Raw genomic sequence first — 51,435 nt, forward strand, 5'->3', positions numbered from 1 at the left:
CCGAGGGCGCGGCGCTGCTGCAGCCCGCCGCGGCGGCGCGGGAGGCGGCACGGGCCTGGAACCTCGCGGTGGCCTACCGGGTGCCGCTGGAACGCATCGCCGCCGGCGATGAGGACGCGCGGGCCTTCGCAGCCTGGGCCGAACACTACGGCACCGAGAGCCGCGTCCAGGGCTGGCTCGAGGATGCGCGCCTCGCGGACTGGCTGGCGACCCAGGCGCGGGAGCGCACGCTCGCGCTGCCGCCGCGGGTGGTGTTCATCGGTTTCGACGAGCTGACGCCCCAGCAGCGGGAGCTGGCGGAAAGCCTGCGCCTCGGCGGCTGCGCGGTGGAGGTGCTGGAGATCGAGGCGCCGGCGCCCACGGGGGCCATGCGCCTGGAAGTGGACGACACGCAGGCTGAGATGCGCGCGGCGGCGGCCTGGGCGCGGAGGAAGCTGGAGAAAGATCCCGCCGCGTCCATCGGCATCGTGGCGCGGGACCTCGCCGGTTGCCGCGCGGCGCTCGCCCGCGCGCTGGATGACGCGCTTTGTCCCGCCGCCGCGGCGGGCCGCGCGGTCGCGCGGCCCTATGACCTCTCCCTGGGCCTGCCGCTGGATTCCTTCCCGGTGGTGCACGCGGCGCTGTCGGCGCTGGAACTGCTGCGCCGGCGCACGCCGTTCCACACTGTGAGCCTGCTGCTGCGTTCGCCGTTCCTGGGGAGCGCCGAGGCGGAGCAGCACGCGCGGGCGCGCCTGGAGCTGCGCCTGCGGGAGCGGGTGAGCGAGCACATCGGCCTCAAGGCCCTCATGAACTTCGCGGCGGGCCTCGGCGCCACGCCGCGGCTCCTGGCGGCGCTGCAGTCGCTGCAGGAGAAGACGGTGGCGCTGCCCCAGAGGCAGAAGCCTTCCGCCTGGGCACGGGACTTCGCGGACGCGCTCACCCGTGCCGGCTGGCCCGGCGAGCGGCGCCTCGACAGCGCCGAATACCAGACGGTGACGGCGCTGCGGGAACTCATCGGCGGGCTTGTCCACCTGGATGCGACGCTGGGTGCCATCACCCTCGGCGAGGCGATGACGCGCCTGAGGCGCCTCGCGGCGGACCACGTGTTCCAGCCGGCGGGCGCGGACGCGCCGGTGCAGGTACTGGGCCTGCTGGAGACCTCGGGCCTGGCCTTCGATCATCTGTGGGTGATGGGGCTCACGGACGACGCCTGGCCGGCGGGACCGCGGCCGGCGAGCTTCATCCCGCCGAAGCTGCAGCGGGAATGCCGGCTGCCCCATGCGAGCGCCGCGCTCGAACTCGAGTTCGCGCGGCGCGTGACCAGGCGGCTGCTGGCGAGCGCGCCGGAAGTGGTGGCGAGCACTGCTTCGGCGGAGGGCGACACGCCGCTCCGGCCGAGCCCGCTGGTGGCGGAGCTGCCGGCCATGGAACCCGTGCAGGTCGCGGCCACGGGTTACCGCGCGCAACTGCAGCGGGAGTTCCCGCGGGCGGGAGAACGACACCGGGACTTGCGGGCACCGGTGCTGGGGCCCGGCGAGCAGACCCGCGGCGGCACCCAGCTCATCAAGTCCCAGGCCGCGTGTCCTTTCCAGTCCTTCGCGGTGCACAGGCTCGGAGCCGGCGCGCTGGAGGAGCCTGCGTTCGGGCCCGATGCGCTGGAGCGGGGCCGCCTGGTGCACGAGGTGCTGCAGGCCGCCTGGGAGGAACTCAAGGACCACGCGCACCTGGCGGCACTGGACGCGGCCACGCGGCGCACCCTCGCGGAACGCTGCGCGGCGCGGGTGGTGGCGGTGCGCGCCCGGGAGCTGCCGGACATCTACACGCCGCGGGTGGCGGAGCTGGAGCGGGAGCGGCTCGCGGGCCGGGTGGATGCCTGGCTCATGAAGGAGCTGGCGCGCCCGCCGTTCCGGGTGCTGGAGTCGGAATCGGAGCACATCCTGAAGCTCGGGCGCCTGAACCTGCGCATCCAGGTGGACCGCATCGACGAACTGGCGGACGGCAGCCGCGTGATCATCGACTACAAGACCGGCCAGGTGAACGTGAACGCCTGGCTGGAGGCGCGGCCGGACGAGCCGCAGCTGCCGCTGTATGCCTTGGCGAACTCAGAGCGCCTGGCGGGACTCGTGTTCGCCTGCCTCAAGCCCGGCGAGATGCGCATGGCGGGGCTCGCAGAACGGGAAGGCGTGGGCGCGGGGGTCGCGGTGTACGCGCAACGCAAGCAACGCCCGGCGGAGGCGCCGGACTGGGCAGCGCTGCTGCGCTGGTGGCAGGCGAACCTCGGCGCGCTGGCGGAGGAGTATGCCGGCGGCGACGCGCGGGTGGCACCCAAGAGCGCGGCGGATTGCGAGCGCTGTCACCTCTCCACCTTCTGCCGCATCCATGAGTTGGGCGACCCCGGAGAGCAGGATGGCGACTGAGCGGCTCCCCATGGATGACGCGGCGGCGCGGCGCGCGGCACTGGACGTGCGCGCTTCGTGCATCGTGCGGGCGCCCGCCGGTTCCGGCAAGACCGAGCTGCTGACCCAGCGTTACCTCGCGCTGCTAGCCACGGTGGATGAGCCGGAGGAGATCATCGCCATCACCTTCACCCGCAAAGCGGCAGGAGAGATGCGTGACCGCATCGTGGAGGCGCTGGAGCTGGCGCGGGGACCCGAGCCCGAGGCGCCGCACAAGCGCGTCACCTGGGAGCTGGGGCGACGTGCCCAGGCGCGGGATGCGGAGCAGGGCTGGCAGCTCAGGCTGCACCCCGCGCGCATGCGCATCCAGACCATCGATTCCCTTGACGCAGAGCTCACGCGGCAGATGCCGCTGCTCTCGGGCTTCGGCGCGCCGCTGCGGGTGAACGAGCGGCCGCAAGAGCTTTACGAGGAAGCCGCGCGCCGCACGCTGAGGCTGCTGGACGAGGGTGAGCCGTTGCAGGCCACGGCGGTGGAGAGCCTGGCTCGGCACCTGGACTGCGACCTGCCCCGCATCCACCGGCTGCTCTCGCGCATGCTGGCGCGCCGCGACCAGTGGCTGCGGCACATGCAGAGCCCCCGCGAGGAACTGGAGGCGGCTCTGCGCCGGGAGGTGGATGGACACCTGCAGCAGCTGCTGGCGGCCTTGCCTGCGGATTCCCGCCAGGAGCTGCTCGAGCTCACCATACATGCGGGCGGCGTGCTGCGCGCCGGCGGCGTGGAATCGGATCTCGCCGCCTGCGCGACGCTCATGGCGCTGCCACCGGCGGACGCCACCGGGCTCCCTGCCTGGCGCGGTATCGCGACGCTGCTGCTCACGGATGCGGGCCAGTGGCGCCGGGTGCTGAACAAGAACCAGGGTTTACCGCCGGAGGAAGCAGGCGCCAAGGCGCGGGCCATGGAACTGATCCGGCGCCTGGAGCGGGAAGCGCCGCTGTGCGCGGCGCTGGCGGCGGTGCCTTATCTCCCGGAGCCGCGCTATGCCGATGCCCAGTGGCTGGTGCTGGAAGCGCTGCTGCAGATCCTGCCCCTCGCTACCGCGCAACTCAGGTTGGTGTTCGCAGAGCGGGGCGAGGCGGACTTCGCTGAGGTGACACTGGGCGCGCTGCAGGCCCTGGGCGAGCCGGAAGCACCGACGGACCTCGCGCTGGCGCTGGACTATCGCATCCGCCATCTCCTGGTGGACGAATTCCAGGACACCTCCGTGAACCAGTTCCGCCTGCTCACGGTGCTCACGGCCGGCTGGCAGCCGGAGGACGGACGCACGCTGTTCCTGGTGGGCGATCCCGCCCAATCCATATACCGCTTCCGCGAGGCGGAGGTGGGGCTGTTCCTGAGCGCCTGGCAGCAGGGCCTGGGCGGCTTGCCGCTGAAGCCCTTGCAGCTGCAGGCGAACTTCCGCTCCCGCGCCGAACTCGTGGATTGGTACAACCAAGTTTTCCCATCCCTGTTCCCGGCGTCGGCGGACGTGGCGAGCGGCGGCGTGCCCTATGGAATCTCCGAGGCGCGGCGCGAGGCGGCAGGCGGCGCAGCGGTGACGGTGCACGCCCTGGGCCAGGACCGGCGCGTGGAGGAAGCGGAGAAGATCCTGGAGATCGCCCGTGGTGCCGGGGCCGGCGCGCGCGTGGCGGTGCTGACCCGCGCCAAGTCGCACTTGGCCGCGGTGGTGGCGGCACTGCGCCGGCGCGGCATGCACTTCCAGGCAGTGGAGATCGAGACCCTGGGGCAGCAGCCGGTGGTGCAGGACCTTTTGGCACTGACCCGTGCGCTGGCCCATCCCGGCGACCGCAGCGCCTGGCTCGCGGTGCTGCGCGCGCCCTGGTGCGCGCTCACCCTCGCGGAGTTGCACGCGCTGGCGGGTGCCGATCATGACGCGCCGCTGCCGGCGCTGATGGCGGCGGCGGATGGACTGGCGGCGGCCAACCCGCGTTTCGCCCATACCCGCATGGTCTTGTTGCGGGCACTGGCGGAGCGCAATCGCGGCACGCTGCGGGAACAGGTGGAACACGCCTGGCTCGCCCTGGGTGGACCGGCGGCATTGGCGGGCGAGGAAGCGCTGGCGGATGCGGAGGCCTATCTCACGCTGCTGGAGGAGATCGGCGAAGGCGGCGCGCTCATGAGCGCCGGCGAACTGGAGCGGCGGCTCGCGCAGTTGTTCGCGCGGCCCGATCCGGAGGCGGACGGCTCCCTGCAGCTCATGACCATCCACAAGGCCAAGGGCCTCGAGTTCGAGGTGGTGATCCTGCCGGGCCTGGACGCGGCGGTGCGCGGCGAGGACCTGGACCTCATGGTGTGGCTGGAACGGCCACGGGCGGACGGCGCTGCGGACCTCTTGCTGGCGCCGCTGGATGCGCCGGGCCAGGAACGGGACGCGCTCTACACCTGGGTGCGGATGCTGCGCCAGGAACAGGAACAACTGGAGCAGGTGCGGGTGCTGTACGTGGCCGCGACCCGCGCCCGGGAACGGTTACACCTCCTCGGCGGCGTGGACATGAAGGAAGAAGAAGGGCGGCCCGTGCCGGTGACGCCGCGGACCGGCTCGCTGCTCGCGCTGCTGTGGCCCGCGGTGCGGACGGAGTTCGAGAAGGGCACGGCAAGTGCCGTGGCGCCCACCCCGCCGCCGCAGCCGGCCGAGGCACCGGCGTTCACGCGGCTTGCGGCCGCCTGGCAGCCGCCGACGCCGGAGCCGGGTATCCGCTGGATCGGCAGCACCATGCTGGCGGCCGAGCAGGACCTGGAGTTCCAGTGGGTGGGCGAGACGTTGCGGCATGTGGGTACCGTGGTGCACCGGCTGCTGCAACGCATCGCCGAGGATGGCCTCGAACGCTGGGACGCGGCGCAGCGCCAGCGCGCGCTGCCACTGGTGCGCCAGCTGCTGAGCCAGGCAGGCGTGCGGGAGGAGGAACTGGCGGGAGCTGCGGCGGACACGATGCGCGCGGTGGATAACATGCTCGCCGACGAGCGCGGCCGCTGGCTGCTGGACAACAACCACGCCGACGCGCGCTGCGAGTACGCCCTGAGCCTGCTCAGGGACGGACGCCTGGAGACCGGCATCATAGACCGCAGCTTCGTGGATGCAGACGGGACACGCTGGATAGTCGACTACAAGACCAGCCGCCATTCCGGCACCGACGTGGACGCGTTCCTGGAACGGGAACGCGTGCGCTACGCGCCGCAGCTCGAGCGCTACGCGCGGCTGGTGCGCGGCCTGGGCACGCCGCGTGTTAAAGTGGCGCTCTACTTCCCCCTCATGCAGCGCTTCCTCTCCTGGGAACCGGACCATGGCCCAGAGCCTTGAAAACCGCCTGGTGGTGGCGATCTCCTCGCGGGCACTGTTCGACCTGGAGGAGAGTCACCGCATCTTCACCGACCAGGGCCTCGAAGCCTATTCCCGCTACCAGGTCGAGCGCGAGGACGTGGTGCTGGAACGCGGCGTGGCCTACGGCCTGGTGCAGAAGCTGCTCAGGCTGAACCAGGGCGCGGCGCAGAAGCGGGTCGAGGTGATCCTGCTCTCCCACAACAGCGCCGATACGGGCCTCAGGGTGTTCAACTCCATCCAGAAGCACGGCCTCGACATCACGCTCGCCGCGTTCACCAACGGTGCCTCCCCCTGGCGCTACGTGGAACCCTTCAGCGCCGACCTGTTCCTGTCGGCGGAGGCGGCCGACGTGGTGAAGGCCCTGGACGCGGGCTATGCCGCCGCGGCCATCGTGCCCTCACAGGTGTCGCGCCGCGACGATGGCGAGCTGCGCATCGCCTTCGACGGCGATGCGGTGCTGTTCTCGGACGAGGCGGAGCGCGTGTACCAGGAGCGCGGCCTCGCCGCCTTCGCCGAGAGCGAGCAGAAGCAGGCGCGCGAGCCCCTCAGCGGCGGGCCGTTCAAGAACTTCCTCTCGGCGCTGCACCGCATCCAGGCCGAGTACCCGCCGGAGCGCGCGCCGATCCGCACCGCGCTCGTCACCGCGCGCTCGGCGCCGGCCCACGAGCGGGTGATCCGCACGCTCAGGGCTTGGAACATCCGCATCGACGAGGCGCTGTTCCTGGGCGGGCTGCCCAAGGGCGAGTTCCTCAAGACCTTCGGCGCTGACATCTTCTTCGACGACCAGAAGGGCCACGTGGAGACGGCCGCGGAGCACGTGGCCACCGGGCACGTACCCCACGGCATCAGCAACCGGGGTCCGGGCTGAGCATGCTGGCGATCCTGCGCGACGTGGCGGGGGTGATGCGGCAGATCCGCAGCTATCCCCTCTACCGCACGCCGCTGGAGCGGGGCCGCGCGGCCGGCCGCTTCCTGGCCTGGCAGGTGCTGGGGCGGATGCGCAGCGGCGCCCTGGAGATGCCCTTCGTGGACGGCTCGCGGCTCTTGGTGAAGCGCCGCCTCGGCGGCAGGCTGCACTACGTGCTGGGCCTCGCTGAGTTCGACGACATGGCCTTCGTCGGCCACCTGCTGCGCCGCGACGAGGTGTTCGCGGACGTGGGCGCCAACATCGGCGTCTACAGCATCATGGCGGCGGTGGCGGGCGGCGCCCGTGGCGTGGCCTTCGAGCCCGCGGAGCGGGCCTACCACTACCTGCGCGAGAACCTGACGCTGAACCGGCTGGAGGGCCGCATCGAGACCTTCCGCTGCGCCGTGGGGGCCGAGGCGGGCCGGCTCCCGCTCACCGCGGGACAGGGCGAGATCAACCACGTGCTACGGGCGGGCGAGGACGCCGAGGCAGTGCAGGTGGACGTGGTGAGCCTCGACGGCTTCTTCGATGGACGCACGCCGCCCACGCTGGTCAAGGTGGACGTGGAAGGTTTCGAGACCGAGGTGGTGCGCGGCATGCGCGGCCTGCTGGCCGCGGGCACGCCCCTGGCGGTGCTGATGGAGCTCGCCGGCATGGGCGAGAAGTACGGCTATGATGAGCGCGCGCTGCGGGCCGAGCTGGAAGGCCATGGCTACACGGCTTGCGCCTATGACGCGCTAGGCCGCAAGCTGGCGCCCCTGGAGGGGGATGCCTCCGGTTCGTCCAACATCCTGTTCGTGCGCGACCTCGCGGAGGCGCGCCGGCGGCTGCGGGAGGCCGAAGCGTTCACCCTCGGCACATATAAGGTGTAGGGATGGAAACCGAATTCGAGAGCTGGCATGAAGAGATGCAGTCGGCATTCCTGTACCGGGTGCTGGCAGCCTGTGAACCGGCGCCGGAGAACAAGACGCTGTTCCTGAAGCTCGCCGATGCCGCCGAGGAGCAGGCGCTGCACTGGCGCAAGCTCGCCACGGACAAGGGCCTGGCGGTACCTGAGCGCTTCGAGCCCGCCGTGCGCGCGCGGCTGGTGGCGCACATGCTGCGGCGTTTGGGGCCGCAGCGCATGCTGCCGGTGCTGGCGGCCATGAAGGTGCGCGGGCTCTCGGTCTATACCCAGGGCACGCCCGGCGGCCACGGCATGCCCATCGCGGGGCAGCAGGAATCCCGCCACCGGCGCATGGCCGGCAGCGGCAGCTTCCGCGCCGCGGTGTTCGGAGTAAACGACGGCCTGGTGTCCAACGCCAGCTTGATCCTGGGCATGGCCGGCGCGTCGGTGGGCAATCCCGTGATCCTTCTCACCGGCGTGGCGGGACTCCTGGCGGGCGCCGCTTCCATGGCGGCGGGCGAGTACGTCTCCATGCGCTCGCAGCGCGAGATGTTCGAGTACCAGATCGGCCTGGAGGACGCGGAGCTGAAGGCCTACCCGGAGGAAGAGGCGGAGGAACTGGCGCTCATCTATGAGGCGCGCGGCATCCCCGCGGCCGACGCGAAGCGGATGGCGGACACGCTGATCCGCGATCCCACCCGCGCGCTCGATACATTGGCGCGGGAGGAACTGGGCCTCAACCCGCGCGAGCTGGGCTCGCCCTGGGGCGCGGCCATCGCCTCGTTCCTGGCCTTCGCTTTCGGCGCGCTGCTGCCGCTGCTGCCGTTCCTGTGGCGCGGCGCGGCGCATGCCACGGCGGCTTCCGTGGGCGTGACGCTGGTGGCACTTTTCGTCACAGGCTCGGTGGTGAGCCTGTTCACCGGCCGCTCCCCCTGGTGGAGCGGCGTGCGTATGATGCTGATCGGCGCGCTGGCGGGCGGCGTGACCTTCCTGGTGGGCCTCCTCTTCGGCGTGGCCCTGGGCTGAACCCATGAGCGACTATGGCACCTTCTACCACAGCATCGCGCGGCGCCAGTATCCGCTGAAGCAGCGGCTGCGGGAGCTGTTCGCCACCTGGAAGCAGCCGGCGGCGCTCGCCGCGCTGCTGGACGCGCTGCCGCAGGGCGCGCGGGTGCTGGACGTGGGCGCGGGGCAGGGCACCCTGCTCTCGAAGCTCGCCGAGGCGCGGCCGGACCTGGAGCTGGTGGCCTTCGAGATGGCGCCGGCCGGGGAAGCGAAGGGCTACTCGTGGGTGGCGGGTGACGCCTGCAGGCTGCCGTTCCAGGACGGACGCTTCCAGCTGGTGCTGTGCCGCCACGTGATCGAGCACGTGCCGGACGCGATGCGCATGGTGCACGAGCTGGCGCGGGTATTGGTGCCCGGGGGGCGGCTCTACCTGGAGTGCCCGGACGTGCGCAGCAGCATGGCCTGGTCGCCGCTGAACTTCTGGGAGGATCCCACGCACCTGCGCCCCTACACGCGCATCGGCCTGGCGCGGGTGTTCCAGCTCGGCGGGCTCGCCACCTCCGCCACCGGGCGGGTGCGGGACTGGCGGCTGGTGCTGCTGGGCGCCTTCTACCTGCCGGTGGCCTGGGTGGCGCGCGATCCCTTCTTCCGCCGCCACTGGCTGGCGAACGTGTTCGGCATCTTCATCTACGGCGTCGCGGCCAAGTAGCCGTCCTGCTCAGGGCTGCTGCGGTGGCGCGCCGCGCTCCTCGCGGATCTTCTCCCATACCGGGTCCTCGTCGCTGAGGAGCCGCATCAGGTTCTCGTGCACGCGTTTGCGGAAACGCCCGCCCGGCTCCACCTGCGGGCCGGCTACCGCCACGTTGGTGACGTGGCGGCTCACGCGCAGCGGGTGGGGCTGCGGCGGCAGGTAGTAAGCGTCGTTGCGATTGGCGGTGCCGGCATCGTTGGTCTGCACGAAGAACGGCACGAAGGTGTCGCTCACGGTGCCGAGCGCCTGGTAGTCACCGACGAAGAGCCCCAGCGCGTCCGGCGCGAGCGTGAGATCGAAGGGGCCGGTGATGTGCTGCTCGCTCCAGTGCACGCCGTCGCTGGAGGAGGTGAACCAGTAGTCGGTGGGCAGGGTGGCGGCGGCGGTGTCGTTGCGGAAGTCATAGTAGGTGATGCCCACGGTGCCGTCGCCCAGCACCGCGACGGTGGGGGTGAAGGCGGGCGCGCCGGCCACCGAGTTGATGCGGCGCGGCTGGGACCAGTGCCTGCCGCCGTCGCTGGAGCTGGCATAGGCGATGCTGTCGTGGTCGCCGTTGCTGAAGCGGCCATCCTGCCAGGTCACCGCCAGCATGTCGCCGGGTCCCGCCGCCATCTGCGGGATGCCGGCGCCGGCGCGCACGCCCTGGCCGGTGTGCGGGTCCGCCGTGCCCACCGCGAGGCTGCGCGCGACGGTGAAGGGCGCGGTCCAGGTGACGCCATGGTCCTGGGAGCGCATCACCTTGATGGTGCTGGTGGCGCCGTCGCCGGAGGTGCCGTCGATCTCCACGAACAGGTCGAGCAAGGTGCCGTCCTGCATCACCACGATCTCGTTGCCGATGGTCTGGTTGTCCACGCCGGGGTCGTAGATGGCCCGGGCCGGCTCCCAGCTGGCGCCGCCGTCGGTGGTGCGGGAGAACATGGCGGCGCCGCGGTTGTCGACGGTGAGCCGGTCCCACACCGCGTACACGAAGTGCGAGTCGGTGGGATCGGCGGTGATGGCTTCCTTGTCGTTGAAGGCGCTCTGGCCGTCCCGGATCAGGGTCACGGGGTCGCTCCAGATGAGGCCGCCGTCGGTGGAGCGCACCACGAGCACCGCGCCGTCGGAACCGGGCTGCAGGGTCTGGCCCGTGAAGGAGATGGAGATCACGTAGGCAGTGCCGTCCGGCGCGAAGCTGACCCAGGGGTCCGAGGCACGCTGGTAGTCGGCGCCGTTCGCGGCATTGCCGCCGGCGCAGCGCGACATCTTGAGCTTGCTCTCGGTCCAGGTCTGGCCGCCGTCCATGGACGCGCCCGCCACCAGGCCATGGGCGCCGCCGTCGGACCAGCGGTCCTGCTGCCAGACGCCGATGATGTTGGTGGGGTTCGCGGGGTTGATGGCCATGTAGGGCTCCACCTCGGCGTTCTGGTAGGAGACGCTGCCGCCCAGGTTGCCGCCGCAGCCCGCGCCATAGGGCGAGGCCGCCGAGGCCTTGACCAGGGAGGTGCTGGGCGGGCCCAGCACAGGCTCGGTGACGCCGCCGCTGCCGGCGCTGGAACCGGAACCGCCGCCGCCGCAGGCGGCGAGGGCGAGGGACGCCGCGAGGGCGAGGAGCCTGGCTGTATTCATGGATGTCTTACCCGCTGCGGCTGGACTTCACTTAGCTATAGCATGCCATGCGGCGGCGGGCCGCATCCAAATCTGAATCAATTCTGAACGCCCAAAAGGAGACGGCGGGCCTCGCGGCCCGCCGTCATCTCAACCGAACATCGGTTCAACTCACCAGATCACGCAGCGATCCTTGTTCACCATCGGGCTTTCGCCCTTGATGCCGAAGGCCTTCTGGAACTCCGGCATGTTGGCCATGGTGCCGTTGACGCGGTACACGCCGGGCGGGTGCGGGTCGATGGTGACCAGCCGGCGCGATTCCTCGGGCCGGATGTTCATGGCCCACACGTGGGCGGCGCCCAGGAAGAACTGCTGGTCCGGGGTCAGGCCGTCGATGGTCTTGGCGTTCTTGTAAGCCGCCGACTTGTGGAAAGCGCGCCAGGCCAGGGTGAGGCCGCCGAGGTCGGCGGTGGCCTCGCCGGTGACCAGCTTGCCCTGCACGTGCAGGCCGCCGTCCACGGTGTAGGACGAGAAGTGGTCGGAGATGCAGTCGGTGGCGACATGGAACTTCTTGAGGTCGTCCTCCGTCCACCAGTTCTGCAAGTTGCCGTGGCCGTCGAACTGGGCGCCCTGGTCGTCGAAGCCGTGGGTCATCTCATGGCCCATGACGAAGCCGAGCGCGCCGTAGTTCACCGCCGCCGGGGCGTGAGGGTCGAAGAACGGCGGCTGCAGGATGCCGGCCGGGAAGTTGATGTTGTTGCGCAGCGGGCTGTAGTAGGCGTTGACGGTCTGCGGCGTCATGCCCCACTCGTTCTTGTCCACCGGCTTGCCGATCTTGTTCAGCTCGCGCTTGTTCAGGAAGTCGTTCGCGCGCATCACGTTCTGCACGTAGCTGTCGCGCTTGATGTCGAGGGCGGAATAGTCGCGCCACTTGTCGGGGTAGCCGATGCGCTCCTCCATCATGCCGAGCTTGACGTCGGCGGCCTTACGGGTGTCAGGCGACATCCAGGCCAGGTCGGTGAGGTCTTCCTTCAGCGCGCCGCGGATGCCGTGCAGGATGTCCAGCACCGCCTTCTTGGAGGAGGGCGGGAACTTCTTCTCCACGTAGAGCTTGCCCATGGCGAAGCCGAGCGCGGTGTCCTCGGTGCTGACCACGCGCTGCCAGCGCGGCAAGAGCTCCTGGGCGCCGGTGAGGGCGGCGTTCATCTTGAAGTCCTCGTCCACGAACGCCTTGGGCAGGTAGGCGGCGAACGCGTCCACCGTGTGCCAGCGCAGGTAGGTCTTCCAGTCGTCGAGGGAGACCTTGGCGAGCTTGCCGTCCAGCGTCTTGAAGAAGTCGGGCATCGCGAGGTTGAGGCTCGCGATCTCCGGGTGGCCGACGTTGGCCAGGTAGTCCTTCCAGGAGAGGGTCGGGGTGGCCTTGTCGAGCTCGGCCAGCGTCATGACGTGGTAGATGTTCTCGGGCTTGCGCTGGTCCACGCGCGGCATGGAGGCCTGGGCGAGGTCCGTCTCCAGGGCCATGACCATCTTGGCCTCGTCGGCCGCCTTCTGCGGCGAGTCGCCGAGCAGCTGCAGCATGTTGTTCACGTGGGCCACGTAGGCATCGCGCACCTTCTGGAACTTGTCGGCCTGGGCCTTGCACGCGTCGTACTCGGCCTGGGCCGGGCTCGCGGCAGTGCTCGCGGCCGAGGTGGCGGTGGCGGCCGGCGCCACGCACTTGTCGGCGGTCTTGAGGTAGTAGTCGCGGTCCGGCAGGCCGAGGCCGCCCTGGGCGGCGATGGCGATGACCTTGCTGCTGTCCTTGAAGTCCTGGATCTGGCCGAAGCCGAACATGGCATCCACGCCGATCATCTGCAGGTGCGCCATCTCCTTCTGCAGGGAGGCCTGGTCCTTGATGGCGGCGATGGCGGCGAACTCGGACTGCAGCGGCGCGAGGCCGGCCTTCTCGATGCCCGCCTCGTCCATGCCGGTGGCGTAGAAGTCGCCGACCTTCTGCTCGGTGCTGCCCGCCTTGTGGGCGGTCTTGGCGTTGTCTTCCAGGATCTGCCGGATCACTTCCTGGTTCTGCTTCTGCAGGATGTTGAAGGTGCCCCAGCGCGCGTAGGCGGCCGGGATGGGGTTCTGCTTCTGCCAGCCGCCGTTGGCGTAGGCGAAGAAGTCCTGGGAGGGGGAGACGCTCTTGTCGAGCCAGTCGGCATGGAGGCCGGTGTCGCCGGCGGCGATCGCCCCGAGTGATACGGCGCAGAGGGCGCCCAGTAACAGGTATCCGCGTTGCATGATTTCCAAGCCTCCTACTTATATAGATGACACGACAGTACCCCGAGGACCGCCCTTCGATGGGGTCCGGCCAGGCTGGGCCGGGACCCGGATGATACTACCCGGCCCGCTTCACGTCAGAAATCCACGCCGCCCAATAGTTCCCGGGGCGGGGCAAATTCCCGCCCGGCCATGCCGGGCCTGGGCTGCCGGCTGGCCCCGGGAATATCCGCGTCGTCCAGCGTGTTCTGCACGGTGTAACCAGGGGTTCTCCACGGGCATGTCCCGAGGGGGTACACCTTGGAGTTTTCACACCATGACCTGAGCGGGATGTCGCCTATGAGCGCTGTTGCAGCGGAAATCCAGTCTGTGACCGAAGTGCCGGCCGTGTCCGACCGGCGCGCGTACCGGATGAGCTCGATCGATATATTGCGGGGCCTGGTGATAGTCGTGATGGCCCTCGATCATGTCCGCGACTACATGATGGCCGGCTCCCTCCAGGATCCCATCGCCGATCATTCGATCGGACCGCTGCTCTTCGCGACGCGCTGGATCACGCACTTCTGCGCGCCGACCTTCGTGTTCCTGGCGGGGACCAGCGCGGGGCTGATGTCCCTGCGCAAGAGCCGGTCGGAGCTGGCGCGGTTCCTGCTGGTGCGCGGCTTGTGGCTGATCGGCATCGAGGTCCTGGTCATCTCGACCGCTACTTCGTTCTCCCCCTGGGGCATCGCCGAACTCGGCGGCCGCACCTACGTGGGGCTGCAGGTCATCTGGGCCATCGGTGCCGCCATGGTGGCGCTGGCGGGCGCGCAGTACCTGGGCCGGCGAGCCTGTCTCGCCATCGGTGCGGCGATCATATGCGGGCACAACCTGCTGGATGTGGTGTGGCCGGCGGCGAGTTCCACCGGCGCGACGGGACCGCTGTGGGTCGCGCTGCATGCGCGCCAGTTGTACGCCATGGGCCAGTTCTCGGTGTATTTCTCCTACCCGGTGCTGCCCTGGATCGGCGTCATGCTGCTCGGGTACGCCTCGGCCGGCCTGTTCCAGGGGCCCGCGCAGGTCTGGCAGCCCAGGCTGGCGCGGATCGGCATCGGCCTGACACTGGCATTCGTGGTGCTGCGTGCACTGAACGTGTACGGGGATCCGCAACTCTGGCAGGCCGCTCCCGGCAACCCCGTCGGATCGGTCATGTCGTTCCTGGCGACGACGAAGTACCCGCCGAGCCTCCTCTATCTCTTGATGACCCTGGGGCCCGCCGCGATCGTGTGTGCCTACGCCGAACGCCTGCATGGCCGTGTCCGGGACGTGCTGCTGACCTACGGACGCGCACCCTTCGCGTTCTACGTCGCTCACGTGTATCTGATCCATGGCACCGCGATGGCGCTCGGGGTCGCGCAGGGGTTCGCGGCACAGCAGTTCCTGACGCACTATCGGTATTTCCCCAAAGGTTTCGGCGTGGGCCTCGGCGGGGTGTATCTGATCTGGATCGCGGTCGTTGCCAGCCTCTATCCCCTATGCCGCTGGGTCACGGCCCTGAAGGCGCGGCGCAGCGACTGGTGGCTGAGTTACGTCTGATCGAAGCGGCACGATGAGGCAGGGCAGGATTTGCCGGTCATTGTGGGGGTGGTACTATCCGGGCGCCCCTCACGTCTGATGCCCATGGATGCGCACAGGTTCCGGGTCGGTGAGGACTCTTTCCACGGGGAGACGCCTCACATGACGAAGTCCCGCCTTATCCCCTTGTCCCTGCTGGTCCTGGCCTTGAGTGCCGGACCGGTCCACGCCGCCGACCTCATCACCCTGGACGTGGACCTCAGGGAGTCCGCACGCCAGCTCTTCCACGGCCACGAGGTGATCCCGGTGAAGCCGGGTCCCCTCACGCTGTATTACCCCAAGTGGATCCCGGGCGAGCACTCGCCCAGCGGTCCGCTGGAGAACCTGGCGGGACTCAAGCTCACGGCGGGCGGCAAGCCGCTGGCCTGGCGCCGCGACCTGAAAGAGATGTACGCCATCCATCTCGAGGTGCCGCAGGGCGTGTCGAGCCTGGACGTGACGTTCGACTTCCTCTCGCCCAGCAACGGCGGCAACTTCGGCCAGAGCGTCTCGGCCACGCCGGACATCGCGGACCTGGAATGGAACCAAGTGCTCCTGTATCCCGCCGGCGCCGCGGCCAAGGACATCCAGTTCCAGCCCAGCGTGAAGCTGCCGGCAGGCTGGCAGTACGCCACCGCGCTCGACACCGCCTCCAAGGACGCGGGCGGCGCGCGCTTCAAGCCGGTGAGCCTGGAGAACCTGGTGGACTCGCCGCTCATCGCCGGCCTGCACTTCAAGCGCGTGGACATCGCGCCGGGCGACAAGGTGCCGGTGCACCTGAACCTGGTGGCGGACACCGACGAGGACCTGGCCATCACGCCCAAGCAGACCGAGGCCATGGTGAACCTGGTGAAGCAGGCCAACATCCTGTTCGGCTCGCACCACTACGAGCACTACGACTTCCTGTTCACGCTCTCCGAGAACACCGGCCACTTCGGCCTGGAGCACCACCAGTCCAGCGACGACCGCAGCTGGAGCGACCTCTACACCACGCCCGAGACCACGCTGGTCGGCGCGCACCTCCTGCCCCACGAGTACGTGCACTCCTGGAACGGCAAGTTCCGCCGCCCGGCGGGTCTCGCCACGCCGGACTTCACCAGCCAGCCCATGCAGGACGACCTGCTGTGGGTGTACGAGGGCCTGACGGAGTACTTCGGCAACGTGCTCAGCGCCCGCAGCGGCAGCATCACCGCGGCACAGTACCGGGAGACCCTGGCCTTCGACGCCGCCACCATGGACAAGCGCCCCGGCCGCAGCTGGCGGCCGCTGCAGGACACCAACGACGAGGCGCAGATCCTGTACTACGCGCCGCGCGAGTGGCAGAACTGGCGCCGGGTGCAGGACTTCTACGTGGAAGGGGAGCTGATCTGGCTGGACGTGGACACGAAGCTCAGGGAGCTCTCCGCCGGCCGCAAGTCCATGGACGACTTCGCCCATGCGTTCTACGGCATGGATGACGGCAGCTACGTGGTGCACCCCTACACCTTCGACGACGTCGTGAACACGCTGAAAGGCGTGCAGGAGTACGACTGGGCCGCATTCCTGCGGGAGCGGCTGGACACCACCCAGCCCGCGGCGCCGCTGGACGGCATCGCCCGGGGCGGCTACCAGCTCGCCTACACCGACACACCGAGCGAGTACTTCAAGGCCTATGAGAAGGTGCGCAAGGTGCAGAACCTCATGTTCTCCATCGGCCTGCAACTCGACGCCAGCGAGCACGACAAGGGCATGGTGCAGGACGTGCTGTGGGACGGCCCCGCTTTCAAGGCCGGCATCGGGCCCGGCATGAAGCTCGTGGCCGTGAACGGCCGCGCCTTCGACGCGGACAAGGACGTGCTGGAGGATGCCATCACGGCGGCGAAGGGCTCCAAGGCGCCGCTACGGCTGCTGCTGCGCCAGCAGGACACTTACCTGAGCTTCGACGTGGACTACCACGGCGGCCTGAAGTACCCGGTGCTGACGCCGGTGGCGGGCAAGGCGCCGCTGCTGGACGCCATCATCGCGGCGCATTGAGGGAATCCGGATGGCCATGAGTCCCGGGATCCGGGACTCATGGCCGATGCCGGCGGAACGTGGCTTAGGGCCGGCTGCTCAGGGCGACGTAGATGGCGATCATGACGGCGCCGATGCCGATCATGGTGAGGCCCCGCTTGAACTCGCGCTTGATGAGCGCGATGAGCCCGATCAGCACGCCCCAACCCGGGATGATCACGCTGAGCGCGATGTCGCCGACGGTGGCTTTCTGGAGCTTGCCGCCGGTCTTGGGTTCCTGGGCGGTGTCTGCGGTCTGGTTCATGTTCATCCCCTTCGATGAGTTGACCCGTCTGGATTATGCCCCCCTGCGCCTGCGGCTGCCACGCTTGCGGCCGAGCCAGCCCGTCTCCACCTCGGACTCCTCGCTGAGGCGCCGCTGGCGCGCTTCCAGGATGGGCGCGCGGTCCAGGTAACCCACCAGGCGTTCCGGATCGCGGCTCTCCACCACCGGCAGGCGGCCGATGCCGTGGCGCAGCATCTGTTCGGCGGCCTCGTGCAGCGTCTCGTCGGTATAGGCGACCACGAGCTTGCGGCCGCCGAGCTTGTGCAGCGGCGTCGCGGGGTCGGTGCCGGCTTCCAGCGCCCGGAACACGTCGCCGCGGGTGACCATGCCCGCTAGCTTGCCGTCCTTGTCCAGCAGCGGATAGGCGCCGTGGCGCGCCACGGAGGGCTCGTGCCGGCCGAGGCGGGCGGCGAGCTCGGAGAGCGGCAGGTCCACCGGCAGGGACGTGGGCCGCTTGTCCATGACCTCGCCCACCCGCACCTGGTGCAGCACGTCCACCTCGTACTCCAGGTGCACCTTGAGGCCGCGGCGCGCGAGCTTCTCGGTCATGATGGATTCGCGCAGGAACAGCTGCGCCACGGCGTTGGCGATGACGCAGACCAGCATCAGCGGCAGCACCGCGTCGTAGTCGCGGGTGATCTCGAAGGCGAAGATGATGAACGCGAAGGTGGCGCGGGAGGCGGCGGCGAACACCGCCGCCATGCCGGTGAGGGCATAGGCGCTGGGGTCCAGGTGCGCGCCCGGCAGGAGCTGGTTCACCGCCAGCGCGTACACGGCGCCGAGGGCCGCGCCGCCCATGAACATGGGAGCGAGCAGGCCGCCGGAGGTGCCGGAACCCAGGGAGATGAGCATGGCCGCGGTCTTGAACACCAGGATCGCGAGCAGGAGGCCGAGGGTCAGGTGGTTGTTGAGGATGTCCGAGAGTGTGCCGTAGCCCACGCCCAGCACCCGCGGCACGAAGTAGCCGATGACGCCGAGGCCGAGCGCGCCCAGGGCCGGCCACCACATCTGATCGAAGGGCAGCTTCTCGAACTGGTCCTCGATCCAATAGAGCGCCTTGCTCACCAGCGTGGCCATGAGCCCGCAGAGCACGCCCAGGATGAGGTAGTAGAGCAGGCCGCGGGCGATGTCGAAGTGCGGTGCGCCGACGCTGAACATGGGGCCGGGGCCGATGAGCACCAGGTGCACGGTGGTGGCGAGGGTGGTCGCGATCACCAGCGGGATGAAGGAGCGGGAGCGGAACTCGAACAGCAGGAGCTCGATGGCGAAGATCACGCCGGCGATGGGCGTGCTGAAGGTGGCCGCCATGCCGGCGGCGGCGCCGCAGCCCAGCAGGACTTTCCGCTCCGCCGCGGTCATGTGCAGCGTCTGCCCGAAGATGGAGCCGAGCGCGCCGCCGGTCTGGATGATGGGCCCTTCCGCGCCGAAGGGGCCGCCAGTGCCGATGGCGATGGCGGCGGAGAGCGGCTTCAGGATCGCCACCCGCGGCGCGATGCGGCTCTTGTTGACGATGATGGCCTCGATCGCCTCGGGGATGCCGTGGCCGCGGATCTTGGAGCTGCCGTACTTGGCCATGATGCCGACGACGAGCCCGCCCAGCGCCGGCACCACCACGATCCACAGGCCCAGCGGGTTCACCGCGAAGGAGGGCAGCGCGAGTGAGATCGTGTGGAAGAACACCAGGTTGCTGCACAGCGCGATCAGTGCGTAGAGCGCGTAGGCGGCGAGACCGGCCACGAGGCCGATGACGCCGGCGAAGCAGGACATGAGGAGCAGGCGCAGGCCATCAGGTCCCGGTCGGTAACGGCGGGGACGCGGACGGTCGTGCATGGCTGACATGGGATCCTCGACGAGAAGGGTTGAGCGAAGACTTGGGGGCGCATAGAATATATCGCATCGCGATATAAGGCAATCCGGATGGGGTCACACATGGACGACATCACCGCGAACTTCCAGGTCAGCGACGAGGACTACCTGACCCTGGCTGCCTTCCGCGCCGCGCTGCGCAAGTTCCTGCGCACCAGCGAGGACATCGCCCACGACCTCGGGCTCACGCCGCAGCAGCACCAGGTGATGCTGGCGGTGCGCGGCTACCCGGGCCAGGAACAGCCCTCCATGGGCCAGCTCGCGGCGCGCCTGCAGGTGCGGCACAACAGCGCGGTGGGACTCGTGACCCGGCTCGTGAAGCTCGGCTACGTGCGCCGCGACACCTCCAGCCAGGACCAGCGCCGCGTGCACATCTCCCTCACCCCCAAGGGCCACGCCATCCTCGACAAGCTCACCGAGGCCCACCGTATCGAGCTCAAGCGCATCGGTCCTGAAATTACCCGGCTACTCAAAGAGCTGACTCGTTAGAAACGTCGAGGCTTATACTTGATGCCTATCTGCGCAGCCGGTAGGTAATGGAATGGCCGAGCCGTCAACCGAGAGCATTTTTTCTGAACGTCCACCGGAAACTCTCTATCACTACACAACTCAATCAGGGTTGTTAGGCATCTTAGAGAGCGAATCGATTTGGTTGACTCATACTCAATACCTCAATGATTCAAAAGAATTCGTTCACGCTCTGTCAATTGCGCAAACCGAAATAGAAGAAAATCTGGCGCGTGCATCCGGTAAAGAAGCTGCAGTATGGGACGAGATGCATAGGGCCATTAAAGAAATGAGCCCCATGAATGTCTGTGTATGTTCTTTTTCTGAGAATAAAGATTCTCTATCGCAATGGCGTGCTTATGGCGGGGAAAGCTCCGGATTTGCAATCGGTATATCCAGAGACTTGCTGCTGCACACAGTGGATGAGCGTAGTTTTTATATGGCGCGCTGTATCTACGATCCTGATTTGCAGAGAAAGTTTATCCGCCGAATAGTTGCTGGGATATTTAGCGAGAATATTGAGAAAGTTCGGACAGCAGGAGCACTGTTGGCAGACGAGGATGCTTTGGACGATTGGCTCCCAGAGGGAGGGAATCTAGTTGCAAGGCTACAGCGGTATGCACCTGTATTAAAAGATCAGGCATTTGAAGAAGAGCGAGAATGGAGAATTATTAGTCGACCTATGATGGCCAAACGACTTTCTTTTCGAGAAGGGAAGTCTACGATAGTTCCTTACTGCAACTTGCCGATTGGTGGTGAAAAAAAGCCCTTCGCGATTAACGAGGTAGTTATTGGACCAACTGTTGCTCAAGGGAGAGCAGTACGAGCCGTTTCGAGTCTTCTCGTGCATCGGAAACACAAAGACGTGTCGGTTACCCTTTCCAAAGTGCCATACAGAACTTGGTAGAGGCCAACACAAGTCGGGGTGACAGGGCGAGGGGGCGAAGCCTCCGAGCGGGCCGGGCAGGAGCCCGCCCTGGCTTTTTGCGTTTGGCAGGATAGCCAAACGCAAAAATGAACCTAGCGGCCCCTACGTATCAAATAGGTGCCGCAGGGTCTATTAAGAACTAAGGGTACAAACTGACGGGAAAAGTCTTTAATTGGTCGGGGTGACAGGATTTGAACCTGCGGCCCCTACGTCCCGAACGTAGTGCTCTACCAGGCTGAGCTACACCCCGAAAGCAGGCCGCGTACTATACGGGAACCCCGGGGGCCTTTCAATCCAAGGGTCCCGGACACGCCTCCCTCATTTGACTACACTGTTTGACATAGGCCGGCCGCCGAGCCGCCGCGGGAAGCCTGTGACAGGCAGTGCCCATGAGCGTGATGGACATCAGGGGATCCTCCGCATGGCGCGCCACGGGCTGGCGCTGGCAGCCGCTGTCGCCCCTGGCCGTGTATGCCGCCCGCGAATATCCGCGCTTCGTGCTCACCAGCCTGTGGCTGGCGGTGACGCTGCTCTGCGTGTGGTGGCCGCTGGCGGACAACGGCTTGCTGCCCCACGGCGCCGGCTTCACCTGGAACCGCTGGGAGTTCCACCTTGGCCACACCGCGGAAGTGGTGCACATCTACCTGCCCTGGACCGTGGGGGTGTGCCTGGTGATGTGGCTGGGGCTGGAGTGGGCGGCGGTGCCGGCCTACCTCGCCACGCTGTTCAGCACGCTCTATAAAGGTATGCCGCCGGACGTGGCGGTGGTGAACGCGCTCCACAACCCCCTGGCGCTGGCGACCTACTTCCTCTTCTACTGCAACTACAAGGGCGACTACAGCCTGCGCAGCGCGCGCTCCTGGGGCTGGTTCCTGCTGGCCTCCCTGAGCGCGGCGCTGGTGAGCTCGCTGGGCTCGTTCATCTCGGAGTTCACGGGCACGGCCCTGGTGGGCGGCGGCGGCATCCTCGCATCCTGGCTGGCCTGGGTGCCGAACGCGTTCCTGCTCTCGGTGCTGACCAGCGCGCCGCTGATCCTCCTGTTCAGCCCTGCCGTCGAGCGCCTCAAGCAGCGCCACTTCGGCACGGGGCGCGGCGAGTCCGCCTACACGCCGCGGGAGCTGGTGCTGGCGGCGAGCATGTTCGCGATCATGCTGGTGCTGTTCCTGCTGGTGGAAGACCAGTGGATGGCGCGGCGCGTGAACGGGCTGCTGCAGGCCTCCATGCCGGATCCGGCGCGGGCCGGCATCCAGGCGCAGTTCGCGGCGGAGCGCTTCGTGATCTGGCTGTTCGCGCTGCTGCTGGCCGGCATCTCCCTGGGCGGGGTGTTCTTCACCAGCCGCTGGGCCCAGCGCACGCGCATGCGCTTCGACCACGAGACGCGCGAGGCGCGCACCGCGGCGCGCCGCAGCGAGTCCAACTTCCGCAACTTCTTCGACAACAATCCGGCGCCGATGCTGCTCTACGACCGGGACACCGGAGAGTTCGTGGACGTCAACCAGGCCGCGATAGACCGCTATGGGCACAGCCGCAGCGAGTTCCTCGAGATGACCATCTTCGACATCCGCCCCGCCGAGGACGTGCCGAAGCTCAAGGCCTTCATGAAGGCGCCGGGCTACCGCAACGCCGAGTACCGCCACGCCGGCGAGTGGCGGCATCTCACCAAGAGCGGCGAGATCATGCACGTGGACGTGCGGGTGAGCGCCGTGGTGCTGGACAACCGTGCGCTCAACCTGGTGCTGATCTACGACATCTCCCCCCGCAAACAGGCGCAGGCGGCGGTGGAGCGCCGCGCCCGCGAGCTGCAGTCGCTGGCGGCCTCGTCGCTGGAGATCGCCGGCGCCAAGACGGTGGACGAGGTGCTGTGCATCAGCGCGGAACGTGCCCGCGAGCTGTCCGGGGCACAGGTGGCGATCGCCCGCTGCGAGCCGCAGCAGCTGCGAGCATCGCTGGGGGAACCCTACGCGGCCTGGCGCGCGCCGGAACGGCTGCCGGACGGCGAGGGCGTGTGGCGCGTGCTCAAGGAGAAGCACCACCCGCTGCGCTTCATGGCCCAGGAGATGCCGGACCACCCGGGGCTGCTGCTGTTCGACGGCAACTACGGGCGCACCGACATCGGCGCGCTGTTGGCGGTGCCGCTGACCGGCGGCGACTCGGAGCTGGTGGGTGCACTGGTGGTGGCCGACAAGGGCGGGGCCGATTTCGACGCGGAGGACGAGTCCATCCTGCTGCAGCTGGCGCAGAGCGCCTCCGCCGGCATCGAGAGCGTGCTGCTGAAGGAGGCGCTGGAAGGGCACATGCACGAGCTGGAGCGGCGGGTGGCGGAACGCACCGCGGAGCTGGATGCGTTCGCCTACTCGGTGGCGCACGACCTCAGGGCGCCGCTGCGCGCCATGCACGGCTTCGCCGACGCGGTGCTGGAGGACCACGGCATCAAGCTGGACGACTCCGGCAGGGACTACCTGGCGCGCATCATCAAGAGCTCCAAGAACATGGACGCCCTGATCCAGGACCTCCTGGCCTACAGCCGCATCGGCCGGGACAAGGTGGAGCTGCAGGGGGTGCCCCTGGCGGAGCTGGTGCAGGAGACGCTGGCGGACCTGCAGCACGACATCGAGTCGCGCGGCGCCGCGGTGGAAGTGGCGGTGCCGCCGTTGACGGTCCTCGGCCACAAGGCCACACTAAAGCAGGTGATCCTCAACCTGGTGGGGAACGCGCTCAAGTTCACGGAGCCCGGGACGGCGCCCAAGGTGCGCATCTGGGCCGTCGCGCGCCGCGGCGACATCGAGCTGTGCGTGAGGGACAACGGCATCGGCATCGCGCCGGAGCACCAGGAACGCATATTCAACGTGTTCGAGAGGCTGCATGGCTCGGAGACCTATCCGGGCACGGGTATCGGCCTCTCCATCGTGAAGAAGGGGCTGGCGAGCATGCAGGGGTCGATCAGCGTCGAATCCGACGGGAAGGGCAGCACCTTCCATGCACGCCTGAAGGAGTACCGGTGATGGCCGACATGGGCGATATAACCAAGACAACCATCCTGCTGGCGGAGGACGACGAGAACGACGTGATGCTGATCAAGCGCGCGTTCAGCAAGTCGCACGTGGTCAACCCCATCGCCTGCGTGAAGAACGGCGAGGAGGCGGTGGCCTACCTCTCGGGCGAAGGGGACTATGCGGACCGGCTGCGCCACCCGCTGCCGTTCATGCTGCTCCTGGACCTGAAGCTGCCGCGGCTCTCGGGCCACGAGGTGCTGAAGTGGCTGCGGGCCCAGAACGGCCTGCGGCGCCTGCCGGTGGTGGTGCTGACCTCGTCGCGCGAGCCGGCCGACATCAACCGCGCCTACGAGCTGGGGGCGAACTCCTACCTGGTGAAGCCGGTGGTGTTCGAGGAGTTCAGCGCACTTTTGAAGCAGCTTCAGGTCTATTGGCTGATGCTGAGCGAGCACCCGGAACTGCACTAGCGGGACCGGACCGGGGACCAGGCCTGGGGAGGGCCGATGGCGGAGAAGAAGCGAGTGGAAGGCGAGACTGCGCGCGCCAGTGCCGGCGGTCCGCGCGTATTGCTCGTGGACGACAACCCGGACGACCGCGCCCTGGTGGAGCGGGAGCTGCGCAAGGACTTCCCGGACGCCCTGACCTTCCAGGTGAGCACGCCGGCCCAGCTCGAGGCCGCCATCGCCCAGCCGGGCCTCGACCTCGTGATCACGGACTTCCACCTCAAGTGGTCCACGGGCCTCGAGGTGCTGAAGCGCATCCGCAGCCGCGACCAGGACCTGCCGGTGATCATGTTCACCGGCACCGGCACCGAGGAGGTGGCGGTGGAGGCGATGCGGCTCGGGCTCGCGGACTACGTGACCAAGTCCTCCAAGCACATGCCGCGACTGCGCCGCTCGGTGAAGGCGGCGCTCTCGGCGGCGACCCATGCGCGCGCGCGCGAGCAGGCGGAGAACCTGCTGGCGGATGCGCTCGGCTACATCGAGGACGGTTTCATAATCTTCGACGCCGACGACAAGGTGGTGGTGTCGAACGACCAGCTCAAGCTCATGTACCCGCACCTCGCCCCGCTCATGGTGCCCGGCACCAAGTTCGAGGACATGCTGCGCGCGGCCATCGAGGCGGACAAGATCGCGATCCCGGACGGCGACGCGGAGAGGTGGCTGCAGGACCGGCTCGAGGCGCACCACCGTTCCACCGGCAGCCTGGAGCAGCGCCTGCCGGACGGCCGCTGGGTGCTGATCAAGGAGCGGCGCAGCCGCGACGGCGGCTACATCAACGTCTATACGGACGTCACCGCGCTCAAGCAGCGCGAGCTGGAGCTGGAGAAGCTGCTCTCGGAGCACGTGATGCTGGGCGCGGCGGTGAGCCAGTCGCCGGCGGGCGTGATGGTGGCGGACGCCACCGGCGGCGACAGCTACCTGATCACCTACATCAATCCGGCGTTCCAGCGCATCACCGGCTACACGTTCGAGGAAGTGCGCGGGCGGGACTGGACCCTGCTGAAGGGCGAGGAGACCTCCCCGCAGACCTGCGACGAGGTCAACTCGGCGCTGCGCGCACACCGCTCCATCCAGGTCGAGATCATCAACTACCGCAAGGACGGCACCAAGTTCTGGGACGAGCTGTCCATCAGCCCGGTGTTCGATGAGCAGGGCGCGGTCAAGTTCTTCGTCGGCGTGCTCACCGACATCAGCGAGCGGGTGCGCACCCGCGACATGCTGGAGGAGCGCACCTCGATGCTGGGCGAGGCCGAGCACCTCGCGCACCTCGGCCACTGGCGCTGGGACATCGCCAGCAACAAGCTGTGGTGGTCCGACGAGGTCTACCGCATACGCGGCCTCGACCCGCGCAGGATCGACCCGGACTTCAACCGCACCCTCAGCACCTACCACCCGGACGACCAGCCCTACGTGGAGAAGTTCGTGCGCCACGCCGCCGCCACCCACGAGAGCGTGGAGTTCGAGGCGCGGGTGGTGCGGCCGGACGGCCAGATCCGCCACGTGCGGGTGAAGGGCCAGTACAGCCCGCCCACCCCGGACGCCGGCGAGTCGGTGTTCGGCATCTTCCAGGACATCACTTCCCAGAAGGAGAGCGAGGCGGCGCTGCGGCGCAGCGAGCGCCAGTACCGCCGCCTGATGGAGGCGGTGCCGCACGGCATCAAGGAGATCGCGCTGGACGGCGTGATCACCTACGCGAACCAGGCCCACCACGAGATGCTGGGCTACATGCCCGGCGGCCTCGTGGGCAAGAAGGTCTTCGACATCATCGCCGACGCGCCGCAGCGGGCCGAGGCGGAGATGCGCTTCCGCAAGCTGGTGACGGGCGAGCGCCCCAGCATGGCGTTCACCACCCGCTACCTCACCGCCGACGGGCGCATCATCGACGTGCAGGTGGACGCGGTGATCAGCCGCAACGAGAGCGGCGGCATCAACGGCGTGATCTCGGTCACCACCGACATCACCGAGCGGGTGCAGAGCGAGAAGCGCCTGCGCTACCTCGCGTTCTACGACCCGCTCACCGGACTCGGCAACCGGGTGCTGCTCACCGAGCACCTGGCGGACCAGTTCCGCTACGCCGGCGCGGACCGGCGCGTGGCGGTGGTGCTGTGCAACATCGACGGCTTCAAGATCATCAACGACGTGCTGGGCCACGACGCGGGCGACAGCGTGCTGCGCGAGTTCGGTACCCGCCTCTCGGCCGCCTTCGGCGGCTCCGAGGGCGTGGCGCGGCTCGCGGCGGACGAGTTCGCGGCGGTGATCATCGGCGACGGCAGCCGCGAGGCGCTGCGCCAGCAGCTGGAGTCCGTGAAGGGGATGCTCGAGGCGCCCCTGCAGCTGCCGGCGAGCCGGCTGGACCTGCGGGTCAGCATGGGCGTGGCCATGGCGCCGCAGGACGGCGAGACGGCGGAGGCGCTGCTGCGCAACGCCGACAACGCGCTGCTGGAGGTGAAGCGCCAGGACCCGGGCGGCATGCGCTTCTACAACGCCGACATGAAGGCGCTGGCGGAGGAATACCTGACGCTGCGCGGCAACCTGCGCCGCGCCACCATGCAGGGCGAGATCTACCTGGAGTACCAGCCGCAGGTGGAGCTGATCGGCGGCAAGGTCGCGGGGCTGGAGGCGCTGGCGCGCTGGCGCACCGCCGACGGCGCGCTAATCTCGCCCACCAAGTTCATCCCCATCGCCGAGCAGAGTGGCGACATCCTGATGCTGGGCAGCTGGCTGCTGGAGGCGGCGTGCCGCCAGGCGGTGTCATGGCGCAGCCTGGGGGTGCCGCTGGCGCCGCTCACGGTGAACGTGTCGCCGCGCCAGTTCCTGCAGGACGACATGGTGGCGACGGTGAAGGGCATCCTGGACCGCACCGGACTCGAGGCGCAGATGCTGCAGCTCGAGCTGACGGAGACCGCGCTCATGACCGACAGCCCGGCGGTGCTGCAGCGCATGGACGACCTGGCCGACATGGGCGTGGGGTTCTCGCTGGACGACTTCGGCACCGGCTATTCGTCGTTGAGCTACCTGAACCGTTTCCCCATACGCACCATCAAGGTGGACCGCAGCTTCGTGGCGGGCGTGCCGGACGACGCGCGCCAGGCGGCGATCGTCAACGCGGTGATCGCCATGGGCCATGAGCTGGGCATCAAGGTGGTGGCGGAAGGCGTGGAGGCGGCGCGCCAGGGGGAGTTCCTGCGGGAGGCGGGCTGCGACATGGCCCAGGGCTTCTATTACAGCCATCCGCTCTCGGCTGACGCCTGCGCCGACATCCTGCGCCAGGGCAGCGTGCCCATGCTGCGGCGCCGCTGAGCGCTAGCTGCGGCGGGTGACGGCGAACTCGGCCAGTTCTTCCAAAGCGTCCCGGTAGGGCGAGGGCGGCAGGGCCTTTAGGCACTCGCGCGCCTTCCCGCTCTCCTCGCGGGCGCGCCGGCGGGTGTAGTCCAGGGCGCCGCCGCGGCTGACGATGCGGATCACTTCCTTCACCTGTTCGAGGCCGCCCGTTTCCACGGCGGAGCGCAGCAGCGCCCGTTCACTGCCTTCGGCATCCTGCAGCGCGTGGATCAGGGGCAGGGTGGGCTTGCCCTCGGCCAGATCGTCGCCGATGTTCTTGCCCATCTCCTCGGCGGTTGCGCTGTAGTCCAGGACGTCGTCGATGAGCTGGAACGCGACGCCCAGGTGCAGGCCGTAGCCCGCGAGGGCCTGCTCCTCGGCGGCGGGCCGCTTCGCCAGCACCGCGCCCAGGCGGGCGCCCGCCTCGAACAGCGTGGCGGTCTTGCGGTGGATGACCTCGGTGTAGCGTTCTTCCGTGGTGTCCGGGTCGTGGCAGTTGAGGAGCTGCATGACCTCGCCCTCGGCGATGCGGTTGGTGGCGTCGGCCATCACCTGCATGACGCGCATCTCGTCCAGCTTCACCATCATCTGGAAGGCGCGGGAGTACAGGAAGTCGCCGGTGAGCACGCTGGCCGGATTGCCCCAGACCGCGTTGGCGGTGTCCCGCCCGCGGCGCAGCTCCGAGCCGTCCACCACGTCGTCGTGGAGCAGGGTGGCGGTGTGGATGAACTCGATGATGGCGGCGAGCTCCACGTGCCGCAGGCCCTGGATGCCGCAGGCCCGGGCCGCCAGGAGCACCACCAGGGGCCGTAGGCGCTTGCCGCCGGCTACCACCAGGTACTCCCCCAGCTGGTTGATGAGGGCCACGTCGGACCTGAGCTCGTCCCGGACGCGCCTGTCGGCCGCGGCCAAGTCCTCCGCCACCAGGGCGCGCAGGGCATCCAGGCCGGGGGCGCCCGCAGGGGGGGTGGGAGAGGGTCGGGACATGGGGGCCGGGCAGGGGCGGCGGGACGCCGCGGGAAGGGGATGCTAGGGGGGGGCGAAAATTGTGTCAAGCCAAGGCCTTACAGTTTGACCGGGGGCGCTGAACCCCTTAAAATGCGCGCCCTTTGACGCTATTTTTGACGGTTTCTGGAGACCCCCATGTACGCTGTTATCGTGACCGGAGGCAAGCAGTACCGCGTTGCCCAGGGCGACGTGATCAAGGTGGAACTGCTCGACGCCGAGGCCGGCAGCGACGTGTCCTTCGACCAGGTCCTGATGGTCGGCAAGGAAGGCGAGGCCCCCAAGCTGGGCGTGCCCTTCATCTCCGGTGGCAAGGTCACCGGCAAGGTGAAGCGCGATGGCCGCACCGACAAGGTGTTCACCTTCAAGCTGCGCCGCCGCAAGAACTACCGCCGCCGCGCCGGCCACCGGCAGCATTTCACCGAGGTCGAGATCACCGGGATCTCGGGCTAAGCATTTCGAGGATATAGGCAATGGCACATAAAAAAGCAGGCGGCAGTACCCGTAACGGCCGCGACTCCGAGTCGAAACGCCTGGGCGTAAAAGTCTATGGCGGTCAGGCGGTGATCTCCGGCAACATCATCATCCGTCAGCGCGGCACCGAGTACCGTGCCGGCGAGAACGTGAAGATGGGCAAGGACCACACCCTGTTCGCGGTGGCCGCCGGCCACGTGAAGTTCCAGGAGAAGGGCAAGCCGGTGCGCCGCTACGTGAGCGTGATCGCCACCGAGGCCGCTCCTGCCAAGTAAGCCTTCGACGGGTCATCCGTACAGAAAGCCCCGGTCTCCGGGGCTTTTTTGTTTATCCTCAGGCGTAAGCTAAAGCCATGAAATTCGTAGACGAAGCCACCATCAAGGTGATCGCCGGCAACGGCGGCAACGGCGTCGCGAGCTTCCGCCGCGAGAAGTTCATCCCCATGGGCGGCCCGGACGGCGGTGACGGCGGCGACGGCGGCAGCATCTTCCTGGAGGCGACCCAGGGACTGAACACCCTAGCGGATTTCCGCAACACCCGTACCTACGAGGCCCAGCACGGCGAGAAGGGCCAGAGCCGCGACATGACCGGCCGCGGCGGTGAGGACATGACGGTGGCGGTGCCGGTGGGCACGCTGGTCTACGACGCGGACACGCAGGAGCTCCTGGGGGACCTGGTCAAGCTGGGAGAGCGGTTGAAGGTGGCCCAGGGGGGCTTCCATGGCCTGGGCAACTCCCGCTTCAAGAGCAGCGTGAACCGGGCGCCGCGCCAGACCACGCCGGGCTCCCCAGGCGAGCGGCGCACCCTGAAGCTGGAACTCAAGGTTTTGGCGGACGTGGGCCTCTTGGGCCTGCCGAACGCCGGCAAGTCCACGCTGATCCGGTCGGTCTCGGCGGCGCGGCCCAAGGTGGCGGACTACCCCTTCACCACCCTGCACCCTAACCTGGGGGTGGTCTCGGTGGGGCAGCACCGCAGCTTCGTGATGGCCGACGTGCCGGGGCTGATCGAGGGGGCGGCGGAGGGGGCAGGGTTGGGCATCCGCTTCCTCAAGCACCTGCAGCGCACGCGCCTCTTGCTGCATCTCGTGGACGTGGCGCCCTACGAGGGCAGCGGCGACCCGGTGCAGGATGCCCAGTCCATCGTGAAGGAGCTGGAGAAGTTCAGCCCGGAACTGGCGGAGCGGGAGCGCTGGCTGGTGCTGAACAAGCTGGACCTCTTGCCGCCGGAGGAGCGGGACGCACGCTGCCAGGCCATCGTGGAGGGTCTAGGGTGGAAGGGGCCGGTGTTCCGCATCTCCGGCATCTCGGGGGAGGGCACCCAGGAGCTGTGCCAGAAGATCATGGCCAGGCTGGAGGAGATCGGCGTCGCGACGCCGGCGTTCCCCGATGCGCCGCCCGAGCCGGAGCCGGATGAGTACGAATAAGCAAAAGAAAAGCCGGCTACGAAGCCGGCTTTCCTTTTGCACACTGGAGGGGGAAGGCTTAGGCCTTCATGCCCTTGATGTGGGCGTTCAGGCGGCTCTTGTGGCGAGCGGCCTTGTTGCGGTGCAGTAGGCCCTTGTCAGCCATGCGGTCGATGACCGGCACAGCTTCCTTGTAGGCGGTCTCGGCCTCGGCCTTCTTGCCTTCGCCGATCAGCTTCACGACCTTCTTGATGTAGCTGCGCACCATGGAACGCATGGTGGCGTTGTGGTCGCGGTGGGCGAGCGCCTGACGGGCGCGCTTCTTAGCTTGCTTGGTATTGGCCAAAGTACTGCTCCTGGGACCTGATGTCGCCGCCGGCCTCAAGGCCGGCAGCCCGAAAGGGTGCGTACTATACGGATTCCGGGGGGATTTCGCAACGAAAACGCACCTAAACCACTGCCTGGCCTGCCTTTTCGGCCCCGTGGCATGGCCGGGAGGCCCCCTGGCCCGGTATCATGGCGGGCCTTTACGCCCCCGTTCTCCAAGGCCCCGAACGACATGTCCCGCGCGCTGTTCAAGGCCACCTCCCTGGTGGGAGGGATGACCTTAATCTCCCGCATCCTGGGCTTCGCCCGGGACATGGTCCTGGCCCGCTACTTCGGCGCCGGCATGGTCATGGACGCCTTCACCATGGCCTTCAAGATCCCCAACTTCGGCCGCCGCACCTTCGGTGAGGGGGCCTTCTCGCTGGCTTTCGTGCCGGTGCTCTCGGAGTACAAGGCCACCCGCAGCCACGGGGAGGTGAAGCTGCTCACGGACCAGGTGGCGGGTAGCCTGGGGCTGGCGCTGCTCATCGTGACCGCCGTGGGCGTGCTGGGCGCGCCGGTGGTGATGTGGATCTTCGCGCCGGGTTTCAGCAACTACCCGGACAAGTACGACCTGTCGGTGGCGATGCTGCGGGTCACCTTCCCGTACCTGATGTTCATCTCGCTCACGGCCATGGCCGGGGGCATCCTCAACACCTACAGCCGGTTCTGGGTGGCCTCGTTCACCCCAGTGCTCCTCAACATCTGCATGATCCTGGCCACCGTCTACCTGGCGCCGCACCTCGCGCAGCCGGGGATGGCGCTGGCCTGGGGCGTGTTCATCGCGGGGATCGTGCAGCTCGCGTTCCAGCTGCCGTTCCTGGCGCAGCTTCAGCTCCTGCCCCGGCCGCGCTGGGGCGAGACCCACGAGGCGGTGACGCGCATCATGAAGCTGATGCTGCCGACGGTGTTCAGCTCCTCGGTGGCGCAGGTGAACCTGCTGGTGGACTCGCTGATCGCCTCGTTCCTGGCGACGGGCAGCGTGAGCTGGCTGTACTACGCGGACCGCATCATGGAGTTCCCGCTGGGGATCTTCTCCATCGCGCTCGGCACGGTGCTCCTGACCACGCTGGCGCAGCACCACGCGCTCAAGAACACCGCCGGTTTCTCGGCCACCCTGGACTGGGCTTTCCGGGTCACCGCGGTGGTGGTGCTGCCAGCGGCCATGGGCCTGCTGGTGTTCTCAGGGCCGCTGCTCACCACGCTGTTCAACTACGGCGCCTTCGATGCCCATGACACGCTGATGGTGACCTGGGCGCTCACCACCTACTCCATGGGACTCCTGAGCTTCACCATGGTGAAGGTGCTCTTGCCGGCCTACTACGCGCGCCAGGACAGCCGCACGCCGTTCCGTACCGCCATCGTGGCGGTGTCGGCGAACCTGTTCTTCAACCTGGTCATCACCATCCCCTGGGCGCACGCCGGCTGGATAGCGCCCCACGCGGGCCTCGCGCTCTCCACCTCCCTGGCCTCGTTCGTGAACGCCGGGCAGCTCTATTACGGCCTGCGCAAGAACGGCGTCTACACGCCCACCGGCGGGTGGAAGACGCTCCTGATGCGGGTGATGATCGCGAACGTGGTGATGGGCGGCATGCTGGTGTGCTTCAGCGGCCGTCTCGCCACCTGGATAGAGCGCGGCGCGCTGCACCGCATAGAATGGCTGGCCTTCTGGCTGGTGGCGGCGGTGGTGGTGTACTTCGGCGTGCTGTTCGGCCTCGGCTTCCGACTCAGCGACCTCAGGGTGAAGGGCACGCACTTGCCGAGCGGCGCGACGCCGGTGTGAGCCGGATGGAGCTCATCCGGGGACTCAAGAGCCTGAAGCCCCGCCACCGCGGCGCGGTGGCGAGCATCGGCAACTTCGACGGCGTGCACCTGGGCCACCAGGCGGTGCTGAGGGATCTCAAGCAGCGGGCGCGGGATTTGAGCGTGCCGGCCACGCTGATCCTGTTCGAGCCGCAGCCGCAGGAGTATTTCGCCGGGGACAAGGCACCGGTGCGGCTGACCCGCTTCATGGAGAAGTGGCCGCTGCTGGAGGCGGCGGGCGTGGAGCGGGTCCTGTGCCTGCGCTTCGACCGCAGTCTGGCGGCCGTGCCCGCGGAGACGTTCATCAGCCGTGTGCTGGTGGAGGGGCTGGGGCTGCGGCACCTGACGGTGGGAGACGACTTCCGCTTCGGCAAAGACCGGCGCGGTGACTTCGCGATGCTGAGGCAAGCCGGAGCGGAACACGGTTTCGAAGTGGCGGACACGGCCTCGGTGACGGCGGCGGGTGAGCGGGTGAGCAGCACCCGCATCCGCACGCTCCTCGCGGAAGGCAGGATGGAAGAAGCGGCGAAGCTGCTGGGCCGGCCCTTCGGTCTCATGGGGCGGGTGATGCACGGGGAGCGGCTGGGCCGCCGGCTGGGATTCCCCACGGTGAACCTGGCGTTGAAGCGGGCCCAGGCGCCGGTGAGCGGCATCTTCGCGGCCCGGGTGGCGGGCGTGACCGGGACGGACGTGGACGCGGCCGCATATATAGGAAGGCGGCCGGCGGCAGGCGGCACGGAGCTCACGGTGGAAGCGCATCTCCTCGGCTACGAAGGCGACCTCTATGGCCGTCGCATCGAGGTGAAGCTCCTGGAGCGTCTGCGGGAGGACCGGCACTTTGATAGTCTGGACGCCCTCGCGGCCCAGATCAGCAAGGACATAGACGCCGCGCGTGCGCGGCTGGCACACGTGGACCCAAGAAAGCACTGAATGGACAAGCAATCCGACAACGCTCCCGACTACAAGAGCACCCTGAACCTGCCCCGCACGGATTTCCCCATGAAGGCGAACCTGCCGGGACGGGAGCCGGAGTGGCTGAAGCGCTGGGCCGATGCCGACCTGTACGGGCGCATCCGCAAGGCGCGCGCGGGCAAACCGCGCTACATCCTGCAGGACGGGCCGCCCTACGCGAACGGCGACATCCACCTGGGCCATGCCGTGAACAAGGTGCTCAAGGACATCGTGGTGAAGTCCCACTCCCTGGACGGCTTCGACGCACCCTACGTGCCGGGCTGGGATTGCCATGGCCTGCCGATCGAGCTGCAGGTGGAGAAGAAGGTGGGCAAGGCAGGGCAGAAGGTGGACGCCAAGGCGTTCCGTGCCGCCTGCCGCGAGTACGCCAAGGAACAGATCTCCCGCCAGCGGGAGGATTTCAAGCGCCTGGGCATCCTGGGTTCCTGGGACGAGCCTTATCTCACGATGAACTTCCAGTTCGAGGCGGACCAGCTCAGGGCCCTCTCGGAAGTGATCAAGCGCGGACACCTATATAAAGGGTTGAAGCCGGTCTACTGGTGCCTGGATTGCGGGTCGGCGCTGGCGGAAGCTGAGGTGGAATACGAGGACAAGACCTCGCCGGCCATCGACGTGCGCTTCAAGGCGGCTGACGAGGCAGACCTCCTGAAGCGCCTGAAGGGCGCCGGCGGCTCTGGACCGGTGTCGGTGCCCATCTGGACCACCACGCCCTGGACGCTGCCCGCCAACCAGGCGGTGGCCTTGAACGGCGAGATCGAATACGCGCTGGTGCAGTTCGACGCGGGCCGGGGTCCGGAACGGGTGCTGTTGGCGAAGCCCATGATCGAAGGGGTGATGCAGCGCTGGAAGATCGCGGACTACAAGCTGGCGGGCGAGAGCCTGGGCAAGGAACTGGAAGGCGCGATGCTGCGGCATCCCTTCTATGCGCGCTCGGTGCCGGTGGTGCTGGGCGAGCACGTGACGCTGGATGCAGGCACCGGCGCGGTGCATACGGCGCCCGGGCACGGCCAGGAAGACTTCGCGGTGGGCATGCAGTACAAGCTGCCGATCGTGAACCCCGTGGACAGCCAGGGCGTGTACCTGCCCAATACGGAACTCTTCGCCGGACAGCACGTGTTCAAGGCGAACGACCACATCGTCAAGGTGCTCATGGAGCAGGGCACGCTGCTGCATCACGAGCCCTACCGCCACAGCTATCCCCATTGCTGGCGCCACAAGTCGCCGGTGATCTTCCGTGCCACGCCGCAGTGGTTCATCGGCATGGATCACAACGGCCTGCGCCGGGCGGCGATGGAAGAGATCAAGAAGGTGAAATGGATCCCGGACTGGGGCCAGAACCGCATCGAGGCCATGGTGGGCAACCGCCCGGACTGGTGCATCTCGCGCCAGCGCACCTGGGGCGTGCCCATCGCGCTGTTCGTGCACAAGGCCACCGGTGAATTGCATCCGCGCACGGCGGAACTGCTGGAGACCGTGGCCCAGGGCGTGGAGAAGGAGGGCGTGGACTTCTGGTTCTCGCGCGGAGCCGAGGAGTTCCTGGGCGGCGAGGCCAAGGACTACGACAAGGTCAAGGACATCCTGGACGTGTGGTTCGACTCCGGCGTGGTGCACTACTGCGTGGGCGAGAAGCGTCTCGGGATCGGACCGGAGCAGAAGGCGGACATCTATCTGGAAGGCTCGGACCAGCACCGCGGCTGGTTCCAGTCCTCGCTGCTCACCTCCGTGGCCATCCGCGGCAAGGCGCCCTACAAGGACGTGCTCACTCACGGGTTCACGGTGGACGAGCAGGGCCGCAAGATGTCCAAGTCCATCGGCAACATGATCGTGCCGCAGAAGGTGATCGGCGCGCTGGGCGCGGACGTGCTGCGCCTATGGGTCGCTTCCACCGACTACAGCGGCGAGCTCACCGTCTCCGACAACATCCTGAAGCACAACGCCGAGGCCTACCGGAAGATGCGCAACACCGTGCGCTACCTGCTGGCGAACCTCTACGACTTCGACCCGGCGCAGCACGCGCTGGCACCGGGCAAGATGCTGGCGCTGGACCTGTGGCTGGTGGAGCGCGCGCGGCAGCTGCAGAAGGAGCTGGTGCAGGCCTACCAGGACTACCAGTACCACCTCATCTACCAGAAGCTCTATGCGTTCTGCGTGGTGGACCTGTCGAGCTTCTACCTGGACGTGGTCAAGGACCGGGAGTACACCACCCGCGCCGACAGCGTGGCGCGGCGCTCCTGCCAGACCGCCATGCATCACGTAGCCGAGGCCATGGTGCGCTGGCTGGCGCCGATCCTGAGCTTCACTGCCGAGGAGATCTGGCACTTCCTGCCGGGCAAGCGCGAGGAGTCGGTGTTCCTGGCCACCTGGTACGCGCTGCCGGAGGCAGCCAAGACCGACATGCGGCTGTGGCAGCGGGTGCTGACGGTGCGCGAGGCGGTGCGCAAGGAACTGGAGAAGCTGCGCGTGGACGGCAAGATCGGTTCGTCCCTGGACGCGGAAGTGGACCTCTACTGCGAGCCGGAGCTGGCGCAGGATCTCGGCGGCCTCGGTGAGGAACTGCGTTTCGCGCTCATCACCTCCTACGCGCGGGTGCATGGCGACGACGGCCGGCCCAAGGACGCGGCGGCAGCCGAGGAAGTACCCGGCCTGTGGCTGAAGGTGAAGGCTTCGGAGCATGAGAAGTGCGTGCGCTGCTGGCATCACCGGGAGGACGTGGGTCAGGACAAGAACCATCCTGGGCTCTGCGCGCGTTGCGTCAGCAACGTCACCGGCGCAGGCGAAGCCAGGAAATACGCCTGATGAAAATCCCCGGCAAGTCCGCATGGCTTGGACTCTCCCTGGCGATCATCGTGCTGGATCAGCTCAGCAAGCGTTACGTGGCGGCGCACATGCACCTCTACGACTCGCTGTACGTGCTGCCGGTGTTCAATGTCGCGCTGCTGCACAACACGGGTGCCGCCTTCAGCATGCTGGCGGGCGCCTCCGGCTGGCAGCGCTGGTTCTTCGTGGTGCTGGCGCTGGTGATCCTCGGGCTCATCGTGGCCTGGCTCGCGCGCATGCCGGCCAATGGCAGCCGCTGGGTGGCAGCAGGCCTCGCGCTGGTGGCGGGCGGCGCCGTCGGCAACGTGTGGGACCGCCTGGCCATGGGCTACGTGGTGGATTTCCTGCAGTTCCACTGGCAGGGCTGGTTCTTCCCGGCCTTCAACGTGGCGGATTCCGCCATCACCCTGGGCGCCGTCATGCTGATCCTGGACGGCGTGTTCATGCAGAGACGCATGCGAGTAGTAAAATAGACCTGAATGGAAATCCTGCTCGCTAACCCCCGTGGCTTCTGCGCCGGCGTGGACCGCGCCATCGAGATCGTCGAGCGTGCCATCGAGCTCTATGGCGCGCCCATCTACGTGCGCCACGAGGTGGTGCATAACCGCCACGTGGTGGAGCGGCTGCGCAACCTGGGAGCCGTGTTCGTGGACGAACTGGACCAGGTGCCGGACGACGGCATCGTGATCTTCAGCGCCCATGGCGTGTCCAAGACGGTACGCGGCGAGGCGGACCGGCGGGGCCTCAGGGTGTTCGATGCCACCTGCCCGCTGGTGACCAAGGTGCACATGGAGGTGAGCCGCTACGCCCGCGATGGGTTGGACGTGGTGCTCATCGGGCATGCCGGCCACCCGGAGGTTGAGGGCACCATGGGACAGTTCGACGCCGGCTTCGGCGGCGCCATCCATCTGGTGGAGACGCCGGCAGACGTGGAGAAGCTCAAGTTGCGCGCGCCGGAGAAGAGCGCGTTCGTGACCCAGACCACGCTCTCCATGGACGACACCGCGCGGGTGATCGACGCGCTGCGGGCGCGCTTCCCCGCGATCCACGGACCGCGCAAGGATGACATCTGCTACGCGACCCAGAACCGGCAGGACGCGGTGAAGAAGCTCGCGCGCCAGTGCCAGGTGCTGCTGGTGGTGGGCTCACGCAACAGCTCCAACTCGAACCGCCTGCGCGAGATCGCCGAGGGCGAGGGCGCGGCGGCCTATCTCATCGACGGGCCCGAGGACATGCAGCAGGCCTGGTTCGCGGGCAAGGACGCGGTGGGCGTGACCGCCGGGGCTTCAGCACCGGAGGTGCTGGTGCAGCAGGTGGTGGAGCGCCTCAAGCAATGGGGCGGACACAGCGCGCGTGAGATCCAGGGCATCCCCGAGAACGTGGAGTTCGCCCTGCCCAAGGTGCTGCGCCGCGTCAGCTAGGCGTGAATATGCAGCCCCGGCCGGCGCGTCCGGCGATCCCGGCTTTTTCTATATACTTTGGCCCGGACTCCCGTCCCAGGGGATGAAAGGGTCATGACTCGTAAGCAGGACGTGATCATCATCGGCGCCGGTGTGGTCGGGCTGCTGTCGGCCCGGGAACTCACGCGCGCCGGGTTCGCGGTGACGGTGGTGGAGCGCGGGCTCACGGGCCGCGAGGCTTCCCGCGCGGCAGCCGGCATCCTCTCCACGTTGTTCCCCTGGCGCTCACCCAAGCCATTGGCGCTCTTGTCGCGCTGGAGCCAGTCCTCCTACGCGATGCTGGCGGACGACGTGCGCCGCGCCAGCGGCATCGATCCCGAATGGACGCCGAGCGGCCTGCTCTGCTTCGACCTGGCCGAGCGGGAAGCGGCCCAGGCCTGGGCGCAGGTGACAGGGCGCGCCATCGACTTCCTGGAAGCGCACGAGGTGAGGCGACAGGAACCGGCGCTCGCGGATCAGGCGCGGCCGGCGATCTTCCTGCCCGGCATCGCGCACATCCACATCTCCCGCTTCCTGCGCGCGCTGCGCGAGGCGCTCTTGAACGAGGGCGTGCCCATCAAGGAGGAGACCGCCGTCACGGGGCTGGTGGAAAAGAACGGAAGGATCACGGGCGTGCGCACCGAGAACGGCGAGCTGCAGGCTGAGCATGTGGTGGTGGCGGCCGGCGCCTGGAGCCAGGGACTCGCGGGCATGGCCGGCATCGAACTCCCTGTGGAACCGGTGCGCGGGCAGATCATCCAGTTCCGGGGGCCGCCGGGCCTGATCGGCCGCGTGTTGTGCCAAGGCGAACACTACCTGCTGGCGCGGCGCGCCGGCGAGATCATCGTGGGCAGCACCCGCGAGCATGTCGGCTTCGACAAGGATGTGACGGCGGAGGCGCGCGACGAGCTGACACGGGTGGCGGGCGAACTCCTGCCGGTGCTGAAGGGCGCCGAGCCCGCTCGCCAGTGGAGCGGCATCCGTCCCGGCTCGCCGGAAGGCATCCCCTACATCGGTCCGCATCCGAGGCTCGCGGGCCTGTGGTTCAACACCGGGCACTACACCAACGGCGTGACGCTGGCGCCGGGCTCGGCGCGTCTGCTCGCCGACCTGATGGCGGGACGCGCGCCCATCCTGGACCCCGTGCCGTACCGGCCGGAGCGCTGACGGCGTGGACCTGGGTATTTTTTGAGCATATACTTAGACTTAGCTATGTCCGACACCCATCGTCCCCTCAACGGCCACGCCCTCGAGCTGCATCTCAAGAAGCACGGTGTGATCCCCACGCCGCAGCGGCTGGAGATCGCCGAGGTGCTGTTCCGCCGCGCGCAGCACATGTCCGCGGACCAGATCATGGCGGCGGTGAACCGCGGCGAGAAGGCCAAGGTCTCCAAGGCCACGGTGTACAACACCCTCAAGCTGTTCTCGGACAAGGGACTGGTGCGGGAGGTGATCGTGGACCCGGCGCGGGTGTTCTACGACTCCACCACCGGCTCACACCACCATATCTACAACGTGGACAGCGGCGAGCTGCAGGACATCCCCTCCCACGAGGTGGCATTCTCCAAGCTGCCGACGCTGCCGGCGGGGATGCAGCCGGACGGCATCGAAGTCATCATGCGGGTGCGCAAGCGCCGGGATTGACCGGTGGCGGCTGGCGGGCGGATTCCCTTATAATTCGCCGCTTCTTCTGGCCCGTCGGGGCAGCAAAAAAGCTAGATGCCGGCGTAGCTCAGTTGGTAGAGCAACGCATTCGTAATGCGTGGGTCGGGGGTTCGATTCCCTCTGCCGGCACCATCTTCACGTTCTTGTCACCTGACGATTGGCAACCATCCCTGGTGCCGTGACCGGCCCGGCCGTCCTTGGCCGGTCGCTCAGGCGGACGCGAGCCATGCTCGCGTGAAAACACCGCCTTCGCCCTCTGCCGGCACCACCTTCTCTTTTCCCTCATAAATAAAAAGCACCACGGGCTTTCACCCGTGGTGCTTCGTATATCCCGTCTCGGACCGGATCAGCGGCCCGGGGCGTAGAGCGCCGGCTGCTCCAGATGGCGCACGGTGATGGACTCGGACAGGGCGTCGTCGTCCTCTTCCACGTGGGGAGCGAGTAGGTCCGTGGAACGGACCCAGCCGCGGTTCTCCACCAGGAGATGCAGATGGCCATGGTCGATGCGGGCATCCAGCGCATGAACCTCGGCCTTCGCCGCCACTCTCTCCACCAGGTTCTTGACGTCTTCTTCAATACCTGCGAAGCACATAGTTTCCACCTCTACTACTGAATCCGCCGCCGGAACTCAGGCTCCGGCGAGCACGTAATCCGCGACCTCGTTGACGATGCGGTCCGGCAGGATCGCTTCCACATCCGCGCCGGCGACTTCCAGTCTCAGGTCCTCGAGCACCGGGCGCCCGGTCAGTTCGCTGGTGCCGGGCCTGCCGAAGACATCCAGCGTGAGCCATCCCTGGGCGGCGCGACCGCACAGTTCCGGCGGGATGCGCCTTGGGCCGCCGCACTGGAGTTCGGGGTGGAAGAGCAGCAGCACCTCCACCTGGGCGAGCGGCACCGGATGTCTCGGTGCCTGGACATTGAACCGCGTCACTGCATGCATGGTCACTCCGGTATCCACCCGATTCGTACTAGGGTGAATACAGTAAAGCGGAGCGGATGCCGGCCGCCCAGCCCCCCGGAGGGGCTGGACAAACTCAGCGCAGCGTCTTGCGGATGACGAGCTTGAGGCCGGACCAGACCTCGTCCACGGCACAGACCTTCACGTCCACGAGCCCCAAAGGCAGCGCCAGCTTGCGCACCACGTCTTCGGTCAGGTCGGTCTCGACCTTGGAGGCCTGCTTGGGCCATGAGATCCAGATGGTGCCGTCGCGCTGGATGGCAGACAGGAGACGGGGAAGGGCGGCAGCGAGCTCCGCCTTGCGCCGGGTGAAGAAATGGATGAGGTCGAGACCCTTGCCCGCGCGGCCCATGAGCTTGACGCCCTCCGGCAGGGGCGCGAGGAGACGCGGGTAGTCCTTGGGCGCACCCTTGGCCCAGACGCGGTGGCCTGGCTTGATGCCGAGTTTCATCGCGAGGGGCGTTCCGGAGTAGCCGACCATCAGGGCTGTTCCAGCCCGCGCGATTCTCCCTGGCGCATGACCCAGAAATCGTCGGCGCCGAGATCGCTCTCCCGCAGCGCGCGCCGCAGGATATCCACGGGCTCTTCCAGGCCATCGTCCGCAAGCTCGAAGGTGCCCCAGTGGATGGCGAGGGAGCGGCGCACGCCGAGCTCTCGGTGCAGCCGCACGGCTTCTGGCGGATCCACATGCTGGGGCCGCATGAACCAACGGGGGGCGAAGGCGCCGATGGGCAGGGCCGCGAGGTCAGGGGGACCCAAGCGGCTCGCGATCTCCTGCAGGCGCGGGGTGTAGCCGGTGTCGCCGGAGAAATAGAAGCTGAGGCCCGCGGCCTTCACCACCCAGCCGCACCAGAGGGTGCGGTTCCGGTCGAAAGGGGTGCGCGCGCTCCAGTGCTGGGCGGGGACGCAATGGACCTCAAGATCCCCGTGGCCGTGCTTCTCCCACCAGCCCAGCTCGTGGACGTGACGGATGCCGCGGCGCTCGAACCAGGGCTTGAGGCCCCTGGGGGCGTAGCAGACGAGGTCAGGGTTGGCCCGGTGCAGCGCACGGATGCTGCGGTCGTCCAAGTGGTCGTAGTGGTTGTGGGAGATGAACACCACGTCCACCTTGGGCAACCCGCCGGCCTGCGCCGGCGCGGGCACGAGGCGCTTGGGGCCCATGAAGGAGAAAGGCGAGGCACGCTCGCTCAGGTGCGGATCGGTGATGATGTGCAGCCCACCCAGGCGCAGCAACACGGTGGCATGCCCCAGCCACCAGGTGCGCGGTCCGGGATCCGGCGTGAAATCCGGTGGCACGCACCAGCGCTCGGCGAAGGCCTGGTAGCCCCCTGGGGGCGGCTGGGGGACACCGGCGAGGTATTTCTCAAGGCGCCAGCGTAAGAGGCCCTTGCCGATGGGCATGTGCGGATCGAGGTTCGTGTAGGTCTTGCCCACGCGTGCGGCTCAGTCCTCGTCGATGATGGTCTGCACCACCACGCCGCAGAAGCTGGCTTTGCGGTCCACCTTCATGATGGGGTAACGCGGGTTGAGGGGCTTCAGGTAACGCACGCCGCCCTCGACGACGAGCTGCTTGAAGGTGGCCTGCTTGGAATCCTCCAGACGCACGATCACCGGACTGCCGTGGATCGCCTCCCGGTCCGGGTCCACGATGATGATGGAACCCTGCGGGTAGGTAGGACGGCCGTTGGGGTTCTCCATGCTGTCACCCACGACGCGTAGCGCGTAAGCGCGCGAGCCGACCTTGCGGGTGGTGTACACCGACTTCTCCCCCTCGCCGGGCCGATAGATGTCGACCACGTCATTCCATTGACCGGCCTGCACCCAGGAGATGAGCGGCAGGTTGAAGAGCCCGGGGCCCGGGCGGGTGTTGTCGGCGGTCTTGCGGCCGCCCTTGACGCGCATGTTGCCGGCGCCGGTGGCGATCCACTCGGCGGAGAACCCCGTGAAGTTCTGCATCGCGAACAGGTTGGCGGGGCGCAGGTTCTTGATGTCGCCATTCTCCCATTGGGATACGGCGGCCTTGGACACGCCGAGGTGGCGCCCGAACGCCTCCTGAGACAGCTCGAGCTCCTCGCGGATGAAGTGGATGCGGTCGCCGGGTGTCTTCATGGTTAAGTTCACTTTACCACATGATTAGCATGCTTGACAACGTGTGTTCAGTATGCTTTACTCTCACCACGCCCCGATCTCTGCGCCACCTGCCCTCGGGCAGGGCGGGCAGCTATTGGGAAAAGGGAACCCAAGCGAGGATGGAAGCCATGAGCGCATACGTGGAAGTGGTGAGCAAAAGGGAACTGGCGGTGAAGATCCATTACTGGGCGCAGGACATCCTGCGGAATAACGCGACCTGCGGCCTGGGCAAGACGCCGGAGGGCAAATACCAGGTGGTGTGGCCGGGGCTGATCAACCAGTGGATATTCTGCCCGGAGGAGCATGGCCAGTACCTGGGCACGCTGGACCGGCACAGCGGGACCGCGGACGTGGAGCACATGCTGGAGGGCGAGCAGTGAGGCGCCGGCGGCGCTACGCGCGCGAGCGGCACCTGTTCGACGTCTGGGCGCGCTGGTGCGAGCGGCAGTGGGACGAGTCGCTGGGTTTGCCGCGGGTGACATGGCTGGCGAAGCTCATGCAGTACGGTGAGCGCATGGGCGTGATGCATGCGGCGAGCGAGCACCTGCCGCCGGACCACTCGGATGCGGAGTCGGTGGAGCAGTACATGCATTGGCTGAAGGGCGCCTGCCCGCCGATGCATGCGGCGTTGATGGCGAGGCACCGTGGCATCTGCCTGGAGCGCAAGGCGGCGGTGTCCGGCGTGAAGCAGGGAGCGGAACGGTACTATGCCGCCTGCCTGCTGGCGGACGGCTCAGCGGCCGGTGTGCAGCGTTTCCGGCGCCTGTGCGAGCAGGGTTACCGTCTCTACCAGGATGGTGCGGGCCGGCCCAAGGCGGCCTGACGGCCGCCCGGGGGCTGGGTCACTTGAAGATGCGGCGGATCTCGGGCTTGATGCGCGCGAGCTCCTCGCCGTGGGCCTGGGCCAGGGCCTCGAGGGTGCTCTCGCCCTCATCGGTGAGACGCAGGTGCGCGACGCGGCGGTCACGCTGCGAGCGCACGCGCTGCACGAGACCGTGCGCCTCGAGGCGGTTGATGAGGCCCACTGCGCTGTTGTGGCGCACGCCGAGGTAGGCGGCGAGGCCGTTCATGCTGAGACCCTCGGGCTCGTCGCTGACGCGGATCGCGAGCAGGGTCTGGTACTGCATGGACGTGACATCGTGGCGCTTGAGGATGTCCTTGCTGCCGGACATGAAGTCGCGCAGCGCGGCACGCCAGTCGGCGACCAGGCGGAAGACTTCCGGGACTTCGGTAGAAGCCGGGTGGACTGAGGGCGGTGCGGATGTAGTCTGATTTTTGGCCATATCCATCATCACTGGAACCTCCACTGTTCGTAGGATAGACCCGTACGACATAAAAAAACAGGTTAGATACATTACGTTACAGGCCATCACTACCTAGAACGCCGGATGCGACACATCCGTTGACGTGTGTGCACGGGATGATGGAATCGTGGACGAAAAGGTCTGTCGCCACAATCAAGTAAAGCCCGGCGGCACCGCAACGGGATGCATACGGGATGTGACGGAATCTAAAACGCGAAAAAGCATGCTTCCGGGCGGGGGCCACCGCCCGGAAGCATGCCGAGACCGATCAGAAGCCGAAGCTGGCGCTCAACTCGATGAAGCGCGCGGGCAAGAGATAGGACTGGCTGTCGCCGAGCTCGCTGTTGGAGACGGGGTCGCGACGATCGTTGAGATTGCGGCCCTGCAGGTTGAGGCTCCAGGTGTCGAAACGGTAGCCCACGCCGGCGTCGAAGGTGGTGTACGCGGGCGTCGAGACGCTGTTCTCCGGGTCGAAGTAACGGCTGCCCACGTAGCGCAGCACCGCGTTGGCGGTGAAGCCGCGTGCCGGCATGTAGAACAGGCCGGTGGAGAAGAGGTCCATGGGCGAGAGCTCGAGGCGATTGCCCGCGTCCTGCACCAGGCCCGCGGGCGTGCCGTCAGTGTCATGCAGGAAGTCGCGGTAAGCGGCCTTGTGGTAGCTGTAGGCCACCTGCCAGCGCCAGTCGTCGGCGATGCGCCAGTCGGCCTCGAGTTCCACGCCCTCGAAGCGCTGCTTGCCGCCGTTGGCGATGCCGGGTGTGCCGCCGTTGTTCACCGCGACCACGGTGTTGTTCATGTCGGTGAGGAAGGTGCTCGCCTCCCAGTCGAGGGCGCCCTGCATGAGGGTCCCCTTCACGCCGAACTCATAGGCCTGGGCGGTCTCGGGCTCGAGGATGTCCGGCTCCGCCTCGGGGCCGAAGTCGATGGCGGCAGGCTTGTAGGTGTTGCGGTAGTTGCCGTAGATCACCATGTCGTCGGCGCCGTCGGTCCAGGCCTCGTAGCTCAGGGCGAGCAGGCCGGAGAAGCGCGTGTCGCTGCGGTGGTCGCCGTCGAGTTCCGCGTCCTCGGCGGGATCGGAGGGCAGGAATGCGGTATCAGTGCTTTCCACGTCGTGGTTGAGCTGCAGGCCGAACTGGAAGTCCCACTTCGGTGCGAAGGCCCAGTCCATGCTCGTATACAGGCCGCTGAAGGTCCGCCGGTCCGAGAGGCGGGTGCGCTCGTCCACCGGCACGGAGGTGCTGGGGGGTGGGTTGGCGCCATCGAGATGTACGAAGTACTCGAAGTTGGAGCTGGCCTGGGAGCCGGAACCCTGTAGCAGGCTGAAGCCGGTGACGACGTGCATATCGTCCTGCACCGGGAAGGTGAGGTGGCTGTCGAAGTAGATGTCGGTGCGGTCCTGGGTCTGGTTGAAGCCGTCCGCATTCGGCGCACCGGTGTCGGTGAGCGAGTCGGAGCGCAGGAAGCCGCGGATGTTGCGCTGGTGGGTGAACACGGTGGACAGCACGGTGCTCCACTCGGCCCACTTGAGGTCCGCGTCGTCGGCGAGAGTCAGGCCGACCCGGTCTTCGTCCATGCGCGCGTCGCTGGGATTGTTGTTGCTGTCCTCCGGCACGAGCGGCGTGAGCTCGGTGTCGCCGGGGGCGAGCGGGCGCGGGCTGGCGGGGTCCTGGCGGATGGACAGGCCGTCCACGTCCAGCCTGAACTCCCCGCTGGCGGTGGTGACGGAGTTGCGCAGCAGGACGTGGGAACGGCCCCACTCGGCCCGGTCGTCCGAGAAACCCTGCTTGGTGTAGTCGGCGATCAGCGACTGTTCGATGGCTCCATCCTGGGTCAGGGGCAGGGTGACGCCGACACTATGGCTGCCGTAGGAGCCGACCGAGACGCGGGCCTGGCTGCCGGGTGCGCCGGCCTTGATGTGGATGACGTTGATGACGCCGACGAAGGAGGTGGCGCCGTACTTGACCGGGGCCGAACCGCGGATCACCTCGATGCGGTCCACGCCGGTCAGGTCCACGGTAGCGAGGTCCGGGTTGAAGGCGCCGCCCACCGGCACGCCGTCCACCAGCAGCAGGAAGGCATCGAACTCGGCGAGGCCCTGGAACTGGGGCACGGAGGCCGTCGGGCCGTTGTCGCCGCCAGGACCGATGTCCACGCCGGCGGTGAGGGCAAGGGCGCTGCGCAGGTCGACGGCGCCCAGGGCCACGAGCTGGTCATGGGTGATGACGTCGATGCTCTGGGGCACGGTGCCAAGGTGCTCCGGCATGGGCGTGGCGGTGACCTCGATGGCTCCCAGGGACTGGGTACCCTCCGGAGCCTGGTCGTCTGACCAGGCGAGGGGACTCACGGCGAGGCCCGTGACGAGGCAAGCCAGGGTCAGGCGTGGGAAGCGGATATCCATGAACCGTTCCTTTTATCTTTAAATAAGGGGAGGGCACGAGGGCGCCGCCAAATCCGATTTGACGATGCGTCCGCGGCGAAGTTCCGGTTAAAAACCCATCCGGATGCAAAGTACGCGCATTATAGTAGAAGCACCGCAAGAAACAGGCAGTCGGGGACTGCCGGAGGATAGGAGGATGGCAAGCCACAAGGCATGGAAGGCCGGCGTGCTCGTGACGCTGATGGCGGTCACCGCCGTAGTACAGGCCGATCCCACGGCGCGGCAGAAGGAAGTGGCGCAGAAGGGTGGGATGGTGATGCCCTTCGACCTGCATAACTCAACGCACATCTTCATGAAGAGCGGCGACGGCGGCACCCAGCAGGTGCTGGCGAAGGACCCGACGGACCTAAAGCTCATCCAGCAGATCCGCATCCACCTCGGCATGGAGGCGGAACGTTTCAGCAGGGGCGACTTCACCGACCCCATGCGCATCCATGGCGCGGACATGCCGGGATTGAGCTACCTGCGATATCTCAAGCCCGGACAGGTGCAGGTGAAATACCACGACCTGCCGAACGGCGCCGAGATCCAGTACAGCGGCCGCGACAAGGCGGCGGTGGACGCGCTGCACCAGTGGTTCGATGCCCAGCTCAGCGACCACGGACAGGATGCGACCGACCAGCCCCCGGGCTGACGTCCCTTGCGTCGCAGGGATCAGTGGGACGCGGCCAGTATGGCGCTGAAGACGCCGTCTACCTCGTCCTGGCTTTCCACATAGAACGCAGCGCTGGAGTCCGGCTTGTTGCCCACGCGGATCCCGAGCACCTGATCGGGGCGGTTCAGGCTGAAGATATCCTCGTCGGTCTCGTCGTCCCCGATGTAGATGGCGCGCGCGCATCCAACCCGGGCACAAGCCACCAGCAGCGCCGAGCCTTTGTTCGGAGCCTCGTGGAGCAACACATTGACCACCGCCTTGCCGGGGACAACACGGGCGCCAGGCAGGCGTGACACGGCCCGCATCACGAGATCACGCGCCACCGTCCAATCCGGGCTGCTGCGGTAGTGGATCGCCAACGAATAACGCTTGTCCTCTACGCTGATTCCCGGTGACGCTGCCAGCTGGCTGGCCAGCTGATCGCGCCAGGACGCGACCCGGCTTTCCAGAAAGCGAGACACGACGCTGGCACCTTCGGCGCCATGGTTTCCGATGATCTCGACCGGCAGGTCGGAGAGCAGGCGACGTGCATCGGCGACAGCCCGGCCGGTGATGACCACGGTCGGGTAGCGGGACGCCGCCCGCTCCAGGCAGGCACGGGTGTGCGAGGGGATCCTCGCTTCATCGGGATTGGCGGTGATTGGAGCCAGGGTACCGTCATAGTCGAGACCCAGCAGGGTCCCGGGACCGCTGAAGCGTCCGAGCTCAGCCATGCCCGCAGGTGAGAACAGATGCATCATGTTAGCCCGCGCTCTTCGATGTCATTGATGGAAAGTATGCCCGCCAGCCGCTCTCGCTGGCGCAGGCGGCTCGCGTCGAGCAGCATGCGCCCGGCCCAACGGTAGATGTTGTATTCAGAGACGAGGGCCCGCATCGAACGTATGCGCGCGGCCTGCTCATCCGCTGACATGTCGAGGGCGGTGGCGAGCGCCGTGCCCGCTTCCTCGATATCATAAGGATTCACGATCAGCGCCTCGGTGAGCTCACGGGCGGCTCCGGTGAACCGGGAGAGGATGAGCACGCCGCGCTCGTCGTCCCGGGCCGCCACGAACTCTTTGGCCACGAGGTTCATGCCATCGTGCAGGCTGCTCACATAGCATAGGTCGGCAGCACGGTAGTAACGGAACACCTCGGAGGGCTCGGTATGCCGGCGGACCAGCAAGATCGGGCGCCAGGAGTCCCGCGCGAAGCGCGCGTTGATGCGCTCGGCCAGCGCCTCGACGTCCGTGTTCAGCCGGCTATAGCGCTCGATCAGCGTGCGGCTGGGTGAGGCGACTTGCAGGAAGGTAAAGCGATCGTGCAGGTCAGGGCGCCGTTCCAGCAGCCGCTCCACCGCCAATAGCCGTTCTTCGATTCCCTTGGTGTAGTCGAGCCGGTCGATGCCGACGCCGAGCAGGCCATCCTCAGGCAGACCCAGCTCCCGGAACAGGGCACGACGGCATTCCGCCGCGGGCGGCGCATCCTTGAGCCAGTGGTTGGGCCATTCCACCGAAATCGGATAGCCGCGTACCAGGGTACGACGACCCTCGCGGACCACGGCAAGATCCTCACGATCTAGCCGCGCCTCGAGGAACCGGTCGGCCGCTTCCATGAAGTTGTTGCAGTGAAAGCGGGTATGGAACCCGAGGATGCTGCTGCCCAGCAGGCCTTCGATAAGCTCGTTGTGCCACGGGCAGATGCTGATCTGCTCGGCGTTCGGCCAGGGTATGTGCCAGAACGTGAGGATGGTGGCGCGCGGGAGGCGCTCGCGCAGCATGCGCGGCAGCAAGGCGAAATGGTAGTCCTGCACCAGGATCACCGGATCGTCCGTATCGGCTTCCTCACAGACCGCGTCGGCGAACAGGCGGTTGACCTCGCGGTAACTGCTCCAATCCTCCTCCCGGAACGTCGGCCGGTTGTGGGCCACGTGGCATAGCGGCCACAGACCCTCGTTGGAGAAGCCGTAGTAGTAGCCCCGCTCCTGCTCGGGGGTCAGCCACAGGCGCCGGACCATATAGGACTCCTCGCCGGGCGGCACGCGCACATGCCCTTGGCGGTCGGCGGTCTCGCGATCCGCGGAGCCCGCGCCGTGCGCGATCCAGACACCGGAGCAGGCGCGCATCACGGGCTCCAAGGCAGTCACCAGGCCGCTGGCGGGATGCAGCACGCGCACCTCACCGTCCGGGCCGCGCTCGTGGATATAAGGTTCGCGGTTCGCGACCACGATCAGCCGCTCGCCATGCAGATGGCGGTTGAGCGTGAGCTTGAGACGCTGCGGCGTCCATACACCGCCCTGCAACTCCGCCTGCTCCTCCGTCGCCAGGCGCTGCAGGAGGTCGCGCATGTCCCGTATCAGCGGCAGGAAGTCGCGGCGCACGGACGGTTCCTTGCCTTGGGCGATGCGGCGGAGTCCTTCACTCCAGCTGTGCCATGAGAGGCGCACCGCGAACAGCGTCACCAGGGCAGCCAGCAGGGCGAGCAAGGCGAACGAGCCCAGCAGGAAGGTCTGGGTGAGTGCTTCGCGGCGCTGTGCAAAGCTCAGGTCCTGTACCAGCACCACGAAGCCGAGCAGGGCGGAGTCGTCCACCAGTGGGAAGGCGCTGACGTGCACGGCACCACCCGGCAGGTCCGAGGTGGCGTGCCATGCGCGCCAGTCTTCCGCAGGCGTTGCGGCCGTGGGCCTGAGCTTGGTGCCGACCTCAGCGCACGAAAAGCGGGCAGGAAAGTTCGGTGTGCTGGCCCGGGGACGCAAGTCCGGCCCGCAGACGTCGACCGCCATGACGCGCTCATCCCGGGTGATGTCCTGGAGAAGCGCGCGCAGGGCGCGCAGGTCATTGCGCCGCAGCTGGTCGATGAGAGCGGGGCGGGCACCGGTCATGGCCAGCTCGGCGCGCAGAGCTACGTCCCGGTCGAACCATTGGTGCGCCGTGCGGTTCACCACCCACGCACCCGTGGCGCTGAGGAGCGCAAGCCCCGTCAGCGTGGCAACGGTGAAACGCAGGCGTGGACTCAAGACATCCTCCGATGATGTCAGCACAGCCACGATTTGCTACCGTTACGCTATGCGACTTGAAGATCTGGGACTGATTGGCAACTGCCAATTTGCCGCGCTCGTGGAGAGCAGCGGCAACGTGGTGTGGTGCTGCCTGCCCAGATTCGATTCCGAGCCGGTATTCGGCTCATTGCTTGACGGGTCCGGCGGTCAATTCAGCGTGAATCCACCGGAAAAAATAGCCGGAAAACAGTGCTACGCGGAGAATTCTAACATACTGCAAACGGCGTTCGAAACCTCCGAGGGCGTGTTCCGCGTCACCGACTTCGCGCCGCGCTTCCAACGCAACGGGCAGATGTTCCGTCCCACACAGCTGGTGCGGATCGTGGAGCCGCTGCACGGCACGCCGCAGGTCTCGGTACGCTGCGAACCAACGCTGGGTTGGTCGAAGCTGACACCAGCACGCCAGCAGCGGCCCCATGGCATTGAATACCGTGGCTATTCCGCGCAATTGCATCTGGACACCGATATACCCGTCGAGTGCCTCACCGGCAAGCCTTTCCTCCTGACGGAGCGCAAGCATCTACTGCTGACATGGGGTGAACCATGCGCGGGCCCCCCGGCCCAGGTATGCCATGAGCTGCATGCAGAGACGCTGCGCTACTGGCAGCGCTGGGTGAAGCATTGCAACATCCCCACGCGCTATCAGCGCGAGGTGATACGGTCGGCGCTGGCACTGAAGCTGCACTGCTTCGAGGACACAGGCGCAATCGTGGCGGCCGTCACCACTTCCGTCCCCGAGTCGGCCGGCAGCGGACGGACCTGGGACTATCGCTATTGCTGGCTGAGGGATGCGTACTACGTGATGGATGCGTTGCGCCTGCTCGGCCATTTCGAAGAGCGGGAACACTTCATCCAATACCTGCTCAAGGTCAGCGCGAACGCGCCAGAGCTGGACCTCAACCCGCTGTACCGCGTGGATGGTGGTTCGGACCTGGAAGAAAGGATCATGGACAACTGGGCCGGCTTCAACGGCGACGGACCGGTACGCGTCGGGAACGCCGCGGCACGGCATCGCCAGCATGACGTCTTCGGCGAGCTGGTGCTGGCCATGAGTCCGATATTCCTGGACGAGCGCTTCAGCCAGGAGCGCTCGCCGGCAACCCTCGACCTGCTGGAGCGACTCACGCAGAAAGCAATCTCAGTGGCCGGCACACCATGCGCAGGCATCTGGGAAGTGCGCAAGCAGTGGGAGCCGCAGACTTTCTCGTCACTCATGTGCTGGGCGGCAGCGAACCGGATGGCGCGCATCGAATCAGCGCTCGGCACTGGTAGGGCCGAGGGGTACCGCCAGGCCGCCGCGGGATTGCACGGGCAGATAACGACAAACGGGTGGAGCGGGGAAATCAACGCGTTCGCCGGCAGCTATGGAGGTCGGCAACTCGACGCAGCGCTGCTACAGATGGCGCCGCTGCGGTTCCTCCCGGCAGACGATCCGCGCCTGGTGCAGACGGTGGATGCCATACATGCCGGCCTGATGCGTGACGGCTGGCTGATGCGGTACCGCGACGACGACGGATTGGGCGTGCCGTCCGTCGCGTTCGTGATCTGCACCTTCTGGCTGGTGGAGGCGTTGGTGGCGACCGGACGCAGCGCCGAAGCGCGGGGAATCATGGACCGGGTGCACGAAGTGCTTTCGCCGCTCGGCCTGATGGCGGAAGATTGCGATGTGGCCGGCCGGCGCCTATGGGGGAACTTCCCGCAGGCCTACTCGCACGTAGGTCTGATCCGCGCCGCATTCGCGGCTTCCCCGCACTGGTCGGAGCTGCTCTAGCCGGGGGGGGGGGGGGGGGGTGGGGCTTGCGG

Annotated in this window: 42 protein-coding genes and 2 tRNA genes; 28 read left to right on the plus strand and 16 right to left on the minus strand. The window is 67.6% G+C overall.

From position 1 onward, the window contains the following. From VF651_04395 to VF651_04420, 6 genes are all read left to right on the plus strand, one after another. A partial coding sequence (locus VF651_04395; protein HEX7964940.1) for a PD-(D/E)XK nuclease family protein occupies positions 1 to 2,396 on the plus strand: 2,396 nt, incomplete at its 5' end. After that, positions 2,386 to 5,733 carry a UvrD-helicase domain-containing protein gene (locus VF651_04400; GenBank protein ID HEX7964941.1) on the plus strand — a complete coding sequence of 1,116 codons (3,348 nt, stop codon included), beginning with the start codon at positions 2,386 to 2,388 and terminating at the stop codon, positions 5,731 to 5,733. The genes VF651_04395 and VF651_04400, both read left to right, overlap by 11 nt. Beyond that, positions 5,717 to 6,622 (plus strand): 5'-nucleotidase, encoded by a 906-nt coding sequence (locus VF651_04405; protein ID HEX7964942.1) that lies wholly within the window; start codon positions 5,717 to 5,719, stop codon positions 6,620 to 6,622. The genes VF651_04400 and VF651_04405 overlap by 17 nt, the downstream gene beginning before the upstream one ends. Positions 6,623 to 6,624: 2 nt before the next feature. After that, a complete protein-coding gene (locus VF651_04410; GenBank protein ID HEX7964943.1) occupies positions 6,625 to 7,533 on the plus strand; it encodes an FkbM family methyltransferase in 909 nt (302 codons plus the stop codon). A gap of 2 nt (positions 7,534 to 7,535) precedes the next feature. Further along, complete coding sequence (locus VF651_04415) at positions 7,536 to 8,573, plus strand: VIT1/CCC1 transporter family protein (GenBank protein HEX7964944.1); 1,038 nt, start codon at positions 7,536 to 7,538, stop codon at positions 8,571 to 8,573. 4 nt (positions 8,574 to 8,577) lie between these two features. Further along, positions 8,578 to 9,261, plus strand: a complete 684-nt coding sequence (locus VF651_04420; GenBank protein ID HEX7964945.1) for a class I SAM-dependent methyltransferase — start codon at positions 8,578 to 8,580, stop codon at positions 9,259 to 9,261. Positions 9,262 to 9,270: 9 nt separating this feature from the next. Here the strand turns inward: VF651_04420 and VF651_04425 are convergent, their stop codons facing one another. After that, positions 9,271 to 10,908: a sialidase family protein gene (locus VF651_04425; GenBank protein HEX7964946.1), complete on the minus strand. Its 1,638-nt coding sequence runs from the start codon at positions 10,906 to 10,908 to the stop codon at positions 9,271 to 9,273. Positions 10,909 to 11,058: 150 nt separating this feature from the next. Continuing rightward, positions 11,059 to 13,164: a M13 family metallopeptidase gene (locus tag VF651_04430; protein ID HEX7964947.1), complete on the minus strand. Its 2,106-nt coding sequence runs from the start codon at positions 13,162 to 13,164 to the stop codon at positions 11,059 to 11,061. A gap of 318 nt (positions 13,165 to 13,482) precedes the next feature. On the opposite strand from VF651_04430, the gene VF651_04435 reads away from it, so the two are divergent. Continuing rightward, on the plus strand, positions 13,483 to 14,718 hold the full coding sequence (locus VF651_04435; protein ID HEX7964948.1) for a heparan-alpha-glucosaminide N-acetyltransferase domain-containing protein: 1,236 nt from the start codon (positions 13,483 to 13,485) through the stop codon (positions 14,716 to 14,718). A gap of 141 nt (positions 14,719 to 14,859) precedes the next feature. After that, positions 14,860 to 16,749, plus strand: a complete 1,890-nt coding sequence (locus VF651_04440) for a M61 family peptidase (protein ID HEX7964949.1) — start codon at positions 14,860 to 14,862, stop codon at positions 16,747 to 16,749. Positions 16,750 to 16,813: 64 nt separating this feature from the next. Here the strand turns inward: VF651_04440 and VF651_04445 are convergent, their stop codons facing one another. Both VF651_04445 and VF651_04450 read right to left on the minus strand, forming a co-directional pair. Next, on the minus strand, positions 16,814 to 17,032 hold the full coding sequence (locus tag VF651_04445) for a hypothetical protein (GenBank protein ID HEX7964950.1): 219 nt from the start codon (positions 17,030 to 17,032) through the stop codon (positions 16,814 to 16,816). 33 nt (positions 17,033 to 17,065) lie between these two features. Further along, positions 17,066 to 18,883 carry a chloride channel protein gene (locus tag VF651_04450; protein HEX7964951.1) on the minus strand — a complete coding sequence of 606 codons (1,818 nt, stop codon included), beginning with the start codon at positions 18,881 to 18,883 and terminating at the stop codon, positions 17,066 to 17,068. 99 nt (positions 18,884 to 18,982) lie between these two features. Here VF651_04450 and VF651_04455 point away from each other — a divergent pair, with 99 nt between their 5' ends. Both VF651_04455 and VF651_04460 read left to right on the plus strand, forming a co-directional pair. Further along, positions 18,983 to 19,408, plus strand: a complete 426-nt coding sequence (locus VF651_04455; protein HEX7964952.1) for a MarR family transcriptional regulator — start codon at positions 18,983 to 18,985, stop codon at positions 19,406 to 19,408. Between the two features lie 52 nt (positions 19,409 to 19,460). Further along, positions 19,461 to 20,333, plus strand: coding sequence for a DUF2971 domain-containing protein (locus VF651_04460; protein HEX7964953.1), 873 nt, complete (start codon positions 19,461 to 19,463; stop codon positions 20,331 to 20,333). Positions 20,334 to 20,527: 194 nt separating this feature from the next. On the opposite strand, the gene VF651_04465 is transcribed toward VF651_04460, so the two are convergent. After that, a tRNA-Pro gene (locus VF651_04465) sits at positions 20,528 to 20,604 on the minus strand. Positions 20,605 to 20,743: 139 nt separating this feature from the next. Between VF651_04465 and VF651_04470 the strand changes: the two genes are divergently transcribed. The 3 genes from VF651_04470 to VF651_04480 are packed head-to-tail and all read left to right on the plus strand — an operon-like array spanning position 20,744 to position 27,150. Continuing rightward, complete coding sequence (locus VF651_04470) at positions 20,744 to 23,356, plus strand: ATP-binding protein (GenBank protein HEX7964954.1); 2,613 nt, start codon at positions 20,744 to 20,746, stop codon at positions 23,354 to 23,356. Between the two features lie 8 nt (positions 23,357 to 23,364). Next, positions 23,365 to 23,814, plus strand: a complete 450-nt coding sequence (locus VF651_04475) for a response regulator (protein HEX7964955.1) — start codon at positions 23,365 to 23,367, stop codon at positions 23,812 to 23,814. A 36-nt stretch (positions 23,815 to 23,850) separates the two neighbouring features. Next, positions 23,851 to 27,150, plus strand: a complete 3,300-nt coding sequence (locus VF651_04480) for an EAL domain-containing protein (GenBank protein ID HEX7964956.1) — start codon at positions 23,851 to 23,853, stop codon at positions 27,148 to 27,150. A 3-nt stretch (positions 27,151 to 27,153) separates the two neighbouring features. On the opposite strand, the gene ispB is transcribed toward VF651_04480, so the two are convergent. After that, entirely contained in the window at positions 27,154 to 28,158 is a 1,005-nt protein-coding gene (ispB, locus tag VF651_04485; protein ID HEX7964957.1) for an octaprenyl diphosphate synthase, read from the minus strand. Positions 28,159 to 28,314: 156 nt separating this feature from the next. Between ispB and rplU the strand changes: the two genes are divergently transcribed. The 3 genes from rplU to cgtA all read left to right on the plus strand — a co-directional run bounded on the left by rplU (position 28,315) and on the right by cgtA (position 30,073). Then, positions 28,315 to 28,629: a 50S ribosomal protein L21 gene (rplU, locus tag VF651_04490; protein ID HEX7964958.1), complete on the plus strand. Its 315-nt coding sequence runs from the start codon at positions 28,315 to 28,317 to the stop codon at positions 28,627 to 28,629. Positions 28,630 to 28,649: 20 nt separating this feature from the next. Next, positions 28,650 to 28,925 (plus strand): 50S ribosomal protein L27, encoded by a 276-nt coding sequence (rpmA, locus tag VF651_04495; GenBank protein ID HEX7964959.1) that lies wholly within the window; start codon positions 28,650 to 28,652, stop codon positions 28,923 to 28,925. A gap of 77 nt (positions 28,926 to 29,002) precedes the next feature. Continuing rightward, positions 29,003 to 30,073 (plus strand): Obg family GTPase CgtA, encoded by a 1,071-nt coding sequence (cgtA, locus tag VF651_04500; GenBank protein HEX7964960.1) that lies wholly within the window; start codon positions 29,003 to 29,005, stop codon positions 30,071 to 30,073. A 58-nt stretch (positions 30,074 to 30,131) separates the two neighbouring features. On the opposite strand, the gene rpsT is transcribed toward cgtA, so the two are convergent. After that, on the minus strand, positions 30,132 to 30,398 hold the full coding sequence (gene rpsT / locus VF651_04505; protein HEX7964961.1) for a 30S ribosomal protein S20: 267 nt from the start codon (positions 30,396 to 30,398) through the stop codon (positions 30,132 to 30,134). Positions 30,399 to 30,611: 213 nt separating this feature from the next. Between rpsT and murJ the strand changes: the two genes are divergently transcribed. From murJ to VF651_04545, 8 genes are all read left to right on the plus strand, one after another. Next, positions 30,612 to 32,201 (plus strand): murein biosynthesis integral membrane protein MurJ, encoded by a 1,590-nt coding sequence (gene murJ / locus VF651_04510; GenBank protein HEX7964962.1) that lies wholly within the window; start codon positions 30,612 to 30,614, stop codon positions 32,199 to 32,201. Positions 32,202 to 32,206: 5 nt separating this feature from the next. After that, positions 32,207 to 33,151, plus strand: a complete 945-nt coding sequence (gene ribF, locus VF651_04515; GenBank protein ID HEX7964963.1) for a bifunctional riboflavin kinase/FAD synthetase — start codon at positions 32,207 to 32,209, stop codon at positions 33,149 to 33,151. Further along, a complete protein-coding gene (gene ileS, locus VF651_04520) occupies positions 33,152 to 35,989 on the plus strand; it encodes an isoleucine--tRNA ligase (protein HEX7964964.1) in 2,838 nt (945 codons plus the stop codon). Beyond that, positions 35,989 to 36,483, plus strand: coding sequence for a signal peptidase II (lspA, locus tag VF651_04525; GenBank protein ID HEX7964965.1), 495 nt, complete (start codon positions 35,989 to 35,991; stop codon positions 36,481 to 36,483). Before ileS ends, lspA begins: the two co-directional genes overlap by 1 nt. A 6-nt stretch (positions 36,484 to 36,489) precedes the next feature. Beyond that, positions 36,490 to 37,431 carry a 4-hydroxy-3-methylbut-2-enyl diphosphate reductase gene (gene ispH / locus VF651_04530; GenBank protein ID HEX7964966.1) on the plus strand — a complete coding sequence of 314 codons (942 nt, stop codon included), beginning with the start codon at positions 36,490 to 36,492 and terminating at the stop codon, positions 37,429 to 37,431. 93 nt (positions 37,432 to 37,524) lie between these two features. Beyond that, positions 37,525 to 38,616: a glycine oxidase ThiO gene (gene thiO / locus VF651_04535; protein HEX7964967.1), complete on the plus strand. Its 1,092-nt coding sequence runs from the start codon at positions 37,525 to 37,527 to the stop codon at positions 38,614 to 38,616. Between the two features lie 45 nt (positions 38,617 to 38,661). Further along, positions 38,662 to 39,093, plus strand: a complete 432-nt coding sequence (locus VF651_04540) for a transcriptional repressor (protein ID HEX7964968.1) — start codon at positions 38,662 to 38,664, stop codon at positions 39,091 to 39,093. Between the two features lie 77 nt (positions 39,094 to 39,170). Beyond that, positions 39,171 to 39,246 (plus strand) — tRNA-Thr (locus VF651_04545). A gap of 214 nt (positions 39,247 to 39,460) precedes the next feature. On the opposite strand, the gene VF651_04550 is transcribed toward VF651_04545, so the two are convergent. The 5 genes from VF651_04550 to VF651_04570 all read right to left on the minus strand — a co-directional run bounded on the left by VF651_04550 (position 39,461) and on the right by VF651_04570 (position 42,181). Continuing rightward, on the minus strand, positions 39,461 to 39,706 hold the full coding sequence (locus tag VF651_04550; GenBank protein ID HEX7964969.1) for a hypothetical protein: 246 nt from the start codon (positions 39,704 to 39,706) through the stop codon (positions 39,461 to 39,463). A 36-nt stretch (positions 39,707 to 39,742) separates the two neighbouring features. Further along, positions 39,743 to 40,060, minus strand: a complete 318-nt coding sequence (locus VF651_04555; protein HEX7964970.1) for a hypothetical protein — start codon at positions 40,058 to 40,060, stop codon at positions 39,743 to 39,745. Between the two features lie 88 nt (positions 40,061 to 40,148). Next, positions 40,149 to 40,553: a DUF3052 domain-containing protein gene (locus VF651_04560; protein ID HEX7964971.1), complete on the minus strand. Its 405-nt coding sequence runs from the start codon at positions 40,551 to 40,553 to the stop codon at positions 40,149 to 40,151. Continuing rightward, on the minus strand, positions 40,553 to 41,506 hold the full coding sequence (locus tag VF651_04565) for an MBL fold metallo-hydrolase (protein ID HEX7964972.1): 954 nt from the start codon (positions 41,504 to 41,506) through the stop codon (positions 40,553 to 40,555). The genes VF651_04560 and VF651_04565 overlap by 1 nt, the downstream gene beginning before the upstream one ends. A gap of 9 nt (positions 41,507 to 41,515) precedes the next feature. Continuing rightward, a complete protein-coding gene (locus VF651_04570; protein ID HEX7964973.1) occupies positions 41,516 to 42,181 on the minus strand; it encodes a S24 family peptidase in 666 nt (221 codons plus the stop codon). A gap of 149 nt (positions 42,182 to 42,330) precedes the next feature. Between VF651_04570 and VF651_04575 the strand changes: the two genes are divergently transcribed. Continuing rightward, positions 42,331 to 42,582, plus strand: coding sequence for a hypothetical protein (locus VF651_04575; protein ID HEX7964974.1), 252 nt, complete (start codon positions 42,331 to 42,333; stop codon positions 42,580 to 42,582). Then, a complete protein-coding gene (locus VF651_04580) occupies positions 42,579 to 43,025 on the plus strand; it encodes a hypothetical protein (protein HEX7964975.1) in 447 nt (148 codons plus the stop codon). The genes VF651_04575 and VF651_04580 overlap by 4 nt, the downstream gene beginning before the upstream one ends. Positions 43,026 to 43,044: 19 nt before the next feature. Here VF651_04580 and VF651_04585 read toward each other — a convergent pair whose 3' ends face one another. Next, complete coding sequence (locus VF651_04585; GenBank protein HEX7964976.1) at positions 43,045 to 43,491, minus strand: MarR family transcriptional regulator; 447 nt, start codon at positions 43,489 to 43,491, stop codon at positions 43,045 to 43,047. Between the two features lie 283 nt (positions 43,492 to 43,774). Further along, positions 43,775 to 45,904: a TonB-dependent receptor gene (locus VF651_04590; protein HEX7964977.1), complete on the minus strand. Its 2,130-nt coding sequence runs from the start codon at positions 45,902 to 45,904 to the stop codon at positions 43,775 to 43,777. A 175-nt stretch (positions 45,905 to 46,079) separates the two neighbouring features. Between VF651_04590 and VF651_04595 the strand changes: the two genes are divergently transcribed. Further along, complete coding sequence (locus VF651_04595; protein HEX7964978.1) at positions 46,080 to 46,577, plus strand: aspartate carbamoyltransferase; 498 nt, start codon at positions 46,080 to 46,082, stop codon at positions 46,575 to 46,577. Positions 46,578 to 46,597: 20 nt separating this feature from the next. On the opposite strand, the gene otsB is transcribed toward VF651_04595, so the two are convergent. Both otsB and VF651_04605 read right to left on the minus strand, forming a co-directional pair. After that, positions 46,598 to 47,338, minus strand: coding sequence for a trehalose-phosphatase (gene otsB / locus VF651_04600; protein HEX7964979.1), 741 nt, complete (start codon positions 47,336 to 47,338; stop codon positions 46,598 to 46,600). Further along, entirely contained in the window at positions 47,335 to 49,590 is a 2,256-nt protein-coding gene (locus VF651_04605) for a trehalose-6-phosphate synthase (GenBank protein ID HEX7964980.1), read from the minus strand. The genes otsB and VF651_04605 overlap by 4 nt, the downstream gene beginning before the upstream one ends. A 49-nt stretch (positions 49,591 to 49,639) precedes the next feature. On the opposite strand from VF651_04605, the gene VF651_04610 reads away from it, so the two are divergent. Further along, a complete protein-coding gene (locus VF651_04610) occupies positions 49,640 to 51,403 on the plus strand; it encodes a glycoside hydrolase family 15 protein (GenBank protein ID HEX7964981.1) in 1,764 nt (587 codons plus the stop codon). Positions 51,404 to 51,435 lie beyond the last annotated feature (32 nt).

Source organism: Gammaproteobacteria bacterium (assembly GCA_036383255.1).
GTDB lineage: Bacteria > Pseudomonadota > Gammaproteobacteria > Natronospirales > REEB76 > DASUBN01.

Excerpts from the sequence above, each read along its gene's own strand:
- VF651_04400 (HEX7964941.1), top strand. The coding sequence starts at position 2,386 with ATGGCGACTGAGCGGCTCCCCATGGATGACGCGGCGGCGCGGCGCGCG.
- VF651_04405 (HEX7964942.1), top strand. The coding sequence starts at position 5,717 with ATGGCCCAGAGCCTTGAAAACCGCCTGGTGGTGGCGATCTCCTCGCGG.
- VF651_04410 (HEX7964943.1), top strand. The coding sequence starts at position 6,625 with ATGCTGGCGATCCTGCGCGACGTGGCGGGGGTGATGCGGCAGATCCGC.
- VF651_04415 (HEX7964944.1), top strand. The coding sequence starts at position 7,536 with ATGGAAACCGAATTCGAGAGCTGGCATGAAGAGATGCAGTCGGCATTC.
- VF651_04420 (HEX7964945.1), top strand. The coding sequence starts at position 8,578 with ATGAGCGACTATGGCACCTTCTACCACAGCATCGCGCGGCGCCAGTAT.
- VF651_04425 (HEX7964946.1), bottom strand. The coding sequence starts at position 10,908 with ATGAATACAGCCAGGCTCCTCGCCCTCGCGGCGTCCCTCGCCCTCGCC.
- VF651_04430 (HEX7964947.1), bottom strand. The coding sequence starts at position 13,164 with ATGCAACGCGGATACCTGTTACTGGGCGCCCTCTGCGCCGTATCACTC.
- VF651_04435 (HEX7964948.1), top strand. The coding sequence starts at position 13,483 with ATGAGCGCTGTTGCAGCGGAAATCCAGTCTGTGACCGAAGTGCCGGCC.
- VF651_04440 (HEX7964949.1), top strand. The coding sequence starts at position 14,860 with ATGACGAAGTCCCGCCTTATCCCCTTGTCCCTGCTGGTCCTGGCCTTG.
- VF651_04445 (HEX7964950.1), bottom strand. The coding sequence starts at position 17,032 with ATGAACCAGACCGCAGACACCGCCCAGGAACCCAAGACCGGCGGCAAG.
- VF651_04450 (HEX7964951.1), bottom strand. The coding sequence starts at position 18,883 with ATGCACGACCGTCCGCGTCCCCGCCGTTACCGACCGGGACCTGATGGC.
- VF651_04455 (HEX7964952.1), top strand. The coding sequence starts at position 18,983 with ATGGACGACATCACCGCGAACTTCCAGGTCAGCGACGAGGACTACCTG.
- VF651_04460 (HEX7964953.1), top strand. The coding sequence starts at position 19,461 with ATGGCCGAGCCGTCAACCGAGAGCATTTTTTCTGAACGTCCACCGGAA.
- VF651_04470 (HEX7964954.1), top strand. The coding sequence starts at position 20,744 with ATGAGCGTGATGGACATCAGGGGATCCTCCGCATGGCGCGCCACGGGC.
- VF651_04475 (HEX7964955.1), top strand. The coding sequence starts at position 23,365 with ATGGGCGATATAACCAAGACAACCATCCTGCTGGCGGAGGACGACGAG.
- VF651_04480 (HEX7964956.1), top strand. The coding sequence starts at position 23,851 with ATGGCGGAGAAGAAGCGAGTGGAAGGCGAGACTGCGCGCGCCAGTGCC.
- ispB (HEX7964957.1), bottom strand. The coding sequence starts at position 28,158 with ATGTCCCGACCCTCTCCCACCCCCCCTGCGGGCGCCCCCGGCCTGGAT.
- rplU (HEX7964958.1), top strand. The coding sequence starts at position 28,315 with ATGTACGCTGTTATCGTGACCGGAGGCAAGCAGTACCGCGTTGCCCAG.
- rpmA (HEX7964959.1), top strand. The coding sequence starts at position 28,650 with ATGGCACATAAAAAAGCAGGCGGCAGTACCCGTAACGGCCGCGACTCC.
- cgtA (HEX7964960.1), top strand. The coding sequence starts at position 29,003 with ATGAAATTCGTAGACGAAGCCACCATCAAGGTGATCGCCGGCAACGGC.
- murJ (HEX7964962.1), top strand. The coding sequence starts at position 30,612 with ATGTCCCGCGCGCTGTTCAAGGCCACCTCCCTGGTGGGAGGGATGACC.
- ribF (HEX7964963.1), top strand. The coding sequence starts at position 32,207 with ATGGAGCTCATCCGGGGACTCAAGAGCCTGAAGCCCCGCCACCGCGGC.
- ileS (HEX7964964.1), top strand. The coding sequence starts at position 33,152 with ATGGACAAGCAATCCGACAACGCTCCCGACTACAAGAGCACCCTGAAC.
- lspA (HEX7964965.1), top strand. The coding sequence starts at position 35,989 with ATGAAAATCCCCGGCAAGTCCGCATGGCTTGGACTCTCCCTGGCGATC.
- ispH (HEX7964966.1), top strand. The coding sequence starts at position 36,490 with ATGGAAATCCTGCTCGCTAACCCCCGTGGCTTCTGCGCCGGCGTGGAC.
- thiO (HEX7964967.1), top strand. The coding sequence starts at position 37,525 with ATGACTCGTAAGCAGGACGTGATCATCATCGGCGCCGGTGTGGTCGGG.
- VF651_04540 (HEX7964968.1), top strand. The coding sequence starts at position 38,662 with ATGTCCGACACCCATCGTCCCCTCAACGGCCACGCCCTCGAGCTGCAT.
- VF651_04550 (HEX7964969.1), bottom strand. The coding sequence starts at position 39,706 with ATGTGCTTCGCAGGTATTGAAGAAGACGTCAAGAACCTGGTGGAGAGA.
- VF651_04560 (HEX7964971.1), bottom strand. The coding sequence starts at position 40,553 with ATGGTCGGCTACTCCGGAACGCCCCTCGCGATGAAACTCGGCATCAAG.
- VF651_04570 (HEX7964973.1), bottom strand. The coding sequence starts at position 42,181 with ATGAAGACACCCGGCGACCGCATCCACTTCATCCGCGAGGAGCTCGAG.
- VF651_04575 (HEX7964974.1), top strand. The coding sequence starts at position 42,331 with ATGAGCGCATACGTGGAAGTGGTGAGCAAAAGGGAACTGGCGGTGAAG.
- VF651_04585 (HEX7964976.1), bottom strand. The coding sequence starts at position 43,491 with ATGGATATGGCCAAAAATCAGACTACATCCGCACCGCCCTCAGTCCAC.
- VF651_04590 (HEX7964977.1), bottom strand. The coding sequence starts at position 45,904 with ATGGATATCCGCTTCCCACGCCTGACCCTGGCTTGCCTCGTCACGGGC.
- VF651_04595 (HEX7964978.1), top strand. The coding sequence starts at position 46,080 with ATGGCAAGCCACAAGGCATGGAAGGCCGGCGTGCTCGTGACGCTGATG.
- otsB (HEX7964979.1), bottom strand. The coding sequence starts at position 47,338 with ATGATGCATCTGTTCTCACCTGCGGGCATGGCTGAGCTCGGACGCTTC.
- VF651_04610 (HEX7964981.1), top strand. The coding sequence starts at position 49,640 with ATGCGACTTGAAGATCTGGGACTGATTGGCAACTGCCAATTTGCCGCG.